General features: G+C 47.9%; 57 protein-coding genes (1 of these 57 running past the window's edge). 3 read left to right on the top strand and 54 right to left on the bottom strand.

What is annotated here, in order from left to right; all coding sequences use genetic code 11:
- The 16 genes from C0033_RS14650 to C0033_RS14575 all read right to left on the bottom strand — a co-directional run.
- Window positions 1–905: the 5' portion of a virulence RhuM family protein gene (locus C0033_RS14650; protein WP_103228630.1), read on the bottom strand. Its footprint begins 136 nt before the window's first position; 905 of the gene's 1,041 nt are visible here — the first part of the coding sequence; the start codon lies at window positions 903–905; the stop codon falls past the left edge of the window.
- Between the two features lie 134 nt (window positions 906–1,039).
- The gene (locus C0033_RS27075) at window positions 1,040–1,225 is read right to left on the bottom strand and encodes a hypothetical protein (RefSeq protein WP_103228629.1); all 186 of its coding nucleotides are present in this window, start codon (window positions 1,223–1,225) and stop codon (window positions 1,040–1,042) included.
- A 641-nt stretch (window positions 1,226–1,866) separates the two neighbouring features.
- Window positions 1,867–3,144, bottom strand: a complete 1,278-nt coding sequence (gene spoIVB / locus C0033_RS14640) for a SpoIVB peptidase (protein WP_103228628.1) — start codon at window positions 3,142–3,144, stop codon at window positions 1,867–1,869.
- Window positions 3,145–3,219: 75 nt separating this feature from the next.
- A complete protein-coding gene (recN, locus tag C0033_RS14635) occupies window positions 3,220–4,881 on the bottom strand; it encodes a DNA repair protein RecN (protein ID WP_103228627.1) in 1,662 nt (553 codons plus the stop codon).
- Window positions 4,882–4,893: 12 nt separating this feature from the next.
- Entirely contained in the window at window positions 4,894–5,343 is a 450-nt protein-coding gene (gene argR / locus C0033_RS14630; RefSeq protein WP_103228626.1) for an arginine repressor, read from the bottom strand.
- An 11-nt stretch (window positions 5,344–5,354) separates the two neighbouring features.
- A complete protein-coding gene (locus C0033_RS14625; RefSeq protein WP_103228625.1) occupies window positions 5,355–6,212 on the bottom strand; it encodes an NAD(+)/NADH kinase in 858 nt (285 codons plus the stop codon).
- 23 nt (window positions 6,213–6,235) lie between these two features.
- Complete coding sequence (locus C0033_RS14620) at window positions 6,236–7,036, bottom strand: TlyA family RNA methyltransferase (RefSeq protein WP_103228624.1); 801 nt, start codon at window positions 7,034–7,036, stop codon at window positions 6,236–6,238.
- 72 nt (window positions 7,037–7,108) lie between these two features.
- Window positions 7,109–8,986, bottom strand: a complete 1,878-nt coding sequence (gene dxs / locus C0033_RS14615; protein WP_103228623.1) for a 1-deoxy-D-xylulose-5-phosphate synthase — start codon at window positions 8,984–8,986, stop codon at window positions 7,109–7,111.
- 10 nt (window positions 8,987–8,996) lie between these two features.
- On the bottom strand, window positions 8,997–9,884 hold the full coding sequence (locus tag C0033_RS14610; protein ID WP_103228622.1) for a polyprenyl synthetase family protein: 888 nt from the start codon (window positions 9,882–9,884) through the stop codon (window positions 8,997–8,999).
- Window position 9,885: 1 nt separating this feature from the next.
- A complete protein-coding gene (xseB, locus tag C0033_RS14605) occupies window positions 9,886–10,107 on the bottom strand; it encodes an exodeoxyribonuclease VII small subunit (RefSeq protein WP_103228621.1) in 222 nt (73 codons plus the stop codon).
- Window positions 10,108–10,129: 22 nt separating this feature from the next.
- Window positions 10,130–11,341: an exodeoxyribonuclease VII large subunit gene (gene xseA, locus C0033_RS14600; protein ID WP_103228620.1), complete on the bottom strand. Its 1,212-nt coding sequence runs from the start codon at window positions 11,339–11,341 to the stop codon at window positions 10,130–10,132.
- Between the two features lie 5 nt (window positions 11,342–11,346).
- Window positions 11,347–11,790, bottom strand: a complete 444-nt coding sequence (gene nusB / locus C0033_RS14595) for a transcription antitermination factor NusB (protein WP_103228619.1) — start codon at window positions 11,788–11,790, stop codon at window positions 11,347–11,349.
- A gap of 167 nt (window positions 11,791–11,957) precedes the next feature.
- Entirely contained in the window at window positions 11,958–12,344 is a 387-nt protein-coding gene (locus C0033_RS14590) for an Asp23/Gls24 family envelope stress response protein (protein WP_103228618.1), read from the bottom strand.
- 72 nt (window positions 12,345–12,416) lie between these two features.
- On the bottom strand, window positions 12,417–13,553 hold the full coding sequence (locus tag C0033_RS14585) for an amidohydrolase family protein (protein WP_103228617.1): 1,137 nt from the start codon (window positions 13,551–13,553) through the stop codon (window positions 12,417–12,419).
- Between the two features lie 56 nt (window positions 13,554–13,609).
- Window positions 13,610–14,638 (bottom strand): hydroxyacid dehydrogenase, encoded by a 1,029-nt coding sequence (locus C0033_RS14580; RefSeq protein WP_103228724.1) that lies wholly within the window; start codon window positions 14,636–14,638, stop codon window positions 13,610–13,612.
- 71 nt (window positions 14,639–14,709) lie between these two features.
- The gene (locus tag C0033_RS14575; protein WP_103228616.1) at window positions 14,710–15,411 is read right to left on the bottom strand and encodes an RraA family protein; all 702 of its coding nucleotides are present in this window, start codon (window positions 15,409–15,411) and stop codon (window positions 14,710–14,712) included.
- A gap of 147 nt (window positions 15,412–15,558) precedes the next feature.
- Here C0033_RS14575 and C0033_RS14570 point away from each other — a divergent pair, with 147 nt between their 5' ends.
- Window positions 15,559–16,521 (top strand): LysR family transcriptional regulator, encoded by a 963-nt coding sequence (locus C0033_RS14570; protein ID WP_103228615.1) that lies wholly within the window; start codon window positions 15,559–15,561, stop codon window positions 16,519–16,521.
- 163 nt (window positions 16,522–16,684) lie between these two features.
- On the opposite strand, the gene C0033_RS14565 is transcribed toward C0033_RS14570, so the two are convergent.
- From C0033_RS14565 to C0033_RS14515, 11 genes are read right to left on the bottom strand one after another with little or no spacing between them, the layout of a single operon-like run.
- Complete coding sequence (locus C0033_RS14565) at window positions 16,685–17,446, bottom strand: SpoIIIAH-like family protein (RefSeq protein ID WP_242984507.1); 762 nt, start codon at window positions 17,444–17,446, stop codon at window positions 16,685–16,687.
- A gap of 14 nt (window positions 17,447–17,460) precedes the next feature.
- Window positions 17,461–18,015, bottom strand: coding sequence for a stage III sporulation protein AG (locus C0033_RS14560; RefSeq protein WP_347501125.1), 555 nt, complete (start codon window positions 18,013–18,015; stop codon window positions 17,461–17,463).
- Window positions 17,987–18,580: a stage III sporulation protein AF gene (locus C0033_RS14555; protein WP_103228613.1), complete on the bottom strand. Its 594-nt coding sequence runs from the start codon at window positions 18,578–18,580 to the stop codon at window positions 17,987–17,989. The genes C0033_RS14560 and C0033_RS14555 overlap by 29 nt, the downstream gene beginning before the upstream one ends.
- Window positions 18,556–19,728, bottom strand: coding sequence for a stage III sporulation protein AE (locus tag C0033_RS14550; RefSeq protein ID WP_103228612.1), 1,173 nt, complete (start codon window positions 19,726–19,728; stop codon window positions 18,556–18,558). Before C0033_RS14550 ends, C0033_RS14555 begins: the two co-directional genes overlap by 25 nt.
- Window positions 19,725–20,111, bottom strand: coding sequence for a stage III sporulation protein AD (gene spoIIIAD / locus C0033_RS14545; RefSeq protein WP_103228611.1), 387 nt, complete (start codon window positions 20,109–20,111; stop codon window positions 19,725–19,727). Before spoIIIAD ends, C0033_RS14550 begins: the two co-directional genes overlap by 4 nt.
- A gap of 26 nt (window positions 20,112–20,137) precedes the next feature.
- Window positions 20,138–20,332: a stage III sporulation protein AC gene (gene spoIIIAC, locus C0033_RS14540; RefSeq protein ID WP_103228610.1), complete on the bottom strand. Its 195-nt coding sequence runs from the start codon at window positions 20,330–20,332 to the stop codon at window positions 20,138–20,140.
- Between the two features lie 12 nt (window positions 20,333–20,344).
- On the bottom strand, window positions 20,345–20,866 hold the full coding sequence (locus C0033_RS14535; RefSeq protein ID WP_103228609.1) for a stage III sporulation protein AB: 522 nt from the start codon (window positions 20,864–20,866) through the stop codon (window positions 20,345–20,347).
- A complete protein-coding gene (spoIIIAA, locus tag C0033_RS14530) occupies window positions 20,857–21,828 on the bottom strand; it encodes a stage III sporulation protein AA (protein WP_103228608.1) in 972 nt (323 codons plus the stop codon). Before spoIIIAA ends, C0033_RS14535 begins: the two co-directional genes overlap by 10 nt.
- A gap of 57 nt (window positions 21,829–21,885) precedes the next feature.
- Complete coding sequence (locus tag C0033_RS14525; protein WP_103228722.1) at window positions 21,886–23,808, bottom strand: sensor histidine kinase; 1,923 nt, start codon at window positions 23,806–23,808, stop codon at window positions 21,886–21,888.
- Window positions 23,809–23,822: 14 nt separating this feature from the next.
- Window positions 23,823–26,345: a hypothetical protein gene (locus C0033_RS14520; RefSeq protein WP_103228607.1), complete on the bottom strand. Its 2,523-nt coding sequence runs from the start codon at window positions 26,343–26,345 to the stop codon at window positions 23,823–23,825.
- On the bottom strand, window positions 26,342–27,112 hold the full coding sequence (locus tag C0033_RS14515) for a LytTR family DNA-binding domain-containing protein (RefSeq protein WP_103228606.1): 771 nt from the start codon (window positions 27,110–27,112) through the stop codon (window positions 26,342–26,344). Before C0033_RS14515 ends, C0033_RS14520 begins: the two co-directional genes overlap by 4 nt.
- 224 nt (window positions 27,113–27,336) lie before the next feature.
- On the opposite strand from C0033_RS14515, the gene C0033_RS14510 reads away from it, so the two are divergent.
- Both C0033_RS14510 and C0033_RS14505 read left to right on the top strand, forming a co-directional pair.
- The gene (locus tag C0033_RS14510; RefSeq protein ID WP_103228605.1) at window positions 27,337–27,765 is read left to right on the top strand and encodes a response regulator; all 429 of its coding nucleotides are present in this window, start codon (window positions 27,337–27,339) and stop codon (window positions 27,763–27,765) included.
- The gene (locus tag C0033_RS14505; RefSeq protein WP_103228604.1) at window positions 27,762–29,435 is read left to right on the top strand and encodes a diguanylate cyclase; all 1,674 of its coding nucleotides are present in this window, start codon (window positions 27,762–27,764) and stop codon (window positions 29,433–29,435) included. Before C0033_RS14510 ends, C0033_RS14505 begins: the two co-directional genes overlap by 4 nt.
- Window positions 29,436–29,495: 60 nt before the next feature.
- Here the strand turns inward: C0033_RS14505 and C0033_RS14500 are convergent, their stop codons facing one another.
- From C0033_RS14500 to C0033_RS14370, 27 genes are all read right to left on the bottom strand, one after another.
- Window positions 29,496–30,665, bottom strand: coding sequence for a M20 family metallopeptidase (locus C0033_RS14500; RefSeq protein ID WP_103228603.1), 1,170 nt, complete (start codon window positions 30,663–30,665; stop codon window positions 29,496–29,498).
- A gap of 23 nt (window positions 30,666–30,688) precedes the next feature.
- Complete coding sequence (locus C0033_RS14495; RefSeq protein ID WP_103228602.1) at window positions 30,689–31,357, bottom strand: DUF1028 domain-containing protein; 669 nt, start codon at window positions 31,355–31,357, stop codon at window positions 30,689–30,691.
- A 15-nt stretch (window positions 31,358–31,372) separates the two neighbouring features.
- Window positions 31,373–32,329: an oligopeptide/dipeptide ABC transporter ATP-binding protein gene (locus C0033_RS14490; protein ID WP_103228601.1), complete on the bottom strand. Its 957-nt coding sequence runs from the start codon at window positions 32,327–32,329 to the stop codon at window positions 31,373–31,375.
- The gene (locus C0033_RS14485) at window positions 32,322–33,302 is read right to left on the bottom strand and encodes an ABC transporter ATP-binding protein (protein WP_103228600.1); all 981 of its coding nucleotides are present in this window, start codon (window positions 33,300–33,302) and stop codon (window positions 32,322–32,324) included. The genes C0033_RS14490 and C0033_RS14485 overlap by 8 nt, the downstream gene beginning before the upstream one ends.
- Before the next feature lie 16 nt (window positions 33,303–33,318).
- On the bottom strand, window positions 33,319–34,158 hold the full coding sequence (locus C0033_RS14480; RefSeq protein WP_103228599.1) for an ABC transporter permease: 840 nt from the start codon (window positions 34,156–34,158) through the stop codon (window positions 33,319–33,321).
- Between the two features lie 11 nt (window positions 34,159–34,169).
- A complete protein-coding gene (locus C0033_RS14475; protein ID WP_103228598.1) occupies window positions 34,170–35,111 on the bottom strand; it encodes an ABC transporter permease in 942 nt (313 codons plus the stop codon).
- Window positions 35,112–35,279: 168 nt separating this feature from the next.
- The gene (locus C0033_RS14470; RefSeq protein ID WP_103228597.1) at window positions 35,280–36,869 is read right to left on the bottom strand and encodes an ABC transporter substrate-binding protein; all 1,590 of its coding nucleotides are present in this window, start codon (window positions 36,867–36,869) and stop codon (window positions 35,280–35,282) included.
- Between the two features lie 216 nt (window positions 36,870–37,085).
- Window positions 37,086–37,526 carry an Lrp/AsnC family transcriptional regulator gene (locus C0033_RS14465; RefSeq protein ID WP_103228596.1) on the bottom strand — a complete coding sequence of 147 codons (441 nt, stop codon included), beginning with the start codon at window positions 37,524–37,526 and terminating at the stop codon, window positions 37,086–37,088.
- A 147-nt stretch (window positions 37,527–37,673) separates the two neighbouring features.
- Complete coding sequence (locus C0033_RS14460; protein ID WP_103228595.1) at window positions 37,674–39,152, bottom strand: sulfatase; 1,479 nt, start codon at window positions 39,150–39,152, stop codon at window positions 37,674–37,676.
- Window positions 39,153–39,182: 30 nt separating this feature from the next.
- Entirely contained in the window at window positions 39,183–39,887 is a 705-nt protein-coding gene (locus tag C0033_RS14455; RefSeq protein WP_103228594.1) for a FadR/GntR family transcriptional regulator, read from the bottom strand.
- A gap of 81 nt (window positions 39,888–39,968) precedes the next feature.
- Window positions 39,969–40,988 carry a hypothetical protein gene (locus tag C0033_RS14450; RefSeq protein ID WP_103228593.1) on the bottom strand — a complete coding sequence of 340 codons (1,020 nt, stop codon included), beginning with the start codon at window positions 40,986–40,988 and terminating at the stop codon, window positions 39,969–39,971.
- Window positions 40,985–42,046, bottom strand: coding sequence for a uroporphyrinogen decarboxylase family protein (locus tag C0033_RS14445; protein ID WP_103228592.1), 1,062 nt, complete (start codon window positions 42,044–42,046; stop codon window positions 40,985–40,987). The genes C0033_RS14450 and C0033_RS14445 overlap by 4 nt, the downstream gene beginning before the upstream one ends.
- On the bottom strand, window positions 42,047–43,021 hold the full coding sequence (locus C0033_RS14440; RefSeq protein WP_103228591.1) for a transketolase C-terminal domain-containing protein: 975 nt from the start codon (window positions 43,019–43,021) through the stop codon (window positions 42,047–42,049). It abuts the gene before it with no gap.
- Window positions 43,009–43,851, bottom strand: coding sequence for a transketolase (locus C0033_RS14435; RefSeq protein WP_103228590.1), 843 nt, complete (start codon window positions 43,849–43,851; stop codon window positions 43,009–43,011). Before C0033_RS14435 ends, C0033_RS14440 begins: the two co-directional genes overlap by 13 nt.
- Window positions 43,852–43,896: 45 nt before the next feature.
- Window positions 43,897–44,706 carry a sugar phosphate isomerase/epimerase family protein gene (locus C0033_RS14430; RefSeq protein ID WP_103228589.1) on the bottom strand — a complete coding sequence of 270 codons (810 nt, stop codon included), beginning with the start codon at window positions 44,704–44,706 and terminating at the stop codon, window positions 43,897–43,899.
- A gap of 59 nt (window positions 44,707–44,765) precedes the next feature.
- A complete protein-coding gene (gene araD / locus C0033_RS14425) occupies window positions 44,766–45,473 on the bottom strand; it encodes an L-ribulose-5-phosphate 4-epimerase AraD (RefSeq protein WP_103228588.1) in 708 nt (235 codons plus the stop codon).
- A gap of 12 nt (window positions 45,474–45,485) precedes the next feature.
- The gene (gene ulaG / locus C0033_RS14420; RefSeq protein ID WP_103228587.1) at window positions 45,486–46,571 is read right to left on the bottom strand and encodes an L-ascorbate 6-phosphate lactonase; all 1,086 of its coding nucleotides are present in this window, start codon (window positions 46,569–46,571) and stop codon (window positions 45,486–45,488) included.
- A gap of 15 nt (window positions 46,572–46,586) precedes the next feature.
- Window positions 46,587–48,086 (bottom strand): tripartite tricarboxylate transporter permease, encoded by a 1,500-nt coding sequence (locus tag C0033_RS14415; RefSeq protein WP_103228586.1) that lies wholly within the window; start codon window positions 48,084–48,086, stop codon window positions 46,587–46,589.
- A 12-nt stretch (window positions 48,087–48,098) separates the two neighbouring features.
- The gene (locus C0033_RS14410; RefSeq protein WP_103228585.1) at window positions 48,099–48,575 is read right to left on the bottom strand and encodes a tripartite tricarboxylate transporter TctB family protein; all 477 of its coding nucleotides are present in this window, start codon (window positions 48,573–48,575) and stop codon (window positions 48,099–48,101) included.
- Between the two features lie 24 nt (window positions 48,576–48,599).
- Window positions 48,600–49,676, bottom strand: coding sequence for a tripartite tricarboxylate transporter substrate binding protein (locus C0033_RS14405; protein ID WP_103228584.1), 1,077 nt, complete (start codon window positions 49,674–49,676; stop codon window positions 48,600–48,602).
- A gap of 267 nt (window positions 49,677–49,943) precedes the next feature.
- Complete coding sequence (locus C0033_RS14400) at window positions 49,944–50,654, bottom strand: FadR/GntR family transcriptional regulator (RefSeq protein WP_103228583.1); 711 nt, start codon at window positions 50,652–50,654, stop codon at window positions 49,944–49,946.
- Window positions 50,655–50,656: 2 nt separating this feature from the next.
- On the bottom strand, window positions 50,657–51,433 hold the full coding sequence (locus tag C0033_RS14395) for an aldolase/citrate lyase family protein (RefSeq protein ID WP_180994745.1): 777 nt from the start codon (window positions 51,431–51,433) through the stop codon (window positions 50,657–50,659).
- A 287-nt stretch (window positions 51,434–51,720) separates the two neighbouring features.
- The gene (locus tag C0033_RS14390; RefSeq protein ID WP_180994744.1) at window positions 51,721–52,410 is read right to left on the bottom strand and encodes a hypothetical protein; all 690 of its coding nucleotides are present in this window, start codon (window positions 52,408–52,410) and stop codon (window positions 51,721–51,723) included.
- A 153-nt stretch (window positions 52,411–52,563) separates the two neighbouring features.
- Window positions 52,564–53,958 (bottom strand): PhoH family protein, encoded by a 1,395-nt coding sequence (locus tag C0033_RS14385; RefSeq protein WP_103228580.1) that lies wholly within the window; start codon window positions 53,956–53,958, stop codon window positions 52,564–52,566.
- A 96-nt stretch (window positions 53,959–54,054) separates the two neighbouring features.
- Entirely contained in the window at window positions 54,055–55,362 is a 1,308-nt protein-coding gene (locus C0033_RS14380; RefSeq protein ID WP_103228579.1) for a TRAP transporter large permease, read from the bottom strand.
- A complete protein-coding gene (locus C0033_RS14375; RefSeq protein ID WP_103228578.1) occupies window positions 55,362–55,847 on the bottom strand; it encodes a TRAP transporter small permease in 486 nt (161 codons plus the stop codon). The genes C0033_RS14380 and C0033_RS14375 overlap by 1 nt, the downstream gene beginning before the upstream one ends.
- Window positions 55,848–55,851: 4 nt before the next feature.
- Window positions 55,852–56,880 carry a TRAP transporter substrate-binding protein gene (locus C0033_RS14370; protein ID WP_103228721.1) on the bottom strand — a complete coding sequence of 343 codons (1,029 nt, stop codon included), beginning with the start codon at window positions 56,878–56,880 and terminating at the stop codon, window positions 55,852–55,854.
- Between the last annotated feature and the right edge of the window lie 791 nt (window positions 56,881–57,671).

The following is a 57,671-nucleotide window of genomic DNA, read 5'->3' as shown; positions in this document are numbered from 1 at the left end:
ATGGTTCCAGCATTTGTCAAAATTTCCTTTTGTGAAAGTCGAAGGATACCTTCGAACTGCTTTGCCCAGTCTTCCATCGTCATAGGAATTTCATCTTCTGCCTTTGCTTCGGCAAGATCAAGATATGCGCTGACAATTCTGGACATAGCATTTAACTCTTTTACCGTTAAATAATTCTTTGCAACAGTCACGTCAAATTTTTGTATTTTCCCGTCTGGTGCATCCTTCCATGTGGTAAGACCCATATGCTCTTTCTCACTATCTGCACGATGATAGATAACTTCTGCGGCTGTTTCTCCGTGAATTGCCCAATGAAGTTGATTTTGAACACGAGCAAAGAATTGCCTTGTCAAATTCGCCTTTGAATCATAGTCAATACTGGTAGCATAAATATCCGTGATTTTTTGATAAAAACGTCTTTCGGAGAGTCTTATTTCACGAATACGCTGTAACTGTTCTTCAAAATAGTCTTTTGTTAAAACAGTACCGCCGTTTTTCAGACGCTCATCATCCATCGCAAAGCCTTTTATAGTGTATTCCTCAATAATGTCATTGGCCCACTTACGGAATTGAACAGCTCTTGGCGAATCCACCTTATTACCCACGGAAATGATTGCCTTCAGATTGTAGTGCTTCGTATCGTAGATTTTCCCATCACTGGCAGTTACTCGAAAAATTCGAGTAACTGAATTTTCGTCTAATTCACCTGTTTTAAATGCCTTTTGCAGATGGTAGGTAATGGTATGGGATTCAACATTATAAAGCAACCCCAACATTTTTTGGCTTAGCCACACATTTTCGTCCGCATAGATTGCATTTACATCACTCTGTCCGGTGGCAGTTAAAAAAGTAAGGTATTCTGCCGCAGATGAACGCACGATTGAGATTTCATTTTTCTTCTTCATACATTTTAGCCAAAACTCTGTCCACTGCCTATAGGCGTTGGACAGAGAGCGGTTCTCCTTCTTCTAATCTTGATTTTCGTATGTCTTCGTATAATCGATGACATGTATCCAGTTCATTTTCATTAATAAAGTGCTTATACATTAGTATTATACAATTCATCCTGCACATTGTACATAATCATCTCTATCCCAGCTTTGTCATTTTTGTATTTAATGTATCTTCCATCCTCCAGCAACACAAAATCTTCCACCCACTCAAACTTGAGCATCAAATCCAGCTCTGCAGGTCTGCCCGGCCTCTTTTCATATTCTGAAACCACTTATTCCAGGAAACGCAATAATCCCATCATCCCTTGATATTCATACCCCTGCCAACCTGTTATTGCATTTCGCTTTCCACTATATAGTTCTTCCTCATACTGTTCCATAATTCCTCCGCCTACACAATATATACCTATATTACCATTATGTGTCTTTTATTTCTACAAAAATATATGCGTTTCGAGCTGAAAGTATCGAGCCTTTTCAATAATAAAAAATAAAACATTCACCTGGATAGGAAGCAGTGTTATTATCACGTCTTTGATAGTTAATCAGACATAAAAGTCACTGTATCTCTTAAAATATGGGATCTACAGCGGTTTCTTTGTGTGTTACGAAGTATGCTGATTTTCAGTCCCAAGTAATATTATTGGTACAAATATACCGATTTTCTCCTGAACAGCGCGGCAACTTTGCTTAACTTTTTCAGGACTCTTTTTAAGTGATTCAGATAACATAAATTGGCTTACACGCACAGCCCTCTTGCGAAAACCTCTCCGCCACTCCGTCCGGGCTGCAGCCGCTGGCACGCTTCGCGCACCATCGGTTGCGCGGCTTTCGCCGCATAGGACATAGCAAAAAGGAAGGCTTATGTGAGCAAGCTCCCAACGCCTTCCTTTTCCCTATGTCCTGCCCGGACTCAATGCTCCAGCATATTCTCCACAAATATTCCATACCCCCTGGTCGAGTCCTGAATAAACACATGGGTCACCGCCCCAATCAGTTTCCCATTCTGTATTATCGGGCTCCCCGACATTCCCTGAACAATCCCCCCCGTCAGATTCAGCAGTTCATCATCCACAACCTTAATCACCATTCCCTTGGTCTTATGGTTATTGGAATAATCCACCTTCTGTATCTCAATCTCATAATCCTTCACTTCTCCCGAAACAGCACTTCTGATAAAAGCCTGCCCTTTCACCACATCCTGACGGTATCCGATCTCCATCGGCTCACCCTGGATCTGTTTCTGCATTCGTTCATTGGCAACTCCGAAAATCCCTTCATCCGTATTGCTCTCAATGGTTCCGAGGGTGGAGCCGGGGCCGTAATAGATCACACCGGACATGACTCCCGGTTTTCCGACGGTACCCTTTTCTATTCCCATAATTTCCGTATCATACAGCATTCCATCTGTAATTTCAACCACAGAGGAAGTGTCCATATCGCTGATCCCATGGCCCAGCGCGCCAAAATTGCCGTTTAAATCCAGATATGTCATGGTGCCGATTCCCTGGGTATCGCTTCGGACCCAGACGCCCAGCTTGTAATCCCCGTCAGACGTGGCGATGGGATTCATTTTCACTTCAATGGGCTGTCCGTCTCTTCTGACCTGGAGAACCGCATCAGAATTGCCGATTTTATTGACCGCTTCCACCAGTTCTTCCTTATCTTTTAAGACTTGGCCGTTGATGGATTCAATATAATCCCCGGATTTTAAGATTCCCGCAGCAGGTTCTGTTTCCATTCCTCCGGCGTCAGTGACCTTTCCCGTACCGATGACCATAATACCATCCGATTTTAAGTAAATTCCAATGGGCACGCCGCAGGGTATGGCATATTTGGTGTCCACCACGTCCACCTGAATCTCTTTTAACTGCAGCCAGCCGAATAACTTGACGCCCAGCTGGTAACTCCCCTGATTGCTGGAATAGAGGGAAAATGGTTCCTTTCCCTGAATGGTAATCTGATTCGATGGTATATCGGAACCATTGTTCAGCACAACCTCTTCACTTTCACTAAAAAGAGTAGAACTGAGAGGCATCGTAAAATGAAACTTTTCTTCTTCTGAAACCACAATATTCAATTGATCGGGTATTACCCGCATTACATAGTAATAGAAAAAAGCCGATAAAAGCAGAAGAATCAGACCGCTGGCAACGATCAGATTCCTGCACACATTCCTCTTTCCCGTCATCCCCACATACCTCCTTTTAAGTTCTTAGTTAGTATGTGTCTGACTCCGGGAAATCAGTCTGTTATTTTTTAGATGTTATAATTTTGTGGTTCCTGCCAGGATTTTCATTTCCTTCGCATTCTGATAGACCGTATCTGTGATCTGGGCTCCGCCAAGCAGGCGGGCCAGCTCGTTCACCATCTCTGTTTCTTCTAATGGACGGATGGTCGTCACCGTCTTTTTATCCACCACATGTTTTGCTATTTCAAAATGTGTATCAGCCATGGCTGCAATCTGAGGTAAATGGGTGATGCAGATCACCTGGTGGGTTTTTGAAATGTACGACAGTTTTTCTGAAACTTTTTGAGCGGTTCTTCCGCTGATTCCTGTATCAATTTCATCAAATATCAGCGTCGGAATCTCATCACTGTCTGCCAATACGGTTTTCACCGCAAGCATAATTCGGGAAAGCTCTCCCCCGGATGCCACCGCACCTAACGGTTTCGGCGTCTCACCCGGGTTCGTGGAAATCATGAATTCCGCTTCGTCGAAGCCGCCGGGCGTGTAATGATCCAGGCGTTTGAATGTCATCGTGAATTCCACATCTATAAAATTAAGGTCGGCCAGACTCTCTTTAATTTTTTTTGTCAATGCAACAGATGCTTTCTTTCTGATTTCTGATAATTTTTGGCTAAAACCGTCTAATTTATGCTCGGTTTCAGAAAGTTCTTTTTCCAATTGGCGGCAGATCAGGTCGTGATTTTCCAACTCATCCAATTTTTTCTTTTTTTCTTCCATGCTGGCCAGAATTTTCTCCACCGTATCCCCGTATTTGGCCTGGAGATTGTGAATCAGGTCCAGACGCTTTTCAATCCGGTAATACTCCTCTTCATCAAAGCTCATATCGTCCATATAGCCCGCAATATCCCGTGTGACATCGCTTATGATGGAATCCACGTCATACAGCTGGCTGCGGATATTCTGAAGCTTTTCATCGTAGTCGGCGATCAGATTCACCTCTTTTAACGCTCGGCCGATGCCGTCGCCGCCTACCGCGTCATAAGCGGCGGAAAGGCCGGCCGCAATCTTCTGGGCATTCATAAATCTCCGGTATTCCCGTGATAATTCTTCTTCCTCGCCTTCTTTTAAACCGGCATTTTCAATTTCGTCGATCTCAAACCGGCAGAAATCTGCCTCCCTGAGACGGCTCTCCTGATCCATGGACAACGACTCCAGGCGTTCTTTGACCGCCATGTACTCATGATACAAATCAGCAATATTCTGTTTTAAGGCTTGTGTCTGGGATTTGGCATATGCATCCAGAATCTCGAGATGCTTAGATTTGTATAATAAAGACTGGTGCTCATGCTGTCCGTGAATGTCGATCAGCAGGCTGGTAATTGACCGCAGTTTAGCCGCTGTCACCGTTTCATCATTAATTTTGCTTACGCTTCTGGAAGGCATGATCTTTTTCGAGATGATCACCATGCCGTCTCCGTCGGGAAATACATCCATTTCCTTCAATAATTCTGCTTTTGCCGGATCGGTAACGGAAAATACCAGCTCGATATAAGCGTAGTCCGCCCCCGTCCGTATGATATCGCGGGGTACTTTTCCCCCCAGCGCAATATTAACCGAACCGATGATAATTGATTTTCCCGCTCCGGTTTCTCCGGTCAGGATGTTGAGCCCATCACCAAATTCGATATCCGCCCGCTCGATCAGGGCCAGATTTTTAACATGTAAATCCAAGAGCATATCATCACTCCTTTATTCTGCTATGAGTTTTTTTATTTTATCCATAACAAGGATGGTGTCATCCACACTGCGTACCGCGCACATGATGGTATCATCACCCGCAATACAGCCCACGATCTCATGAAAATGAATGGCATCCAAAGCAGCTGCCACAGCCATGGCCATGCCGGAAACCGTTTTAATCACCAATATGTTCTGCGCCATATCCATGGACATAAAACCGTCCCTCAGGATGCGGATGTATTTATCGCTTGGCGTCCCCTGGTTCTGGAGCACCACATAGCGCTGTTTTCCATTGCCGGACTGAACCTTTGTCAGCTTTAGTTCCCGGATATCCCTGGAAACCGTGGCCTGGGTCACATTAAACCCTTTTTGGTTTAAATATTCAGCCAGTTCTTCCTGGGTCTCAATCTCATATTTTCCGATCAGCTCCACAATCATGCTGTGTCTTTCTACTTTCATGCCATCCTCTCCTATACTATGGCCATCTTATTTCTAAGAGTGTCCATAAATGAAACGTCCTTTAATTTTATCAATGTTGTATCAATCCCGGCCCTCTGTATCTCAATATAATCTCCGGTAAGCAGATCGGTGGCCGTGTCACCGTCGAAAACCGCCACCTGGCCTCTGGAATCCGATCCCTCAATACGAATCTTGATGCAGTCTTCCGCGGAAAGCACAATGCTCCTGGCATTCAGGCTGTGGGGACAGATCGGGGTCACGATGATCATCTGGGAATCCGGCACCACAATCGGGCCTCCCGCCGACAGGTTGTAAGCGGTGGAACCGGTGGGCGTTGCGATGATCATGCCGTCGGCCGTATATTCATTCAAAAATTCTTCATTGACATAAAGCCGGAACCTTAAAACCTTTAACACATCTTTCCTGGTAATGACAATCTCATTCAGCGCGATATCCTGAAACACCTTATTCCCGCAGTGATACGCCGCCCCGGAAAGCATCATCCTCTTTTCCAGCTGGTAGTTGTCCTCCACCAGACTGTCCAGCAGGCAGCCGATCTCTTCTTCCTGGCTGATCTGGGTCAGATAGCCAAGCCTGCCCATATTGACGCCTACTAACGGAAGCCTGCTTCCTGCTAAATCTCTGGCCGCCTGGATCAGGGTGCCGTCCCCTCCGAATGTGATCACGCACTGGGTTTTCGGCGGAAGTTCCGCCAGGTTGGTGTATTTATAGCCTGCTCCGCTCATTCCTTTTCCATTTTTCTGGATTTCACAGGCAGCTCCTCGTTCCCGCAGATAAAGGCAGACCGCCTCTGCCGTCTCGCAGGCGTTTTCTTTTTCAGGATTTACAATCAGGTAAAAATACTCCATCTCTCCCCCTCATTCTGCCGCTTCTATAAGACCGCATGGGCCTCTTCCACCACAGCTTTCGCATCCACAGGTATCATCTCGTAAGTTCCCGATTCATGATTCTGCAGATATAGTAAATACTCAATATTTCCCTCCGGCCCTTTGATCGGAGAGAATTCAAGCCCCAATACCTCAAAGCCGATGGTAATCGCATAATTAATCACAGTCTCTATCACTTCCAGATGGGTGCTCTTTTCACGGACAACGCCCTTTTTGCCGACCTTCTCCCGGCCTGCCTCAAATTGGGGCTTTATCAGGCAGACGATCTGTCCGTCCTCCTTCAGAAGCTGTTTAACCGGTCCCAAAACCTTTGTCAGCGAGATAAAGGATACGTCGATGGAAGAAAATTCGATCTGATCGCCGATATCCTCCGGGGTTACATACCGGATATTGGTTTTTTCCATGCATACGACCCGCTCGTCATTCCTCAGCTTCCATGCCAGCTGGCCGTGGCCTACGTCCACCGCATATACTTTCACAGCTCCGTTTTGCAGCATGCAGTCCGTAAATCCTCCGGTAGAAGAACCCACGTCCATACAGACCTTGCCTTCCAGCGTCACCCCAAAATGAGTCATGGCCTTTTCCAGTTTCAGGCCGCCGCGGCTGACATATTTTAATGTTGCCCCGCGGACTTCGATATTCACAGTATCTTCAAATGTGGTTCCCGCCTTGTCCTCTTTCTGGCCGTCCACATATACGATTCCCGACATAATGATGGCTTTCGCCTTTTCCCTTGATTCTGCCAGATTTCTGCCGACCAGCAATACATCCAGTCTTTCCTTCATAATTTCCTCGCATCCTGCCGCACATGCGGCCCCTTCTCTCTCTGAATCAAAAAAGCAGCCGGACTTTTCCCTTTAGTTTTCCGTCAGAGTATCCAGGTATTGTTCTTTCAGTGTCTGTAAGACGGAATCGCTGTCGATCTTTAATCCTTCACGAAGCAGTGAGACATTGCCGTGTTCCACATAGGTGTCCGGCAAAGCGATATTGAGCACTTTTACCTCCGGATACCTGGCGTGAATATAGGATGTGATCATCAGTCCGTATCCGCCCTGAAGCACATTTTCTTCCAGTGTAACTACAATTTTATGATTTTTCGCCAGCCGGTCCACCAGATCGGTATCAAATGGTTTAATGAACCGTCCGTTGGCCAGAGTACAGTGATAACCCAGCGCCTTCAGCTTCTGCCTCACATGCTCCGCCGTGCTCACCATGCTTCCCACCGCTAAAAGCGCGATCCCGTCTTCCTCATAAATCATCTCGCCCTTACCGTATTCCACCGGACTGTCAAATTCTTTCAGTCCCCGGTACGCTTCCCCTCTCGGATAGCGCACGGCGATGGGCCCGTTATAAGTAACCGCAAATTCCAGGTCCTGCCTCAATTCCCACAAATTCTTAGGAGCCAGCACGCTCATATTGGGAATGGAAGTCAAATAGGACAGATCAAAAATGCCCTGATGCGTCTCCCCATCGCTTCCAACCAGCCCGGCCCGGTCCACCGCAAATATCACCGGCAGGTTCTGAATGCAGACATCGTGGAGGATCTGGTCATAAGCCCTCTGTAAAAATGAGGAATACACCGCCACCACAGGCCTCAACCCGGCCGACGCCATTCCGGCCGCTGACGTGACCGCATGCTGTTCCGCAATTCCCACGTCAAAAAAGCGGTTTGGAAATAATTTGCCGAAACGCTTTAGTCCCGTTCCATCCGGCATAGCCGCGGTAATTCCCACGATTCTATGGTTTTTCTGAGCCAGATTACAGATTTCTTTTGAAAATACATCGGTATAGGACGGATACTTCTTCTCACTCTTGGCTTTGCCCGTAGCGATATCAAAAGGCTCCACACCGTGAAATGCGGAAGGATTCTTTTCCGCCGGTTTATATCCTTTTCCCTTTTTCGTCAGCACGTGAACCAGCACCGCATGATTCAGCTTCTTCGCTTCCCGAAACGTCTTTGTCAGCTGTTTGATATCATGGCCGTCCACAGGCCCCAAATAGGTAATTCCCATATTTTCAAACAGCATACCGGGAATCAAAAGCTGCTTGATTCCGTTTTTTGTCCGGCTGATCTTATCCACGATGCTGTATCCCACAACCGGAATCTTCTCCAAGGAAGAGGCCACAAATTTCTTTAAATCATTATACCCTTCTCCTGTGCGCAGGCCGCCTAAGTAGCGGGATATTCCGCCCACATTTTCAGAGATTGACATGTTGTTGTCATTTAACACAATGATAAAATTCCGTTCCATGCGGGCGGCATTGTTTAACGCCTCATATGCCATTCCGCCGGTCAGGGCCCCGTCTCCGATCACGGATATCACGGAATAATCCTCCCCCAAAAGATCTCTGCCCTGGGCAATTCCAAGCCCTGCTGAGATCGAGGTGGAGCTGTGTCCGGTATCAAAGCAGTCATAAGGGCTCTCTTTCCTCTTAGGGAATCCGCTCAGGCCACCGTATTTGCGCAGCTCGTCAAAGCTGTCTTTTCTTCCGCTGAGGATCTTATGGGTATAGGACTGGTGCCCCACATCCCAGATCACTTTATCTTTCGGCAGATCAAATGCCAGGTAGAGAGCCATGGTCAGCTCCACAACCCCCAGATTGGAAGCCAAATGTCCGCCTGTACAACTGATCTTCTCTATGAGGAACGTGCGGATCTCCTCCGCCAGCTGTTCCAGCTGTCCGCCGGTGAGCACCTTGATGTCATCCGGCTGTTTTATCATATCTAATATCATGCTACATCCCTTATTTTTCTCTCGTCACCAGCATGAGGATCAGATCTTCTAAAAACTGGTTTTTTCCGGGCAGAGAGTGAAGATATTCCACCGCCTGACCGGAGATCGTCTCCACATCGGCTTTCGCTTTTTCTATTCCTTCCAATGTTACATAGGTGGTCTTGTTATTCTTCTCATCGCTGAGAACCGGCTTGCCAAGAACCTCCTGGTCTGCCGTCACATCCAGAATGTCGTCCTGAATCTGGAATGCCAGCCCCACCGCTGCCGCCATCTTCTCCACATTCATAAGCTGTTCTTCATCGGCTCCGCCAAGGCAGGCTCCGATCATCATCGCCGCTTCCAAAAGCGCCCCTGTTTTCAAACGGTAAATGAAATCCAGTTTGTCTTTCGGCACCGGTTTATTGGTCAGCTCCACGTCCACGGTCTGTCCGCCGATCATACCGTAAATTCCCGTTTTCTGAGCCAGAATTCCGATACATCTGCCCACCTTTTCCGGCTGTGACGTCATGGAAAATGCTTTTGCCGCTGTTTCAACCGCATAGATGAGCAGGGCGTCACCGGCCAGCACCGCCATATCATAGCCGTATTTCACCCAAGTGGTAGGCACTCCGCGGCGCAGAGTGTCGTTATCCATACAGGGAAGATCATCGTGAATCAAGGATGATGTGTGAATCATCTCGATCGCAGCTATAAACGGTTCGATCTCTTCTCCCGCCCCGCCGAATAAACGGTAGGTTTCCCGCATCAAAAGCGGGCGCAGGCGTTTTCCCCCTGCGTTAATGCTGTAGTTCATCGCTTCAAAGATCGTCTTTTGATGGCCTTCCTCCTTGGGAAGGTACCGGGCGATCGTTTCTTCTATCTCCTGAGTATAAAGCTTCAACTGTTCGTTTGGACTCATATTACCTCTCTTGTTCTCCTTCAGCCAGGATCATGATCTGTTTTTCTACCTTATCTATTTGATCATTGCATGATTTTACCAGTTTCATACCGGTTTCATAGTATTTAAATGATTCTTCCAACGTAGTTTCTCCGGCTTCCATCTTCCCGATAAGCTCTTCGAGCGCTTCAAATGTCTGCTCAATATTTATCTCTTCCCCGGTTGCCTTGTTCTTTTCAGCCATGGAAATTCCTTTCTATAATCAATTATCTGAAATCTACGGTATCCCTGGTGTCCTCCACTTCGGCTGTAATCACGCCGTCGGACAGCCAGATCTCTACCGAATCGCCTTTTTTTACCTGTTTGATCGTTTCGACTCCCGCCCCGTCAGCTCCGGTGACAAAGCCAAATCCTTTGCTTATCTTATCAAGCGGAGACAAGCCCTGCAGCCTGCTGCTCAAAAGCGCCAGACGGTGCTTCTGACTGGTCAGTTTCCTGTCTAAAAGAGCTCTCATCCGGTCTTCCAAATCCACCAGTCTCTGCCTCTTTTCATTCAGCTGGCGGCCGGGATGATAGAGTTTTAAGCGGAGCCGGTACTGTTCCAGCATATACTTTCTCTGCTCTAACTTCCTCATAAGGCTTCTCTCCAGCATCTGCTGGTAAGACCGCACCTTCATATCGAACTGCTGATAATCAAATACCGCCAGTTCCGCAGCTGCAGAAGGCGTAGGCGCCCTCAAATCCGCCACATAATCCGCAATGGTCACGTCCGTTTCATGCCCCACTGCCGATATCACCGGCGTCTCGCATTCAAAGATGGCCCGGGCCACCGCCTCTTCATTAAAAGCCCACAGATCTTCGATGGAGCCGCCGCCGCGGCCGGCGATAATCACATCCACTCCCATGGCGTCCAGCGTCTTAATTCCCTGAACGATGCTCTGTTTTGCGCCGTCGCCCTGAACCAGCGCCGGATACAGGATCAGCTGGACATAGGGATTCCTTCTGTGGGAAATATTGATAATATCCTGGATGGCCGCCCCGGTAGGCGCGGTCACAATTCCAACCCTTTTCGCATAGGTCGGAATGGGCTGCTTATACTCCGGCGCAAACATTCCCATCTCTTCCAGTTCGTCTCTCAGTTTACAGAACCTCTCATACAATCCGCCGGTTCCGTCTAATGTCACTTCCTGGGCGTAAAGCTGATATTTTCCGTCTCTTTCGTAAACGTCCACGGTTCCGCGGACCATAACCTGCTGCCCTTCCTCTAATCGAAAAGTGAGACCTCTTCTCTGGCTGGCAAACATCACAGCCGACAGGGTCCCTGACTTATCTTTCAGTGTAAAATAGATGTGCCCGGAGGTGTGATATTTGCAGTTGGATATCTCACCTTTTACGGATATGCGGTTTAACATAAAATCCTGGGCAAACATATTTTTTATATATGCATTTACTTGTGAAACAGAATAAACATTCGCCATAATCTCTATACCAATTTTGCCAGAATTCCATTGACAAACGCGGATGAATCGTCTCCTCCGAATTTCTTGGCCAGTTCTACCGCTTCGTTAATGGCTACCTTTTCCGGCACTTCTTCATCATATAATATTTCGTACAGAGCCAGTCGCAGAATGGTCAGTTCCACCTTGCCCATACGTTTTGTTTTCCAGCCCTCGGCCACCTTGTTGATCTTAGCGTCCAGGTCGGGAATCTTCGCTTCGATATCCTCCACCTTTTTACGCAGATAATCGCTGTCGTGAAGATCCAGTTCTACCTTATGAAGGATTTCACAGACTCCTTCCGGAGACACCTCGTCTTCCTCCGGTGATTCATAGTATAATTCTATCTGTTCCGACTTCTCTTCAGCCGGGTAAAAGTCAGCTGCGAACAACATCTTAAATCCATGCTCACGCAATTCTCTTCTGGTCATGTGCCATCCTCCTGATTTGCTAATCTAATGCTTAATTATAGCGTAAATCCATTCTTTTCACAATAGCTAATCCGACAAAATCAAACAGCCGGCTGCGGCCACAGTTAAAAACCGCGGCTACAACCGGCCAAACATTCCTTCTTCGGGAAACAGGAATCGATTCCCAGTTATTTATCGCCCTCGATGTTCACTCCGGCGATTTTAATATTCACTTCCAGCACAACAAGGCCCGTCATGTTCTCAATGGCTGTCTTAACCTTATCCTGTACCTTTTCACATACAACCGGAATATTGTATCCGTACTTCATATTCAGGGACAGATCTACGGTTACATGCTCTTCGGTCACGTCGATCTTAACTCCCTTTGACAGGTTTTTCATGCCCAGCTTTCCTACCAGTTCATTGGTGATATTTCCCGCCATGGAATCTACACCTTCAACCTCGGTTGCGGCAAGGCCCGCTATGATGGCTACCACTTCATCCGCTATCTGAACTTCTCCGATTTTATCTTTTTCATATACTTTATGAGTATTTCTCTCTTCTATATCTGCCACGGCAATACCTCCTGTGATTCATATTATACCCATTATAGCAAAGTTATCAGTTTTTGCATAGGGGATTGTGAATCACTCATAAAGATAATTCGGTGCACAATATACAATCTGTCCGCCCTTGATCGTCATCTCAGGCTTCAAAAGCCGGTCTGCCGTAAACTCGCTCCCTTTCCAGTCACGGTAAATCTGCTTAAACTCCATCCAGTCAAAAATTGCGATATCCGCTCTTGCACCCTCGGACAGACAGCCAATCTCTCCTTCCATCTTCATCAGTTTTGCAGGCCGTTCCGTGGTCATTTTAACTACATGAGCCATAGGAATTCCCATGCAGATATAACGGGACATCAGATTGGGCAATGAAAAAACCGGACGGCGGTACATACTGCCGAGCACCAGATCCGTACTGCACATATCCGCTATAAAGCCCTGCTTTTTTGCATTCAGCATCACCTCAAAATCGCAATGTTTCCTGCCCTCGGCAGTATCGAAGATAATCCCACGCTCCCTTGCCTTACGGACACACTCATACACCTTTCCATTTTCATCAATAATCGTATTTTTTACTCCCTGATAAACATGCTCAAATATATCTCCGGGACGAAGCACATCCAATACTTCGCCGGCCGGAACCGGAATATTGGTACAATGAACCTCCACCGGACAGCCCACCATTCCTGCGATACGGACAGTTTCCTTTAACGGCTCTATTCCAAAGCCTTTGGCCAGTTCTTCACTTTGACGGATCTTCAGGCCCAAAATGTTGTCCTGGTTCTCATGATACATCCGGTCAATCTTTTCCGGATTAAAATATTTCGGATTGATGCACTCATGATAACTGGTGGTCACAAGTCCGGCCGAACAGACCTGAAGAAAACTCTTGATTGTCTCCTTGCTTCCGGCAATCACGGCAGACCGGAAAAGAGGATAGTTGGCCACGCCGGCTGAAAAATCAATAGCAGCCGTTACCCCTGTCGGAAGGTATGCGCAGTCCGGATAAATCCCAATTTCTGTCCCATCCTGAAACATATGGGCATGTGCATCAATCAGACCGGGAAAAACAAAGCGTCCTTTTGCGTCAATCACATGCTTTACCGGTTCGCCTTCTTCATACCGCGTAATCCTTCCATTATATACAGCTATATTACGTACCGAATCAATCTGATTTAAAGGATCAATTACATGGCCGTTCTTAATCAATAAATCCAGCATAACCTGTCCCCTTTCATTTATCCCAAGTCATATAAGCCTTATTTTCCGTAATTTACTTAAAAGTCAAACATCCCGGACGGTTCTTTTTTCGGCTTCTTTACATCATTGTAAGTAGGCGCTTCCGCATAGTCAACATCATTGATGGGCCATGTGGCTTTTTTCCCTTCAAATATCTCCTGCACGCCCATTGCCGCAAAATAGGATGCCCGGTGAGCAGCCTCTGTCGTGTTTCCTCCAATATGAGGATAAATAATAATATTATCAAGGGTCAGCAGCGGATTAGACGGATCAACCGGCTCCTTTCGGATGGCGTCCAGTCCTGCTCCTGCAATCGTGCCGTTTTTACATGCCTCATACAGATCCTGCTCTACAACGCATGCTCCTCTGGCCGTATTGATAAGAAACGCAGTGGGCTTCATCATGGCCAGGGTATCTTTGTTTACCATATCGCGTGTAATGGGTGTGTTCGGCACATTCATGGAAACATAATCGCTTTCCTTGAAAATACGGTTTAAGTCCCGGACCACCTCTACTCCGTCAGGAAATTCTTCCGCCCTTTTATACGGATCGTAGGCCAGCACATTCATTTCGAGCCCCATGGCGCGCACGGCTAAACGGCTTCCAATATTGCCGCATCCAATAATTCCCAGTGTCTTTCCATTTAATGTGGTCTTTTTTATCTTCAGCTTTGCCTTATAATAATCCTGCACCCAAGTATTATGCAGAACGGTTACATTCCTGCTGCATTCCAGAATCAGAAGAAGCGCTGTCTCCGCAACAGAAGTGCTGTTGGCCACCGGCGCATATAAGGCCTGAACGCCGTTATCGCGGCATGCTTTTACATCCAACGTATCAAACCCTGCGCCGTGACGCACTACCACTTTCAGATTGGGATTTACCTCAATGACCTCTCTTGTAATCTTTGTGATACGGACAATCATGGCATCCGGCTGATGTTCCTTCATGTCGGCCAGCACATCTTCCGTTTCAAATCCCCGTCCTTTTATCAGGGTATGTCCTGCGTCCACCAGCAGTTTAGTTCCTTCCTCCATAATTTCCTGGGGCAATAAAATCTTCCATCCCATCTCATTTTTCTCCTTTTCATTCCAATACTCAGGCCTGCCAAACATCTGCCGTTTTTCTTTATCTGCATTGCTTACGGGCGATACACATCATCAATAATCTCAAAACCTTTATCCGTCAAAGCCTTATCTACCCATGCCCGGTCTGCTGTCCCGTTCTTGGACGCCTGTAATTTCGCCGTATCCTTTGCCTGAAATTCCTTTGCATCCTTGAGAATGGCCGCCGCATCCTTTCTCGGGATGACAATAACACCATCCGGATCTGCCAGAATAATATCTCCAGGATATACGCTGACGCCGCCGCAGGCAATCGGTACGTTGACCTCTCCCGGCCCCTCTTTATACGGCCCCCCCGGCGTGGTTCCCGTACAGTAAACCGGGAAATCCCACTTGCCGATCTCATCAATATCCCGGATCGGTCCGTCCAGTATAATGCCGGCCGCCTTTTTCGTATAACGGAGAAATGCCATCATCACCTCTCCTATCAGCGCCCTTGTGTTGTCCTCTTCATTGGACACCACCAGCACATCTCCCTCGCTGCACATGCTTAATGCCGCGTGAAGTGCCAGGTTGTCGCCCGCACGGCATTTCACCGTGTAAGCCGGACCAGCCAACATCTGTTCTTTTGGACTGCTTACCAGACGGATACGCGGATTCATGGCGCAGCTTCTCCCCATTACATCTGCTGTATTAGATGCCGGGATTGTTTTAAATTGGTTCACGATCTCCTGATCCGGCATCTCTCTCTTTAAATAAATTCTCTTTCCTACTGACATTTTTCTGCCATCCTCTCTCTGCTTCTGTTATTTGCTAAAAACATTTGCGTTTCTTATGTCTTTATTGTAATATATGGCTATAAACAAATTAAACAGTTTATTTTTCTGATTTTAACAAAATTATTTTGTTACGAAAGGAGAGCATTCGTGGATTTTACCAGCCTTTACTATTTTTCTGAACTGACGAAGGATATGCATTTTACCAGAACGGCCGAACGACTTTTCATGTCCCAGCAGACGCTGAGCAATCACATCATGCGCTTGGAAGAACATTACGGAGTGCGTCTTCTGCATCGCAAACCCACGCTTACACTTACCTATGCCGGAGAACAAGTTCTTGCCTTTGCCAATCATATACTGCGCGAAGAAGCTAATTTAAAGGATATCCTGGCAGATGTTGAACAACAGAAACGGGGGATAATCCGTTTTGGTGCCAGTTCCATGCGTATGAATTCCTGCCTTCCCGGCATCCTTCCTGACTTTTCCTCACGATACCCCCTCGTTGAGATACATATCACAGATGCCAATTCAGCACAACTGGAACAAAAGATTTTAAAAGGTGAACTGGATCTTGCAATAACGATATCCCCGGAGGGTAATCCAAAATTAGCCGATATTCCGCTGATGACAGATCAAGTCTACCTCTGCGTCTCGGATACCCTGCTGCAGCAATACTATCCCGCCCGGTTCAAAGAGCTAAAACAAAAATCCCGTTTCCATGCAGACGTAAAAGATTTTTCAAATCTGCCTTTTTGTATGCTTGATAACCGCATGGGCAAATCCATTGAGAAATGCTTTCATGCCGCAGGCTTTACACCGAAGATATACACAACCAGCAGTTACATCCAGATTGGTACGGCTCTTGGTTTAAAAGGACTGGCAGCCTGTTTTGCCACACGAACCAGTCTGCTCAATATGCGGGGGACCGCGCCTGACGATATTAATATTTTTCCTCTGTACATGGAAAACGAACCGGTATTTCAGCAGATTTCCATGATCTATCACGTTGACCGGTATCAGTCGGCCTATATCCTTTACTTTTTAAAACTGGCGGAAGAATATTATCATAAAATGGGGGGAATTCCGATAAATGAACTGGTGAAAGGTTAAAAATGACGGAGAAACCATAATAGAAGGGTTATGGAAGTAAACTTTAATCATAAATATCAACATAAACGAAACAAAGGAGACCGCAAAAGAGGCTGCGCATCATACGATTCATGCGTCAGCCTCTTACACTCACAACTCCTCTGTTTCAATCCCTACACTCGTTTTATTCTTCCAGATTCAACAGCGTAATCACGATATTATCAGCCGTAACCTCTGTTTTTCTCTTTACAATATCCTCAATCTGGGCGCGCTGCTGGTCGGTGATGCTGACCGCATTGATCACCACGTCCACTTTTCCGGAAGTAACGCTGACTACAGGATCGGAAAAGCCTTTTGCCATCAGGAGGGTTTCTGCGGCATTTTCTTTTTCCGAAATCTCTGTGAGTTTCAGCATATCCTGAATTGCCTGCTGTTTGGCGGCTTCCTCGATGTTTGTATTGTTGATGATTCCAAGAAGGGTTTCTTTGTTCTTGGCGCGGATCTGTTCACGGCTCAGCTGAACATTGGCTATGTAGTCGGTTACGCTCATTCCGCTGGTAAGGACTGCTTCTCCCGGATTTTCCAGCCCGGTTTCCGTGCCTTCGGAGGCGTTTGCCAGGTTTTCGCTGCCGGTCTGTACGTCGGCGTTTGCATCTGACTGGGCTATGGTTTCGGCTTCTTCCAGGTCCACATCCCAGCTGGGAATCTCCTGCAGATTATCATCGGATTTTGGAAGCATTGCCTGGTTCTCCGCCAGAATATCTTCATCTGAAATTTCCATCATGCCGGCTTCATAAACAGGATCTGCTGATGCCACCTCTTTTTTTCCGGCATAATTTAAGTATCCGGCAGCCGCAATCATAACCGCCAGTGTCGTAATGATAATCTGGTTTCTGCGGAAAAGTTTCTTCATGTTCACATTTTTCGGACTTTTAATATGTTTCATTCCTTACACTCCTTTTAATCCACCCTCTTTAATACTTTTATTTTATGTGGCGGTACGTCAAATAATGCTTCCATCGCAGCAGAAATTTCTGATTTTACAGTTGGACTTCCTCCGCCCTGGGCGCTGATGATAATTCCTGCGATTTCCGGTTTCAATTCTTTCTCCAGCACCGGGGCGTTTGCGCTTCCTCCGCCTGTCAGCACTGTATTTTGAGACTCTTCATGTTCATCGGTCTTTCTGGTTCCTCCGCTGCTGTCCGCCTCCTCCACCAGGGAGGAAGTGATGCTTTTGTCCACTCTGTATACCTTTTCTTCCGACGATTTCAACACAATCATCACATCCACCTCTCCCACCCCGTCCACGTTGCGCAGCACCTTTTTCACCCGTTTTTCCAATTCTTCCTCGTATTTTCCGTTGGAGCTCTGCCCGGCGGCGGCCTCAGTCGTAACCTGGGGCACAACCGGCTTTTTCTTATTTCCGGCGGGAAAGGACAGGATCAGGATGATCATTCCGACAGCCAGCAAAAACAGCCACCGCTCCTTACCGCTCTTTAAGTTGAATTTCCACATAGGTTCCCTCCAATCCATAATATTCTTCAATCCGCCTGCGAAGTGCATTTAACGATGTATTTTCTCTTACCACTTCGTCCCGGTTTCCGATCTCAACCGGCTCCACAGGTTCCACCACAGTCTCCTGCGGTTCGGGTTCTGCGGCTACCATCATGCTGATCTGCGTTACCTGGCCGAAATTTTCCTTTTCCTGGCCGCTTTCAATGATCACATTGGTGGAAATGGGATAGAACCCTTCCATCTGGGCCATCTGCTCCAGATCCCCGGCCACCGCCTCCTGGTACTGTTCAATCACTTTGCCAAGGCGTATATTCTCCATTCCGATCAGATCGTTTTTCAGTTCATCCGCTTCATTATGAAAGGTGATGGATTCAAAATAACGGCTGATTTTATCCTCCAGGCGAAGGCCTCCCGTCAGCGGTTTCACCACCAGGAGGATCAGAACCATGCCGGCAAAAAGCCGTATGTATTTTTCGTAATTTTTATTGGGAAGCAGATTTACTGCCACTGTAATGAATATGAGATAACAGGTAATATTTTTTACCCAGCTGTAAAGCTCTTCCATGAACACACCACCGCAATCGTTATAATGAACAGAAGGGCTGAGGAAAGCACAATGTTTAAAAGCATTTTATGGCCCTGAGCCGTCTTGGAAATACAGGATACAATGCGTTTGTCACAGACCGGCTGCAGGATGGCCGCCACCCCCTGATACATGAGCATCATTACCACCAGCTTTAAAACGGGAATCAGCATCATGATTAACAGCACCACCACGCCTGCCGCCCCGATGCTGTTCTTTATAAGAACGCCGGAGCCCATGACAATCTGGGTGATGGCTCCCGCCCCCTGCCCTAAACCAGGGATGATTCCAATCAATTTCTGGACTGTAGCGCTTTTCATGGAATCCACATACGGAAGAATCATGCCCTGAATCATGTGGAATCCCAGAAACAGGCCTAAGAGGGTTTTAAGGCTCCAGTCGATCACATTTTTCAACAGATCCGTCAGTTTTGACAGGATGTCCTCTTTTGTCACATGCCCGGCCAGAACCAGCAGCATGTAGACCCGCACAAACGGGATCATCACATCCATCATCAGCCACTGGGCCATGGTAATCGCCCACAGGGTAAATTCATAAACAGCAACCGAAGACACGCTTCCCCCTGCAAATGCGGCCGCCAGGAAAAAGGAGGGCATCAGCACCTGCATAAACTGAAGCACCTGGTTCACCGCCTGTCCTGCAATCTGAATGCTGGCAAAAAAGCTGGTGGCTAAGCAGGTGAATAAAAGCAGATAGGTAACAAAGAAACCGGATTCCGATATCTGGCTGCTGGTGAATATGCCGGAGAAATTGGAAAATACGGCACCGATAATTCCGAGGGCGATTACCTGTCCCATCAAAACGGTGCTGTTTTCCAGTTCCTTGAAAAGATAATCCTTTACGGCTGTCCCCATTTTCTGCATGACGGTTTTTAAATTGCCGGAAAGCAGATCTTTTGCCAGTTCGGAAAAAGAGAGATTCCAGCCGGTCTGACCGCTTTGGGCATCGATGAATTTCTGTATCTCTTCAATATTAAAGTCCTCCAGACCCGCTCCGATTCCCGTCACCACGCTTTGAGCGTCCGTTTCGGTTCCATAGCTGGTGAATGACAGGACGGCCAGAAAAAAAATCAGGAAAAATGGAACCGAAAACATTTTTTGGCGGCTCATGCTAAAAATACCTGCAGGGTTTCCAAAAGCGCCAGGAGAATGGGCATGCTGACCGCCAAAATGGAAAGCTTTCCAAAGATTTCCACCTGGGTTCCGATGGCGCCGTACCCCGCGTCTTTACAGATTCCCGAGGAAAATTCCGCTATGTAGGTAATTCCGATCATTTTCATCAGAGCCGACAGATAAACGCTGTTGATCTTTATAAATTCCTGTATCCGCTCCATGGTTTCCAGTATGGTGGACAGTTTTTTCAGGCCGTAAAAAAAGATGAAAATACCGGCTGTAATCACTAAATAGGTGCCGTATTCTCCTTTTATCCCTTTGAGCTGGACCGCCAGCAGCACTGCCGCGATCCCCACAACAGCAATCGTTACAATTGACACAAGTTTCACCACCCTTTAAAAGCCGGTTACAGCGCAAACAGATTCTTAATTGTTTCAAATAATTCATAAATATAAGGCACCATCCAGAACAAGACCAGAATCAGCCCGGCCAGGCTCGTCAAAAATGCCTGTTCCTCTCTTCCGCTGTGTTTGAGCACCTGGCAGATGACTGAAACCAGAATTCCCACAGCCGCTATCTTGAATATTAAATTAACACCCATCCCGATCTCCTCTTAACACATCACTATAGTAAGAAAAAGTCCTCCCATAATACCTAAACTGGTATAGAGACGACTTTTTTCTCTTTGGTGTTCTCTCAGATACGCGATCGTAATATCTAACTGTTCCAAATATAACAGTATGGTGCGTTCCTGCATTTCGCTGTCCAGATATCCTAAGTGTTCTCCGAAGGAGATCAGGCTCTGCCTGTCCTCTTTTGAAAGCAGGATATGGGAATCCATGCCGTCGATCTCCTCTTTCCACATGGTGAAAAAGGGCTCTCCGCGCTGGTTCTGGATTCTCTGGGAAACGGCGTTAAAAAGGATTCCTAACTCTCCTCCTGTCTTATTGCCCACCCGTTCAAATGCTTCCTCTAACGGAGCGTTGGCATAGAGGATCTCTCCCTTTAACAGAAATATCATTTTACGGAGCTGCTCCAACAGTTCCAGCCGCTTTTTCCATTGGCCCGCCATTGAAATTCCCAGGCCGCTGGAAGCCGCGATTACGCAGGCCCCGCCGATTAATTTTACGAGCATACGTATTTACTTCCTTTCAGATAAAGCTGGGTGCCCCTGTTGTCATAAATCTGGTCAATGTTGCCGATCCGGCCCTTGCTGTTTAGTATGATATACCGTTCAAAGATCCGTTCCTGCACCAGTTTTCTGAGCACCGGTTTCTGCTTAATGTCCTCTATCGAACTTCCATGTACGGTGGCGATCAGCTTACATCCGCAGTTCATCACGTATTCCATGGCTTCTAAATCTTCCCTGCTGCCGATTTCATCCACCGCTATGACGCGGGGCGACATGGTTCTGATCAGCATCATCATCCCCTTTGCCTTGGGACAGCAGTCCAGAATGTCTGTCCTGATTCCAAGATCATTCTGCGGAACGCCCTGATAGCAGGCACCTATTTCGGAGCGCTCATCAATTACCCCCACCGTAATTCCTTCGTGTACTTCATTTCCATTGGAAATCTGGCGGATCAGGTCACGCAGAAGGGTGGTCTTGCCGCATCTGGGCGGGGAAATGATCAGGGTATGAAGGATTTCGCCCTGCTCATAGAGATAGGGAATCACCTCCGTGGCGCATCCCTTGATCTGATGGGACATTCTCACATTAATAAAGGATATGAACTTCATGGTGCGGATTCCGCAGTCGTCCACTATCGTCTTTCCTGCGATCCCAATCCGGTGTCCGCCCTGGATGGTGATGAATCCCTGTTTCATCTCCTCTTCAAATGCATAGAGGGAATAGTTGCTCATATATTCCATGGTTTCCCGCAGTTCATTTTTGGTCACAATATAAGCTTCATTAATATAAGTGCTAAGCCGCCCCTCCTGGCTGATATAGTATTCCCGGTTGTTGTAAACCATTAAAAGAGGGGCATGTACCCTCAAACGGATTTCCTGAACCTGCTCAAAATCTACCGGTACTTTCATGAGAATTTCTCTGATGTTTTTAGAAAAGATCTTAATCAGCTCGTCTTTCTTTTCCATTTTTCCCCCTCCTCTTACCTCAATATATGAGAAGGACAGGAATTTATACCTAAGTTATTATAAATGTAAAAGAATTGACGCCCGGAATACACCGTCATCCGTTTCAAAGGAAACGCGGCCTTCGTATTTTTTCGCAATGGCCTGGACTGAGGCGGTTCCTATGCCCGCCTGCGGCCTTTTGCTGGAAAGGAAACCGCCTGGTGTGGATTTTAGAACACCGTTAAAGCTATTTTCAATCGTGACCGCCAACACTCCTACGGACACTCCTGCGCTCACTTTTATATATGTTTCTCCGCTCTCCTGCCGTTTACAGGCTTCCAGCGCGTTTTCCAAACAATTTCCAAAAATAACGCAAAGATCCACGTCGCTGACCGTCATGTCCTCTCCGATTTGTACCGACGATATAAAATCCACCCCGGCCAATTTTGCTTCCGCTTCGTAATGGCGGATGACAGCGTCTGCCGCGGCATTTTCACAGAACGTTCCCGCAAATTTGACAGGCAGTCCGCTTTCCAGATCGGAAAAATAGCGTTTTAGGGCCTCTATATCGTCTGCATCCGCAAATTCATGCAGCACGGAGATGTGATGCCTCAGGTCATGGCGGAAGGTCCGCTCTCCTGCTATGGCATCCATCATGGTTTTATGCTGTTCTTTCTGCATAGCCAGATTCTGACGGGTCAGACGGACCGTTTCTTCCAGCACCAGATTTGCGGCAAAGCTGCGGTAGATTTCCTGCAGGATCACGGCTCCAATCAGAAGGACCAGGCACAGGCTGGACAGTTCCAGAAACCAACCGGAATAAACCGGTTCGTAAAGCGGCAGCAGCCGGTCCATGACCAGCGTGCAGTCAAAAATCGCCATGCCGCACAGCAGGATTTTGGCATAAAAAGCGGTATGGCTGCCTTTTTTTAGTATTCTCGCTGTATTTACAGTCAGTAAAAATGCGCTCAGCCATTTATAAAGGGTGATCAGTTTGGAATAGGAAAGCATCATTTCCAGACTTGCCCGTGGCAGCAGCAGATGATAGACGAGACAGACCAGGCACACAAGCCCTCCAAAGGCGGTCCCGAAGGTGCTAATGGAATCTTTAAGGGAAAAAATCGATCTCTGCAGAATAAATACCATGAGGATCATCCCGCAAAAGGACAGATTTTCCACCAGATAGAGGCCTCCAAAAGAAGGGAAAAATGTTTTCACCACCGGGTAGGAGGTGAATCCAAGAAAAAGCAGACAGAACAACGCGTACAAGACTGGCAGAGGATTTTTTCTGTTGGCTGTTCCTATCAGAACAGATACTATGCAGATCAGCAAGGTCATAGTCAGCAGTGCGGTTCTCAGATTCAGCCTGCGTTCTGCCATATCCAGAACAGCTCCGGGGATGCCGAAGGCCGGAGGATAGGTGAGCCCGCCATAGGTATTGGAATAGTTTGAGACTGCGAGCAGAATCTCTGCCTGGCCGGACGCCTCAAACGGAACAATGGTTTCGGCTGTTCCGGCTATGTAGTTTTCCGGGGAAGTCTGGCCCAGCTGAAGCCGCTCTGTACCGTTTACGTACAGGCGGCAGGAAGATAATATCTCGGGCAGATAGAGGGAATACGCGCGCATCTCCTCCGGCAGTTTTATGGTGAGCCGGTAGCTTGCGCTGCCGTATGGCTGCCCGTTTACAATCTCAAAACCTCCAAACTGTCCTGCAAACACATAACGGTCCGGTTTTTGAATATTGGATTGAAAATCCGCAGGAGCAAGCAGCTGGCCGCCGTAAAATTCCCAGCCGTCAACCAGCCATACAAGCCCTTGTTTTTCCAAAGTTCCACCGTCCAATTCCAGCTGTCCGTAAGACCCGCCCGGGCCGGACGCGGTGTATTTATTGTCATATTGGTACAGAAAAATACAAACTGCGGACGTAATAACGCAAAGCAGCAGAAGGAGCAGCGAAAAACCGGGGCTTTGCCTGCATTGTCTTTCTGTTTTCCTTTTCATTTTCTGTTTTCTTATCATCGGTCACCTGATTTCCTGCGGAATGCGGCAAGGGCGGTTATCACGCCTGCGGCGCAAAGTACAAAGACAGATAACGCCAATCCCTGATTATTAGATGGCTGTGGCTCTGAAGGCAAAACTGTAGTTTCCTGCAATTTCTCCGCATCCGGTTCTGAGCCGGGGTTGTCAGATGCTGGGCTGTGAGAGCCTTTATCTGATGACCCGGGCGCTAAATCTGAGTTTATTGCTCCGGCGGAAGGCGCTTTTTGAAGCTGCTGCTGAAGATCGGGCTGATATGGAGATGGCTGGCCTGTTTTATCCTGATTCATAGACGGATTTTCTGTTACTGCATCAAAATCCGGTTTTAAATTGGGGCGAACCGGTTGAAAAAGTTTTTCTGTTGGCGGGAAGTCATAGGCAGATGAGCTGTATTCCGATGGAACGCCATTTGACGAGCCTTTATCGGATAAACCGTTGTAGGACGTGCCTTTATCTGATAAGCCGTTATGGGACGAATCGCCGCTGGACGGTTCTTTCTCTGGTGAACCTCCTCCGGGCGACCATTCCTCTGATGAACTGCCATCGGACGAACCCTCTTCTGGTGAGCCTCCGCCTGATGGTCCTTCTCCTGATGAGCCCCCGCCAGACGGCCCTTCCTCCGATGAACCTCCGCCTGACGGCCCTTCTTCCGATGAACCTCCGCCGGACGAGCCTTCACCTGACGAACCTCCGCCGGACGGCCCTTCACCTGATGAACCTCCGCCGGACGGCCCTTCACCTGATGAACCTCCGCCGGACGGCCCTTCAGTATGATCTTCACCCGGATTATCCCCCGGCTTCCCGCCGTCATGCTGGCCGCCGTCTCCGCCTTCCTGCTCCTCCCGGTCGCCTCCATCCCGGTCACCGCCCGTTCCGACGCTGACCCTTCCATCTTCCCCCGGTGTGAAAGATACCACATTTCCCCATCCGGCTCTATTCTCCAATGCGAGCAGCATTGGTCCTTTAATCTGATTGGCATCTATATCGAAAAGATTACCCCTGTAGGTATACTTATTCCACTCAACAGCTTCCCAATCAGTAATGTCCGACCATGTAGCTCCATCATCCTCAGAGCACCAAAGGACCAATCCAGGTACCACAACAGCATCCTCCCAGGAAAAAAAACTTAGTGTGTTTTCATTCTGATTCACATCCCGCAGAATAGGCAGCGCCGGATCACGAACCCAGACACGGAATGTCAAATCTGTTTCGTTCTCCAAACCAAGTCCCTGCAGATATTCAGGCAGTGAAACGGGAATGTCCACCTTACCCAAAACTTTTGTGTCGATGTTATCAGCATAGTTCTCGTCATGATCCAGATATAAATCCAAATACCCTCCGCCGGTCAGCCGGTAGCGCTGTGTTTCATCCAGACAGACTAAGTAGTCTATATCATCCGGCCCATCATTTTGTTTAATTTGTGGTTCGATCCCAAGCCGCTGATCGAGGGACTGCCGGATCACCACTCCCTCCCTGGGTTCAGGCGACAGAGCACAGGTGTCTAATATGATTTGGCTTCCCGCAATAACGGATGCGCCTTCCCCCTGAGCGGTTAATTTGCAGCCGAACAGATTTGCCCCATTCAGGGCGGATACGGCATGGGCGTTCTCCCCTTCCACATCGATATCCAGAAAATATGTTTTCAACGCGTTATCCGTCTTTATAAGAACACCCACCGCCCCATCACCATAAGAATGGATGCTCCCTCTCTTATCATATCCGGCAGTTGAAGTCCGCGTTTTACTGTCCGCATCAATCTGAACAGCCACGCCGCCCAAACCGTTTCTCCCTACAGCAGTCACATCCAGTCCACTGACGCATAAGTTCCAGTCAGGAGCGGGCATCCATCCATAGTATATATCCATGCTTTTAATTTCCAGCACCGGCACGTCCACCCCTTCACCGATTAATTCAAGCCCCAGCACATCGATAAATCCTCCGTCATAGATCAGTCCAAACCTGCCGGTATTGATCCGGACAGTTCCCGACTGATTTTCATATGCAAAAATAGATTCTTCAATCGTAATTGTGGCGCCCAATTCCACCTCACCGCCGCTGCCGTCAAGGCGGTGAAGCCAATCGGACAGTTCTTCGGCGGTAGAAACAGTCTCTGCCTCCTGCTGAAACGCTCTCTGCTGCGCCGCATTTAAGACAGCAGATTCCGGCACCGGTTCTTCTGCATTGGAAGCTGTGGCTGTTTCTAACTCCATATCCAGTTCTTCCTCATCCGAATCTTCCATCAGTTCCGGCAGTATCTCCACCTCTGTACCGTTGGAACCGGTGGCTGTATTCTCTTTTGAATTTATGGCTTTAACGTCCAAAACAAGAGTATCCTCTGCCTCTGCTTTACGGGCGGAAAATTCCATTAAATGTGAAAAAGAAAAGGCTTTCTGTCTCAGAGAGAATGTCTTCCCGCTTTCCGGCCCGGCGGCGGAAGCGGACATTCTGAACATCAGAAGCCCTGTAATAAATAGTGTAATTAAAAATGCATGCCTTTTCATGATTTTCCTCCCGGCGCAGGCTGCACTGCATGAGCATCCTGCATTCGTCTTAACGCGAATTCTTCATATGACCGAACGGTCTGCCTGCGGGTATATTTTGAAATCGGAATAGGGATTCCTGTATCCATCAGGAAAAAATCGTTTCGCAGCGCCATGATCCAATTCATATTGACCAGGTAGCTTCTGTGGCAGCGCAGAAAATCAGCCTGCTGGTCTGCACGTTTAATCTCCTCTTCCAGGCTCTTTAAGGGGATTCTGGCAGGAATATTCTCATTTTCCAGATGGATGACGCTAGTGTTGTCAAACACTTCTACAAATACAATTTCCGCAATCCGGATTTTCCGTAAAGATCCCTCCGCAGGCAGCAAAATGAATTTCGACTGCTTTTCATGAATCTTTTGGCAGCGTTTCAATGCCTCAGCCAGTTTGTCGTAAACAAGCGGTTTTGTCAGATAATGGGCGGCATTTACCTCAAATGCTTCCACCGCATGATCCATACTCCGGGTAAAAAAGACGACCGGGCATTCTTTATCCTTTTTCCGCAGTTCGCGCACCATCTGCATTCCATCTTCATTTTCCAAATAAATATCCATGAAAACCAAGTCGTAACTTCCCGGAATACAGTGTTTCGAAAATGCATCCCCGCTTTCATAGACGTCAATCACATAAGGCGGCAGGCCATTTTCACAACAGTAACGGGTAATTTGTCCACACAAAAGTTCGGCATCCGTTTGGCAATCCTCACACACTGCAATTCTGATGTTCATCTCAGTCCGCCCCTCTTTCCCAATTTATCGTTTTGCTTCTATTTTAAACTTTGGCTGTAAAGGTTGTCAACTTGCATTGGCCTCACAGATAATCTTCATGGTGTCTATTTACCACATAAAGCGCACCACTCACCACAAGATAAATCATAAGACCGTTTTTTATGATATAAAAAAAGAGATCTTAACAAATAACAAAATGGCTTTTGCCAAAACAGGGAGTTCGGATGATGAAAATGATAGCGGTGGATAATCGGCCGGACCGGCTGACAGAACTGGCAGACTGTCTGAGACGGGCATTTCCCGAAGCAGAGATCGAAGCTTTCATTGATCCCGGATTAGCGGTTCAGTACAGCTTTAAAAACCAGGTGGACATTGCATTTACCGAGCATTCCATGCGCCGCCTGGATGGAATTCAAGTGGCGGAAGGAATTCATTTTTTCCGGCCGGAAACCATGATATATCTTTTAACCGACGCGGGGGTGCCGGTCCGAAAGGTAACGCACAAGGAGGTAGCCGGCAGTTTTACACGCCCACTGGATGCCGCGGATATCCGCAAAAAAGTTCTGTATGACCACGAATTATGGGAACGCAAACTACGGGCAAAGCATACCTTTTTCCCGTCTAATACCAGATCAAGGAGAAGTGAGCTATGAAATCAATACAGACAAAGTTTATTACATTAATTTTAGGCTGTGTGCTGATCTGTTCCACGGTTATCGGCGGAGCAGGAATAATCAATGCGGAACGGGTTGTGGATGAGGACGCTGCACAGCTGATGAATTACCGATGCAGTGAATTGGCCAGTGAAATGGACGCCCTGCTCTCCAGGATTGAACTTTCGGTCAAAACCCTGACCGTATTTACCAATGATCATCTGGAAAGCGTGGACCAACTGAAAAACGACGAAGCATACATGAAGGCATTTACAGACCAGCTGGAATCTGTGGCGGTAAATGCGGCAAACAATACGGAAGGAGCTGTGGCCGTATACGTCCGCTTCAATCCTGATTTTGCGCCTCCCACTTCGGGTCTTTTCTGGAGCAAGACCAATTTAAACGGCAGTTTCCAGCGTCTCGTACCCACAGACTTTTCAAAATACAGCCCAACGGATGCGGAACACGTAGGGTGGTATTATATTCCGGTTAAAAACGGAAAGGCAACCTGGCTGGCCCCTTATTCCAATGAAAACATCAATGTACAGATGATTTCCTATGTCATCCCCATCTATAAAGAGAATGAAACAGTAGGCGTCGTGGGGATGGATATAGATTTTGACATTATAAAAAATATGATAAACGACGTACATATTTATGACACCGGCTATGCATTTTTAGCCGATGACAAGGCAAATGTCATGTGCCACAAAACCTATCCCTTTGGAATCCCCATGAGCAGTGTGGACCAAAGCCTCACTCCTTTGATCACCGAATTGGAAAATGGCACCAGCGGAAGCAGCCTGTTCTCCTATGTCAACAATGATGTGAAGAAAAAGATGGCATTTCGCACCCTCCGCAACGGAATGCGGCTTGTATTAACCGCTCCCCTCGCAGAGATTGACAAAAGCAAGAACCAGCTGCTTCTTCAAATTATCATTGCTCTGCTGATCATCGCACCTTTATCCGTTCTTGTTACCGTGCTGATCACCAGAAGGATCATAAAACCGCTGAAAGAACTGAATACAGCCGCAAAGAAAATCGCGGAAGGGGATTTAAGCATTTCCCTGACCCAGCAGACAAAGGATGAAGTCGGCATGCTGGCCGACAGCTTCCAGCAGACGGTCTGCCATCTGCAAAAATATATCAATTACATCAACAGCCTGGCCTACCGCGACGCCCTGACCGGAGTGAAAAACAAAGCCGCCTATCAGGACGCGGAACGGCGCATTGAAGAACAGATGAGGCAGGGACATCCTGAATTTGCCGTGGTCGTCCTGGATATTAATGACTTAAAACGAGTCAACGATCACTTTGGGCACGATTTCGGCGATATGCTGATCGTTGACGCCTGCAGGCTGATCTGCAAAAGCTTCCCCCACAGCCCGGTTTACCGTGTGGGCGGAGATGAATTTGCAGTGATTCTGGAAGGAGCCGAATATACAAATTATGTTCAGCTTCTGGAAAACCTCAAGACTGCAATCATCGAATATAACGAAAACAGCCCGAAAGACAACCAGCTTTCCATTGCAAGGGGAATCGCCATCTACAATTGCCAGACGGATCTGGTATTTTCCAATGTTTTTAAACGGGCGGACGATGCGATGTACCAGAATAAAGCGGATATGAAACAGAGGCGCACCGCGGCGGAAGACGCCAAAAAGGAATGAATTAAAATACCGCATTGCAGGCCAAAATCCTGCAATGCGGTATTTTCTTATCAGAACTTATTAATTTTTATTTCCAAAAAACTTTTCGGCAAATGCCGCATACATAGCCATGCAGACCGGAAGACAGTCCTCGTCAATATCAAATTTCCCATGATGAAGAGGAGCCGTAATCCCCAATCCTTCATTTCCGGAGCCGATATTCATGTAGGTAACAGGAGCTATCTCCAAAAACTCTCCGAAATCTTCTGCTCCCAGGCTTTCTTCCTGAACCAGCACCGCTTCCTCCGGCAGAAATTCCCGTGCAGCCTCCCGGGCCAGCGCAGTCAGCTTTTCATCGTTGTACACTGCTTTGGCCGTACACTGAAACTGGGTTTTGGCCGTACATTGATACGCTGCCGCCGTACATTCAGCCATGCGGGTGATGATCTCTCTGTTTTTTTCCCTCCGCTCTTCCTGCAGAGTGCGGACGCTTCCTTCCAGATAAGCATTTTCCGGAAGAATATTATAAGCGCTCCCCGCATCGAAACGACCTATGGTGATCACCGTCGGGTCTAAAGGGCTGCTCTCACGGGATACCAGGGTCTGAAGGGCCAAGGACAGAGCGGCTCCGGCCAGCAGAGCATCCGCCCCTTTCTGTGGTGTGGAACCATGGCAGCCTTTTCCTTTGACGCGGATCACAAACCGGTCGTTGGCAGCGGACATAAAGCCTTCTCTGATGGTAACAACACCCGTGGGATGGGAACTGGAAACATGAAGGCCGAAAAATGCCTCAACATCGTCCACAGCCCCGCTCTTCACCACCGAAGCAGCTCCTTCCCCGCATTCTTCTCCCGGCTGGAATACGCATTTTACGGTTCCCTGAAGCCGGTCTCTCTTCTCGAACAGATATTTTGCCGCTGCCAGCAGGGATGCGCAGTGGCCGTCGTGGCCGCAGGCGTGCATCACTCCGGGATTGCAGGAGGCATAGCTGTTTTGGTTCAGCTCATCCATCTCCAGAGCGTCGATATCAGCCCTGAGCCCCAGAACCGGCCTCTCCCGGCTGCCCGCGATAACTGCCACAGTTCCCGTCTCTCCTGCCGCGATCCATGGAATATTCCATTCTTCCAGCCTGGATCTTATATAAGCGGCTGTTTCAAACTCCTTCATGCCGGCTTCCGGATGCCGGTGGATGTGCCGCCGCAGCTCCACAAGCAGGCTCTTTTGACCTTTTGCGTCTTCATAAATGCCCATATTCGTTCCTTTCCGCCACTTGACTAATCTTTGATTCCCTTTTTAACCCGTTCCACCCAGTCGTCATAGGTATCAAAAATATGCTGTTTATGCTTTTCATACAATTTATTCAGTTCCTGCACCGCCTGAGGGTGGTCGTCAATGCGGAAATCGATATACGGGAATCCTACGATCTTATCCACCCGGATTACAGCCGCCATTTTCCCTCTGGCGTCTCCGCCCACCCGGTCGGCGGCCATCATGGCTTTCATGATCCGGTCCGGAAGCGGTTCCTCTTCGCTGTCCAAAAATGCCTGTTCGGCGGCGTAAAGGACATCCTTCGAGGTCAGCAGATTTCCTGCTATCACATATCCGTCCCCGCGCAAATGCATTTTCACCGGATCATTGCCCTCCCCGGTATAAGCGGCGGAATTTCCTCTGCAATCCACTACGGAAATCTGCCTCAGTTCCTTTCCGTTATCTTCCAGCAAAGCTTTATGCAGTGCTTCTTCCGCGCTGGCTCCCTGCATAATGCTGCGCATTACAATTTCATTCAGAAACGGGTTTACCCATCCCTGGGATGCGATCACACCGTAATTCTGGCGGATATAGGGTGAAAATGCTCCAAGCCCCGGATAATAAGACGCAGCCGCCCCGCCGATGCATCCCGTTCTTCTGCATCTGGCTATAATGGAATATGTATTGAATTTCATTCATTTCCTCCGAAATCATTTATTAATATAATCACACGCCACAAAATGACCCGGTTCCTTTTCTTTCAAAACAGGGATATCTGCGGCGCATTCCTCCGATGCATAAGGACACCGGGTACGGAATACACATCCGCTTGGCGGGTTAATGGGGCTTGGAATCTCCCCTTCAATCCCCTTTGCCTCTTTCCGGATTTCCGGATCCGGCATGGGGATAGAAGAGATCAAAGCCTGTGTATACGGATGCCATGGTTTCTCATACAGCGCGTCCGCATCCGCAATCTCCACCACATGACCCAGATACATCACGATAATTCTCCGGCTGATATACTGGACGGTGGCTAAATTGTGGGCGATAAATATCATGGACAAGCCGAATTCTTTTTGAAGGTCCATCAAAAGATTCAAAATCTGGGCCTGGATGGAAACATCCAAAGCAGCCACAGGCTCGTCCGCAATAATCAGTTTTGGATTTAAAATCAACGCCCTGGCGATGCCGATTCTCTGGCGCTGTCCCCCTGAAAACTCATGGGGATACCGTTTCAGGGCATCTAAGGGAAGCCCCGTGACCGAAAGCATCCGCTCAATCAAAGCCTGCCATTGGTCCGCCGGCACCTTGTGGGCCGCCAATGGCTCTTCTAAAATCTTCTTTATCGTTTTTCGCGGATCAAAGGAGGCATAGGGGTCCTGGAAAATCATCTGGAACTCCCTGCGCCTATCCCTCAATTCCTTCTGGCTCAGAGCCGTCAAGTCCTCATCTTCAAAGATCACCTGGCCTTTGGTAGGCTCCAAAAGCCGCAGCACCAGCCTGCCAAGAGTGGATTTGCCGCAGCCAGATTCACCTACGATACCGAGCGTCTCTCCTTTATTAAGAGTAAAAGAAACGTCCTGCACCGCTTTTAAAGACGCCTTTTTGCCCTTTACCGGAAATTCTTTGGATAAATGCTCTACCCGGAGCAGTGTTTCTCTATTCATGGCATTCCCTCCATTTCCAGCAGGCAGTCCTATGCCCTTCTCCGGTTTCAGCCAATGCCTGAGGCTTTTCACAGCCTTCGCAGGCGTATTTGCAGCGATCCTTAAATTTACATCCCAAAGGAGGGGAAATCAGTTTGGGAGGCTGGCCGGGAATCGGTTCAAGCCGTTTTCTGCTCCCCAGAACAGGAAGACATTCCATCAGCCCTTTTGTATAGGGATGGCATGGATTGGCATAGAGTTCCTTAACTGCCGCTGTCTCCACAATCTCCCCTGCATACATTACCGCAACCCGGTCGCAGAGTTCTGCCACTACGCCCAGATCGTGAGTGATCAGCAGTATGGCAACATTTTTCTCCCTGCGGAGTTTGGCCAGCAGTTTGAGTATCTGGGCCTGGATCGTCACATCCAACGCCGTGGTCGGCTCATCGGCAATGATCATTTGGGGGCTGCACATCATGGACGCCGCGATAATGCTTCTCTGGCGCATTCCGCCTGAAAACTGGTAGGGATAATCCTTTGCCCGGTCTTCTGCCGAGGGGATTCCCACCATTTTAAGCATTTCCACCGCTTTTTCCACGGCGTTTTTCTTCTTCACAGGCTCATGGATTTCCAAAACTTCCCCAACCTGTGCGCCGATCTGCATCAGGGGGTCTAAAGACGTCATGGGGTCCTGAAAAATCATGGATATCTGGTTTCCCCTGATCTTCTGCATCTGACGTTCCGTCTTTTTCAGCAGATCGTCCCCATGAAAGCTGACGCTTCCGCTGACCTTTTCATGTTTTTTCCTTCCCACAAGCCCCATAATCGTATTGGCAGTAACCGACTTACCGCAGCCGGATTCGCCTACAAGAGCGAGAATTTCCCCTTTATTCAGTGTAAAGTTAACATTTTCCACCGCATGAACCACACCTTCTCTGGTGTGGAATTTTACGCTAAGTTCTGATACATCCAGCAGAATCTCTTGTTCCTTCATGTGTCTCTCCTTATTCTCAATTCTCTACGTTGCGGAGTTTAGGGTCCAGAATGTCCCTGAGACCGTCGCCCAGAACATTGAATCCAAGAACGGCCAGACAGATAAAGACGCCCGGAAATACCGCCGACCACCAGGCCAGCTCCAGCCAGTCCTTTCCGTTGCTCAGCATGACGCCCCAGGAAGGGATGTCAGGCTCCACGCCGATTCCCAAAAAGCTTAAAGATGCCTCCGCAAGAATGGCAAAAGCCAGAGACAGGGTTACCTGCACAATGACCGGAGACAGAATATTGGGAATGATGTGGTGGAAAATGATGGCGCGGTTGGACACCCCAATGGATCTGGATGCTTCGATATAGAGAGAGCCTCTGATGGAGAGCACCGCCCCTCTTGCAATCCTGGCAAATATGGGCGTGTATACGATTCCTATAGCGATTACGATATTGTTCAGGCTGGCTCCCAGAATTGACATGATAAGCAATGCCAACAGCACCTCCGGAAACGAAAACATGATATCCGTCAGACGGGATAATACGGTGTCCAGAGCTCCGCCAAAATATCCTGCCGACACTCCCAGGATCAGTCCCAGCACAGTGGCAATGGACACGGATACAATGGATACCCACAGGGAAATCCTGCTTCCGTATATCACCCGGGAAAGAATGTCCCTGCCCATATTATCGGTTCCAAAGGGATGGGCGCTGCACGGCCCCGTTAAAACCGCCGTGCCGTCCATAAAATAAGGATCGTAAGGCGCGATTACAGGAGCGAACAAAGCCATGATGACAAACAGCAGCAATACTGCCGTTCCGATGACAGCCAGCCGGTTATGTATATAACGGTCAAAAAAATCCTTCATATATGATTCTCCTAATATTTAATCTGTGGATTCACAACACAATACAGCAGATCCACGATTAAGTTAATTAACACAAACATCAGCGCTACAAACAGAACGGTCCCCTGCAGCAGCAGGTAATCCCTGCTGGTAATGGCTTTTAACGCCAGCGATCCGATTCCCGGAAGGGAAAAGATCTTCTCGATTACAACGGAACCGCCTAAAAGCGATCCCGTCTGCAGCCCTAATATCGTCAATACATTGACCAGCGTATTTCTCACCGCATGTTTAAAGATCACCCTTTTGCCGGACGCTCCTTTTGCTCTGACCATTTTGATATATTCCTGGTCGATCACCTCGATCATGGCTGACCGGGAGGAGCGCATCACCACGGCGCTGACCGCGCTTCCCAAAGCCAATACCGGCATCACCATGGATTTCAGGTTGAGAAGCAGCCCTTCCGAAAGCGGAATAAATCCGCCGGAGGAAAACCATCCCAGTTTCAGGGACAGCAAAAGAATCATCATAGTGCCCAGCCAGAATCCCGGGATCGAAATTCCCAGAAGACCGGTAATTGTAACCAGGGAATCCGGCAGCTTATTGCGCTTGCATCCGGCCCAGTATCCCATGGGAATCCCGATAAATACGGCCATTAACAGGCTTAAAAATGTCAGTTCCAGAGTGACAGGCAGAGCTGCGCCCAAAAGAGCCGATACAGCTGAACCTGATGTATAGGAATATCCCATATTTCCCTGAAGAAGCTGTACCAGCCAGATAAAATACTGTTCCACCAGGGAACGGTCCAGGCCGTACTGGGCTCTTAGCACCCGGGCCGCTTCTTCTGTATATTGTGTGCCTAATGCGATTGTAGCAAAATCTCCCGGAATCAGCCGCACGGAAAAGAATACCACCAGGGATATCCCGAAGAGAACGGGAATGATACTTAACAAACGTTTTGCAATATAACGAGCCATGGAACTTCCTCTCCTCGCTTTTGTTAATTATTCGTAATTGTTCAGTACCCTCACAATTACGAGCAAAAATCCATACAGAACCGCCTGCGGCGATGGGATTTTTGCCTGCTTTTCCAAGTTTTATTACGGTCAGCGCAGTAAATACACAGACCTGCTGAACAGTTACAATTATTCAAAATAAATGTCCCTGATCGGCCTTGTGGTACCTGTCGGATGAACCGTATAGCCTTTTACGTTATTCCTCATGGCAACCGCATAGTTATTCATATAAAGGAATGCCATCGGGCAGTCGTCTTCCAGAATAGTCTGAATCTTTTTATAAACTTCCGTGCGGGCAGTCTCATCCAGGGTCCGTCTTCCTTCTTCCAGAAGCTCATCGACCTCAGGGTTGGAATACAGCTGCTGGTTGTAAGCCCCGCCTGTTTTAAAAAGATTATATACATATTCGTCTTCATCTACAAACCCGGACCATCCGCAGACCGTCATATCGAAATTGCCCTTATTCAGATCGTCGAAGAACAAACCGGATTCCATGGCGGATACTTCCGCTTTAATGCCGATATCAGCAAGCTGCTGTTTGATCATCTGCGCCGCATCCACCTGATACTGCCAGTCAGATCCGGCTTTTATGGTTACGGTGATATCACCGTCTTTGTATCCTGCTTCCGCCAAAAGGCTCTTTGCCTTCTCCACATCTCTTGCTGCAAATTTATTATTGCCCACATAGGCTGCATGGGTCGGCGGGATATTGGCATCGGCCAGAACCGTGGCGTTGCCCATCTTCACCGCTTTATTGATCATCTCTCTGTCAATGGCATAGGAAACTGCTTCACGCACCTTTGGATCGCTTAAAAACTGGCTTTCACAGTTCATGCCCAGATACTCCCAAAAGGTTCCCGGTACGGATTCGATGACCACATCCTGAGAACTCTTCATCACAGCCACTTCCTGTTCCGTCACATCCATGATCATGTCCACTTCCCCGTTGCGCAGGGCGGTTGATCTGGCAGTGGCATCTTCAATGGTTTTAAATACAACCTTAGGCACAGTCGTATCCTTGACATTCCAGAATTCATCAAACTTTACCAGATCCAGCTGGCTTCCCGGCGTCCAATTCTCCAGTTTAAATGCAGAAGAACCGCCGTCGGCCTTAGCCAGACTGCCTCCGTTGGCTTCCACCACATCCTTATCCACAATCGCGTTCATCGGATGGGCCAGATAGGTCAAAAATGGGGCAAACGGCTCTTTTAACGTGATATCCACAGTATAATCGTCCGCCGCTTCCATGGATTCAATCTGTTCAAAATGGGAGGCTCTGACGCCCTGATCAATAATTCTCTGAATGGAATACACCACATCCTCCGCTTTCATCTCACGGCCGCTATGGAATTTCACGCCCTGGCGCAGCTTAAATATGTAATGGGTATCCCCTTCCACCGTATAATCTTCCACAAGGGCTTTCTCCACATCCCCATAAGTCTTGGAATATTCAAAAAGTCCGTCGTACATATTCTCAATACAGATGATCGCCGCCGCGTCCGTCACCACATGGGGATCAAGTCCGCTGGGGTCCGACTGCTTCGCCACAATCAGCGTATCTTTTCCCGATGCAGTCCCCGAAGCCGCCAAAGATGCCTCCGTACCTGAAGCCGCTGCTGATGAAGCCGCCGAAGGCTGGGCCGTCTGTCCCCCGCCGCAGGCCGTCAAAGCCAGGACCGCAACCGCTGCCGCTACAGCATATAATTTTTTTCTTCTCATTCAAACTACCTCCTGTTTTCACATAAATTTCCCATTGACAGAATAAAAAGGCAAAAATGCACACAGGTTCCCGCCAGTCAGCATCTTTGCCTCTTTATACTTTATTAAATTTAGTGTTTTTAGAATATCGCTTTATAAAATAAAGTGATTTAAGATAAAAACTAAATTTTGGTAACTACATAAATAGACTACCAAAATTTGTTTTTTTTGTCAAGATTATTCTGTTTTTGGAACCACGTTCTGCCTTTCAACCAGCGTGGAATATACAATTTGGGTACTGGTCTTCCCAAATCTCTGCATCTCCCCAATAAACGTATCCAATTCCATGGTTCCTTTAAAAACCGCCTTCATCAGCATCCCGTACTGTCCCGTCAGATTATAGCACTCCAGGATACATTCGGATTCCATCACCTTTTTTTGAAATTCTTCCTCAAAACCGGGCATCAATTCAAGGCTGACAAAGGCCATCACAACATATCCCATCACTTTTCTGCCGATCTGCGCATGATATCCGGTTAAAATACCTGCCTGTTCCAATCGGTAAATCCTGGTGGAAACCGCCGGTGAAGTCAGTCCCACTTCTTCTGCAATCTTTTTAAGCGGCATTCTGGCATTCTTTTCAAGGAGTATCACTATCTTTTTATCAATTTGGTCCACTGTTCAGCCTCCTAGTACTCAATTACCATTTCATTATATCGGTAAACAGATTTTAAAACAACAAAAGAATGTCCCATGTTGACAAAAAAATTAAAAGACGGGAAATCCAGCCGCTAAAGCCAATATTTCCCGTCTCATTATCAAAATTTACATCCCCAGCCGCTCAAACTGCTCTTGGGGACAGTCATTCTTATTCATTTCCTCTCTCATAGCCCGGATCATCCGTTTTGCAATCTTCTCATCCTCAACCGGGCTCAATTGCCCCGGATCTTTTTCCACGTCAAACAGCAGCGATCCAAACGGACTCATACGGAACTTATTCTCCGCCTTGATCCTTAACACCCTGCAGTTTTTTGTAAACGAAAATGGTTCGCGCAGCGTCATATTTTCCAATTCCTCAACAGAAAACCGTTCATTCATATGCTGGAGAGCCAATGTATAATTGTACAATTCATCCTCTTTATCAGGATCAGGAGCCCTCATATAGACATAGCGGCCGTCTGTAATATTTACATGGCCGCCGAACATTCCGAAAAGGGCGTATTCCCGCACCGCTTCATCCGTTTTGATGGTTTGTTCCAGACTTTTTCCCTGCATGTCCGCAGGAATCGGAATATGATAATAGTCCAGGATGGTGGGCGCCCAGTCGATCATCTGAACCAGGGCATTCCTCACCACGCCTTTCATCCGACTTCTGGGGTCCCAGATAAACAGAGGCGTGTTGGCATTTTCATTGTAATACGGCATCTGGTTCTTGCCCCAGTAGCCGTGTTCTCCCAAAAGGAATCCATGGTCGGTTCCCACGATCAGCATGGTGTCCTTCCACATATCGTAACGGTCCATCAGATCCAGAACTCTCCCCAGATTCCGGTCACACATGGTCACTAACGCCTGATATGCGCGGCGGCAGTGGGCAATCTGGGATTCGTCTTCCGTGGTTTTTCCGCTTGGCCAGTCAAAATGGCTGCCCTGATAATCTTCCGGATAGAAATCCAGATACTCATCAGGCACATAAAAGGGCTCATGGGGATCAAATGTTTCCAGATGCAGAAGCCAGTTATCCTGATCTCTGTTTTTTTCAATAAATTCACATCCCAGGTCAAAACACCGGGTCTGCGGAAAATCTTTTTCTTCTTTTATGTACTGACGGTTAACCCAGTCATATCTCCAGTGTTTCGATACGCCGGTGCCGTTCTGCATGGTGGGAATTTTTACCACCGGCGGGATTGCAGGAGCTTCTACCTCACCTTTCCAATGGTCGCCTTCCTGGCCGCGCACGATCTCCCAGGAGGAATAACGAGTATGGTAAGTGGAGCCTCCGTCTTCCCAGTAGTGGAGATGGTCGCTGATCAAATGGGTATAGACCCCATTTTTCTTCAGCAGCTCCGGCATGGAATCGTCAAAGACTTCCAAAGGCCCCCACTCCCTGTGAAGAAAATTGCAGCGACCGGTGTGAAGCTCCCTTCTGGCCGGAATGCAGGGCATGCTGCCCACATAGCTGTTTTGAAACATAGCGCTGTGTTCCGCCAGTCTGGTGAAATTGGGCGCAACCGTGCCGCAGCATGAATTGTAAGGAGGAAGATACCTTTTATTCAGGCTGTCGTAAAAAACGATGATTGTTTTCAAACTGCGTTCCTTTCTTATATCCCTTCCGTTCTAATCCGTCACGCTGTCCCTTATGGATTCGCAAACCTCATCCAAATGCTCCGTCATCAGTTCCATGGCCCTCTGTCCGTCGCCTTCCGTAATCGCCTTTAAGATCTTTTCATGAAATTCATTGGAATGCATTGGCATATCCACCTTTTTGGAAGCCTCTCTCTGCTGAATCCTGAGGGTGGTGCAGATTGCGTCTATAAAATTGCTAAATACTGTATTGTGAGTTGCTTTTGCGATTGCCCGGTGGAACTGTCTGTCATATTCATACAGCAGATCGTGATTCGGCTCCGCTTTTGGATCGGCCGTCAGGGCCATTCTCTTTTCATGAATCTCTCTCAGTTCCTTTAAATCCACCGGAGTTGCATTCTCGCTGGCTAACCGAGCCGCTTCCGACTCCATCAGCTTTCTCACTTCCATGAATTCCAGCACCAGAGTTTCGTCCAGCACCATGTAGATATCCATAGCCTTGCTGAGGATGTCGGGAATCTTGGAATTCACATAGGTGCCTCCGCCCTGCCTTGTAACTAAAACGCCCATTCGGTTCAGTGAACTGACAGCTTCGCGGATGGAAACCCTGCTGACTCCCAGCTGCTCCGCCAGCGCCCGTTCCGTATCCAATTTATCACCGGGCTTTAAACGCCCGCCTTTAATTTCATCCACCAAATAATCAAATACCTGATCGCTAATACTCTTTCTTACTATCATTCACATCACCTGTCACTACGGATTCTCAACTGATAGAACCCTTATTTTTTGCCACTTATTACCAGTATGGAGGTCACACTATTATTTGTCAATACTGATTTTATACAAGGCCAGCTCATTGATCTGGCGGTTTGCAGACAGCACAAAGCTCTCATTTTTACCGGATAAAACGGATATCTGGCTGGGCCCCACGCCGGAATCGATCAGCTCTTCTTTAAACTCCCCGTCATAATAAATCATCAGAAGTTTCATCTCCTGCCTGCGGTATCCAAGAATAAATACCGGCCTTTGATTCACCGTTCCGCCCCAGATCACATGGCCGAAATCGATATCATATTCTTTGATGGGAGAAAGGGCACCGTCCGTTTCTTTGTAAATTACGGCTTTGCTGCCATGAAACGGCTCAATGGACGCGTATTCCATCTGCCCGTCCCCGTCTATGTCACAGGCCGCGATATCGCTGATCTCCCCTTCCCATAGTTTCGTAACCGTCCAGTCATCGTCCCACGGATGCTTCGGAACCTGGAATGCAAAGATTCCTTCCACCCCGGTGATCAGATACCGGAGGCCAAAGAGGCCGTCCTCTCTGCAAAATCCATGGTTTTTCGTAATCCCCTCATACAGCTTTTTTAAGGGAAATGCTTCCCTCGGATCGTCCTTTACCATCCCGGTATAAACGGCTCCCGGGCTGCTCCAGTCCTGGGTAAATTCCTTCTTTCCGCATAAAGTAGAACCGATAAAGTACACCTGTCCATCCTGTAAAAACAGATCGAACCGGTGAAGATAAGGCGTCTTCATCACCTCAGTTACGCAAAAACTACCGTTTTCGTATTTAATATGATTTAACGTGCAGTCAGCCGCCGCAAATACGGGCAAAAATTTCTGCGTTCCGTAAAATTCCCCGCTGCGCCCCGGTATGGGCACGATGTTCATGGTACCTCCCGGCTCGTCCCAAAGGGTGAGGGTCTTACCGTCCGCCGCGCAGACGCAGGGCCCTTCCCCTTCCGACGCGCCGATCCAGGCTTCCTTTCCTTCCAACCGGCCGATGCAGGTTGCATAAACCTTATCCACTTCAGCCAATACGGTCTTTTCTATTATCATTTGATTTCCTTCTCCTTTTTTGCTTCTTTCTGGTTTAAATCGGCATAACGTTCGAAACACTCACAGGCGTATTCAAAGGATTCCTCCGTGGCGCCGATGGCTTTTAAAAACCGGTATTCCGCCGCGATCAGACCGCCTTTTTCCGTCCCCCAATACCGGATCAGATCTTTTACATCCTGTTCGATTTTTTCCTTGTCTCCGGTGGGAAGCGTCTCCTGGATGTCCACCGCCACGTCAAAGCAGATTCTGCCCGCAAACCGTTTGCCAAATTCTTTTAGATTCAGCAGATGGGGCTGGTGGATGTTCACAATGTCCACCCCGATTTCAATCAGGTCGTCCATGATGTCCGTTATATATCCGCAGGAATGAAAATTCATGTAAATTCCATGTTTATGCATCTCATCCGCCAATATTTTATAGCGGGGTTTAAAGATCTTCCTCCACATCTCAGGATTGATCATCAGGGCATTCTGCGTCCCCCAGTCATCCGAGGTGTCAATGGAATGGATTCTGCCCCCGGAAAGCTTGGCCGCCTGTCTCACAATTCCCAGCTGGTAGTCTAACAGCCGGTCGCACAGCTCTGTCAGTTCCTCTTCGTTGGTATAAAGGTCCACCAGCGTATTTTCAAATCCCCTTAAAAAATGAAGCCGTTCAAAAATGCAGTACTGGCTGTTTAACTGCACCCATTTGGATTCTTTTTCCGCCTTTTTAAGCGCCTCCTCCAGCCCGTCAAACCGTCCGGCTTCATAGGGATCAGGCATCACATAGTTTTCGTAGGATTCCTCCCAGTCTTTAATGGGAAATCCCACCGGCTGTCCCAGCCCCAGGCCGGATTTATTGGACGTATTTTCCCAGCGTATGCCCCACTCGTCCGTCTCGCCGGGAATGGGAACCGCTTTTTTCGTCATATCCGGTATCTCCCCTTCCGGCCGGAACGCCCTGGGTCTTTGAAGAAACAGGCGCACAATATCGCCCTTTTTTAGGGTGGGGTATTTCAGTGCAATTCTCTCCGGATTGTCAAATGTTATATTCTTTAAAACAATCTCATAGCTGGTCATCTAAACCCTCTCCCTTTTCTTGCCTACCGCCTCCATCACCTGTTTTACGATTTCCTCCGGGGTCAGCCGGTAACGTTCTCTCAGATACTCTTCTGTCCCCACTTCTCCGAATTCATCCTGAATGCCGACTTTTCTCAGGATTACAGGCTCATTTACGGACAGGACTGAAGCCACCGCATCGCCAAGACCGCCGTTTACATTGGCATTTTCCGCTGTGACCACAGCTTTTGTCTTCCCGGCATAGGAAATGATCAGCGGTTCATCCAGCGGTTTTATAGTTACCGGATCGATCACCGCGGCGCTGATTCCAATATCTTTCAGCCGTCTGGAGGCTTCCAACGCCTCCGCCGTCATAATTCCGCTTGCGATGATCACCGCGTCCTCTCCGTCCGCCAGCACGCAGCCTTTTCCGATTTCAAACCGGCTGTTCTCTCCGTAGACCGTCTTCATCTGCTTTCTGGGCGTTCTAATATAGGTCAGACCGTATCTGTCCTTTGTCATCCTAAGCGCCTGTTCCAGCTGCACCGCATCGCAGATATCGAAAATCACTGCGCCCGGAATGGCGCGGTATAAGGCGACGTCCTCAAACGGCATATGGGTTCCTCCGTTATAAGCGGCAGTCACGCCCGGATCGCTTCCAATGATCCTCACGTTATTGCCCGCATAGGCCACAGAGAGAAAGACCTGGTCATAGACCCGTCTGGAGACAAACGGGGCAAAGGAATGGATATAAGGTATTTTTCCTTCCGCGCTCATTCCTGCGGCCACTCCCACCATATTGGCTTCCTGTACGCCCATATCCACGGCCCGCCCGGGATACGTTTTGTCAAATCCTCCCATGCCGATGGAATTCATCAGGTCTGCGTCCAGATAGACCACCCGCTCGTCCTGGTTTAAAAGATCCTCCATCACCTTGGGAAATACCTGTTTTAAAGCGGCAGAACCCAATTTTCCGTCATAACTCACTTCAAACATTCTCTCACCTCCTGAGCGCCCAGTTCCCGGATGGCGCTGTCCGCCTGTTCCCTGGTTATAGTAATATGGTGGTTCAGCCTCATTTCTTCGATCCACTTCACGCCTTTGCCCTTTACGGTCTGCATGACCATCACGGACGGACGGCTGCCAGCCTGTTTCTTGGCCCGCTCAATTCCGTCATAAATCTGTTCCACATCATTTCCGTCAATTTCCTGGGCATACCAGCCGAACGCTTCGAATTTCGCCCTGATATCTCCCATGTTCAATATATCTTCCGTATTTCCATCCAGCTGCTTATGGTTGTAATCCACAAATGCGATCAAATGGTTTACTTTATGATGGGCTGCAGACAGAGCCATCTCCCACACCTGTCCTTCGTTGCACTCCCCGTCCCCCATCAGCAGATAGACATAGCTCTCCTTATCCCTCAGCGCCATGGCCATCCCAAGGGCCAAAGAAGCTCCCTGGCCGAGAGAGCCGGTGGTCATATCGATTCCCGGAGTCTTTTTCCTGTCACAGTGGCTGGGAAGATTGGTTCCCCCCTGATTCAGGGTGTTTAGCCACTCCTTAGGGAAAAATCCGTTTAACGCCAGGGCGGAGTAAACGCCGGGGCCTGCGTGGCCTTTGGAGGAAACAAAACGGTCCCTTTCCTCCCATTTTGGATTTTCCGGATCATATCTCATGACCGCCCCATATAAAACGGCAATTAAATCCGTAGCCGACAGAGTTCCCCCGATGTGGCCAAATCCCAGATTGCCGAACATGTCCATCTCCGTCATGCGCAGTTTGGATGCAAATTTCTGAAGCTGGATTTTTAATTCTTGTTCCATACTGACCTCACTTCCACCGCCAAATGCGGCATTTATTAAATAAGTCTATAACAGGCCGATTCGCCTGAAAAATTCAATTCCCTTTTTCGCACATGTTTCCCCGTCCGGTTTCGCCAAAGCCTCCAGACAGAGAAATCCACGGTACTTCATCTCCTCCAGCACTTCAAAGATCCTTTCCATGTCCAGATGCCCCATTCCCGGAGCCAGCCGGTTGGAATCCAGAAAATGAATGTGCCGGATCTTATCTTTGCACAGATACAGGCTTTCTTCGATTGAACGGTCCTCTATGTTCATATGAAAGGTGTCCAGCATAAGGTATACCGGAAGCCCGGTGCTTTCTATAAAATAAAATGCCTCCTCACTGCTGTTTAACGTATTGATCTCATACCGGTTAATGGGTTCGATCACCAAATCAACTCCATGGCTTTCTGCAAACGGAAGGAGTTTTTCGATGGAACCGGCAAACCTTTTATAAAATTCCTCATACGTGTCCTCCCCAAAAAGACTGCCTCTTACAAGCCCCAGGGAAACCATTCCGTTCACTTCCGATGCATATGCGATGATCTCCTTCATCTTCACAATGATCTCTTCTCTTATGTTCGTTTCCCTGCTGCCGAGAAAAAGCCCTTTACCGGCCAGGGCAGCCGGCATCACGACGCCCACTTCCAAACCATATTCTTTAAGCAGTTTCACCGCATCCCGGCTGATCTTGGCCTGCGGTTCTTCCACAAATAAATCCACGCCCTGATACCCCATCTCCCGGATCAGGGGAATATTGGATTCAATATTCCCCTGAAACAGCACAGGAGCGGTTTTATCGGCTTTAAATAAGGATAATGACACTGACGGCTTCATGTTTGCTCCTATCCGCGCACATCCGCGCTTTTATTCGGGGACGGTAAATTCTTACCTTCTCAGCCCTTTGCCGGCTTTTCCTGATAAAAATAGGAATTGGCCCCATATTTTCTCGTATAATGTTTTTTCAGCATATAATCCGGCAGATAGTTGGGAACTCCTCCGTTAATGTCCAGGGACAGCTTTGCCATCTTTGCCAGTTCTTCCAGGATCACGCTGTGCTCCACAGCCGCCGCCGCGTCCTTTCCCCAGGTAAATGGCCCGTGCCCCGGCGTCAGCACGGCTCCCATCTCCAGCATATCCCTGTCTTTAAAAAGATCACAGATCACCTTTCCCACATTTTCTTCATAATCCTGTTCCACTTCTTCCTCGGTCATCTGCCTGGTGCACGGTATCTCCCCGAAGAAATGGTCCGCATGGGTGGTTCCCAACACAGGAATCCCTTTCCCCGCCTGGCACCAGGCCGTCGCCCATGTGGAATGGGTATGGGCAATCCCTCCCACCTGCAAAAATTTCCTGTAAATCTCCAGATGGATATCCAGATCCACGGAAGGCAGAAGGCCGTCCAGATGCGTTCCATCCAGAGTCACCACCGACATGTCGTCTTCCGTCAGCTCCTCATATTCAATTCCTTTGGGCTTTATGACCACCAGCCCGTTTTCACGGTCCACCGCGCTGACATTGCCCCAGGTATAGATCACCAGCCCCCGTTTCACTAACTCCAGATTGGCGTCATACACGTCCCGTTTTAGCTGTTTTAAATCCATACGTTTCCTCCATTATAAAAATGATTTAAACGGAACATTGGGCTCATCCAGTTCAAATGCGTCTTCAAATCCCCTGCGGAACATAAAGCGTTTTTTATCCTTGTCATCCGGATAGATATATCCGCCGCCCACTTCCCATAAAAATACATGGAACTTGTAATTTAACCGGTCCTTTCTGTAGTTGTAAACCAGCTCAATTTCTTTGGGGTCTGCCAGCATATTGGACCAGATATCATAATGGAAAGGAATCAGAACCTTGGCGTTTAAATTCTCCGCAATCCTGCAGCAGTCCACGCTGGTCACTTTATCCGAACAGCCGATAGGATTTTCACCGTAGGATACCAAAACCACGTCGATCTCATGATCTTTTCCGTGTTTTACATAGTAATTGGACATGTGGGAATCGCCGCTGTGGTAGATGTTCCCGCCAGGAGTTTTTATGATGAAATTCACCGCCCGGTCGTCCATATCGTCCGGCAGAATTCCCCGGATATCCCCGGCCGGAGGAGCCGTAATCAGCGCGGTCCGGTCAAAGGAATCCACCGCCACGATTTCCATATCCTTGATGCGGATGGAATCCCCGGGCCTCACTTCCCGGATTCTGTCTTCCGGAACTCCCCATTTTCTCCAGATATCACAGCTGAATTTAGGTCCGATGAAAGGAGCGTCCGTATTATTTACAATGGCCGCAGCCACATATGGATCGATGTGGTCCCTGTGGAAATGGGTGGATAAAACGGCATCCATCTTCTTAATCGCAAATGGATCGATTACCATCGGAACGGCCCGGGCATTGGGCTGCCACTGCCTGCTTCCCACCATCCTTGCCATCTGGAAATCCTTTCCCTGCCCCCATTCCGGCGGCTCGGGGAATTTGGTCGTCTGTTTTCCCGTATCCAGCCACAGGTCGATGATGATATTGCAGTCCGCAGGAGTCTTAATCCAGATTCCGGTGCATCCAAGCCACCACATCGCGAATTTCCCCGGCCCCACCTTTGTATCCTCTATCTGTTCATTTAAAAATGTTCCCCATTCCGGAAATACATTGTCGATCCAAAACTGCCTGTCTATGTCCTTGATATTTACATTATTAATCATATCTAATCCCCTCTGTTATCTGTTTTTTAAATGCAGTGCCTTCCGCACCTCCGGCTTTTTAAGAAGATAGGAAAATACCGGAAGCAGTACGGCCAGTATGAAAAATACGGTTCCGATGGAAGGAACTTTCATACAGTTTAAAAATCCTCTTTGGTAAATAATCGCCCTTCTCATATTGTCCTCGATGATTCCGCCTAACACGTTTGCCAGCACGAACGGCGCCAGCGGATAATGGTTCTTGTCCAGAATATATCCGACGATCATGAATCCCATCAGGGAGATAAGATCAAACAGGTTATTGTTCAGGCTGATCACTCCTACCACGCAGAACATGGAAACCAGCGGGAATAAATACCGTTTTGGTATCTCTATGATTTTGGACATAAACCGGATCGTCGTAATCTGATAAATAAACATGAAAATATTGGCGATCAGCACAATTACGATGATGGATTTAAACAGCGACGGCTGGTTCATGCTGAGCAGCGGCCCAGGCGTGATTCCCTGTAACGTCAGCGCTCCCATGATGATGGCAGTCACCGTATCCCCCGGCACGCCAAGGGCCAGCATGGGGATTAACGCCCCTCCTGTGGTGGCGTTGTTGGCGCTTTCACAGCAGAAGATTCCCTCCGCAATGCCTGTGCCGAACAGTTCCGGGTGTTTGGAACCCTTTTTCGCTTGGGCATAAGAGATCAGGCTGGCAGCTCCGCCGCCCATTCCGGGCAGGATTCCGATGGCCGTTCCGATCACGCTGCCGCGGATCATGGTCCCCAGATTCTCTTTAATCGTCTTCAGTCCCGGCACATAGAACAGCCTCTTTTTCACCTTTACCGGTTTTGCCTTTACCTTCAGTTCCCCAATGGAATTGAGTATCTCAGGAAGGGCGAAGATTCCGATAATAACCACTACCAGGTTAAATCCGCTTTCCAGGTTATAATTGCCAAAGGTATACCTGGCCGCAACCCCGTCCACCGGGCTCATGCCCACCACCTTGAATAAAAGTCCTATCAGAGCCACGGTAAACGCTTTCAAGCTGTCCGCGCTCAAAACACATACGATAACAAGGGACAGCGTAGCCGTTCCAAAATACTCCCACGGCCCAAATCCGATTGCCATATTGGCAAGTATCGGGGCAAATGCGATCAGACACGCGGTGCTGAACAGTCCTCCGAACACGGAAGCAAATGCGCCGTAGGACAATGCCTCTGTAGCCATTCCTTTCTGCGCCATGGGATAACCGTCAAATGTGGTTGCCACCGACGCAGCGGTTCCCGGTATTTTAAGAAGAATCGCCGATACCAGGCCGCCTGATACGCAGCCCATATAAAGCCCCATAATAATACACATGGACGACATAACATCCATTACAAATGTAAACGGCAGCACCAGAGCCACCGCAATCGGGGCATTCAGTCCGGGTATGGTGCCGAATATGCTTCCTACCACAACACCAACCAGAATCAAAAGCAGGTATTGAGGCTGTAATACATTGATAAATATATTTAGTAGATCCATCCCTTCACTCCTTTAGCGTTTCAAAAGGCCGGCCGGCAGCATAACATGAAGCACGCTGCCAAAAAACCAGTACATCCCTATGGTTCCCGCCAGAATCCCGATCACAATAACCGCCTCCGTCTTTACAGAGGGCCTGCTCTCCATCTGTGCATGGTAAAAACAGTTAATCAGAACCAGCATATAAGCTACGGTGGATATGATATATCCAAGCGTTGACATCAGCAGAATATAAACGCCTGTCATCACGATATAAGCCAGCCGCAGGCCCTGAAACATCTCGAGAAATACGAAATGCTTTCTGGTTTCCGGTTTCTTCAAATATTGGTACAGCCTCATTAAAATGCAGCCCAGCAGCAGAACCACCACGATTCTGGGAAACAGCCCTGCGCCTCCCGACTGGTCCAATATGCTGGAAGGAAATTGGAATGTCATAAAAAACATAATCACCGCTATGGCCGACACAACAGCCAAAAATAACAATTCTCCCATGCAATCCCCCTTAATCACAATTTCCTATTGTGCTGTAATCCCCTTAGCCGCCTCTTCAAATGCAGCGTATGTATCCTTCATAAGGTTCGTATAATCTTCCACTGTGCTGTAGGCGGTATCATAGGATAACGCGGTCATCTCTGCGATACACTCCGGGTCCTCGCTGGCCTGTTTAATCAGATTATTCACATAATCAATCGCCTCTTTCGAAGTTCCTTTCGGCGCCCACATGCCGAATGTCTGTTTCAGATAATCAAAGTTTGTAAATCCAAGCTCTTTAAATGTATCCAGCTGCTCGTATCCTGCGATATCCGTATCGTTTATGACTGCCAGACACCTGAATTGGTCTCCGTCAATATACTGTTTCACAGATGCAAATCCGTCGATATACCCGTCGACTCTTCCGCCCAGCAGTTCCGGCGCTTTCGATCCGCCGCTTAAATCCACTTTATGAAATTTCACATCTTTCTGCTTTTCGATCTCGAGAATTGCGAACAGAGGAAGGGTTCCCGTCACAGATCCCATCTTTATGGTTTCCGGTTTTTCTTTGGCTGCATTGATGAGATCGTCCATTGTCTGATAAGGAGAATCCGCTTTCACCACCAAGGCCAGCGAAGAATCGCACCACGTTCCGATCATATCGAAATCTTCATATGTAAAATCCGCAACTCCCATGGAATACTGCATCGGATAACCTACCGGCTGCATCAAAAGAGTGCTTCCGTCCGGTTCCGCATTCATAACCTCTTTTGCCCCAACTCTTCCGCCTGCGCCCGTTATATTCACAACTTCTACGCTCTGAGAAGAATATTTACTCATATATTTTGCAAAAATTCTGGCCGGAATATCGCTGTTTCCGCCCGCTTCAAATGGAACTACAAATTGAAAGCTTTTCGTCGGTTCATAAGAACCGGACTCACTCTTTTCCTCCCCCTTGGTTTCAGCCGCAGCGGCCGAAGTTCCCTCTGCCTTCGTCTCTGCCGATGCTTTCGTTTCAACCGGAGCCTTTGTCTCAGCCGGTTTGCTGCTTGATCCGGAACATCCTGACATCGCCAGCGCTGCACTTAACCCCATAATCAACATCATGCTTTTTCTCATCATAATCTTCTCCTTTTTTGTAACCGTTGTTTTTTGGTATAATGGATAATTGGTCTTACCAATATACCAACATATTATACTATAATAAATTGAATGTCAATATGTTTTTATATATTTTACACATATTTAGCAGCGTTCAGTGATTCTTCTGCGGCAATTTGTCTTATCATCGCATACCTTTTGAAGCCGGAATGATACAATACAAAAAATACCGGCATGTATGTCCGAATAAGTGACACATACACACCGGTATTTAACTCCTAGACTTATTTACTCACTTTCCATATGGCTCGCCGATTCATAATTTCTTGCTGATAAAACAAGATGTCCCAAAAGCAGGTTTTCCGTCTTGTCTGCATCATGTTGTTCCAAAGCTTCGATAATATGCCCATGATATTTAATACCGTCTTCATTTGTATTGGGCGGTTCCAATGTTTTTCGGACAATTGGACGCAGCAATTTTGCCAAAGACTCCACAAAAACCTGCAGGATCCTATTGCCGCTTGCCTGCGCTATCAAAATGTGAAATTCCAGATCCAAATCCGTGCGCAGTTCCAGATTGTCCTGGTTTTCTTTCATTTGGCAATTTATGTTTCGCAGCTTCTCCAACTGACCGCGGTTAATATTTTCAGCCGCTAACCGTCCCGCCAATGTCTCCAGGCGGGCTCTCACAGTGAGCACATCAGAAATATCCACATCATGAAGTTTTACAATCCGGTTAACGATATCCCCTATTATCACCGGATCAGGCTCGCAAATAAAATTTCCCTCTCCATTTTTCTGCTCTACAAGCCCGCGGGCCTGTAATAGCATTAATGCTTCCCGAATGACCGGACGGCTTACACCAAAACTTTGGGCCAGCAAATTCTCTGATGGAAGTTTCTGTGCCAATTGTGTCGAATCATTCAGAATAGCCATCTCCAGTTTGTTAGCAACCGTTTCATAAAGCGCTTCTTTTTTTACATTGAAATCAATATCCAAGACTATTCCTCCTGCACCATTTTAATAGTATTATAAACTGCTTTTGCACCGTTTAAGATATACCGGTAATCAGTTCCGGAAGATAGGATATTGGCGCCCAATTCCTTCCAGAAACGCAGCGCCCCTTCTTCACAGCCGCCTAATGAAACCCCGAAATTTTTACCATGGTGTTTCAGGATACCGGCAGCTTTTTGAATCAGAGCCACACATTCCGGATCATACATCCGCCCAAGTTTACCGATTGAGCCGGACAAATCATTGGGACCGAAAATATAACCGTCGATAAAGGGATTCTGTACCAGTTCTTCCAGATTTTCAACTGCATCTTTATGCTCAATCTGGATAAAACGGCATAGATCCAGGCTTTTTTTGTCAATATATTCCACTGCGTCATCCAATCCGTAACGTATCGCACGCATGGGGCCGAATCCCCGATCTCCATCCGGCGGATAAAGCGTTGTGCGAATCAGCTTGTCTGCCTGCCCGGCACTTGTAATCATTGGAAATATAACCGCATCCGGCCCCATCTCCAGCACTTTTTTTGTAACCGTCAAATCGTCCTGGGGCAAACGTATTAAGGAAGCGGTGTTCGCAGCGCGTGCCGCAATTATATGACGGTGTACGGTCTCACAGCTTAAATAAGAATGCTCCATATCAATCCAGATAAAATCAAAACCCAATCCTCCAATTAATTCGCAGATACTGGAATCCGACATGCAGACATGGGTTCCCCGCAGCTGTTCATGCGCTTCCATCTTTTCCCGCAGTAAGTTTTTCATAAGCTCCCACCCTTTCATCTCATAGTATGGTTGTATAGCTGTAATACATCTATACTTGTAATATACTATTGGACATGACGAAAGTCAATCCTTTCTATTTCAGATTTGTGCTCTGCCCCAGCAAAGAACAGGAAAGAATTCCGCCCGGAGAGCTTTTATATCATAGGAGTACTTTCCTGCGATATAAAAAAGGAGACATCATCCGCCGTTTAAAACCGGCAGAACAATATCTCCTTATATGGCCGAAACCATTCTATTCAGTTTTCATATGATCTTTGTCCGCTTCCTTACTGCATCAAAGATCCGTCCCCTGCAAAGTTATAGGCAGTTCCCTCCACCGTATAGGTGCCTGTCACCATAGCTCCGCTGGCATCGCAGTAATACTTTTTATTCTTCCACTCAATCCATCCGGTCTTCATATAGCCGTCTGATCCGAAGAAATACCATGCATCCTTAACCTGCACCCATGCATTAGACGGATAAGAACCGTCCGCATACTTAAACCACCAGCCGTTCTGATCGGAAATCCACTCTCCGTCATTCTGTGTTTCTCCTGGGCCGCTGGCGCCTTTTCCTACGGAAGAAGCTCTGTTCTTTTCCCGCTCTTCTTCCAAATTGTTAATATAGGTCTGACTGATATCGATCTCTTCTGAATAAGAAGACCATGCGCCGTCTGCAAATTCCCTCTTTCCAAGCGCCCGAACCCTAAACCGGTAGGAATCCGCTTTTGTAAAAGAATTGCCGAAATTATACTTGGTATTTTTCGTCTCCACCGTCTTGACTTTTGAGCTGTTTCTGTATAACACAACCTCGTACTTATACGCGTCGTCCACTTCTTCCCAATGAGCCACTTGATCTTCCCACCATAAATCCGACACTGTAGGAAGTTTTTCCTTGGTTTCCGCATGCGCAGTGATCAGGCTTCCGGCCATAAGCGCGCAGGACATAATTAATACCGCTATCTTCTTCATCTTCATAAGAACCATCTCCTCTTTTCCTGATTATTCCTCTTCCTCTATTCTACTCCAAGGTCCAGGAAGGTTCAAGGATCAAATTATTACGAATTCCTGTCTAATGCCGGAACCAAAACCAGGAAACTCTCATCAGAGCGGCCTGTGAATTGCAGCCGGCTACAGACGTTTTATGGCGTCCATGGCAAGATCCGAGCGTTCGCATTCCTCAGCAGACAATGTAATCTGACAGCACAGAGGGCTTCCCTTCATATGTTCGGACGCATAGCTCAGTCCATTGGTCCGGTCATCCAGAAACGGCCGGTCGATCTGGTTAGGATCTCCTAATATCACCACTTTTGTTCCCTTTCCCGCTCTTGTGATGATTCCTTTGATCTGGTTTGGAGTCATATTCTGCGCCTCGTCGATGATTAAATACGTCTTTACAAAAGACCGGCCCCTGATAAAGTTCATGGCTTCTGCCGTGATCAGCCCCCTGTCAAACAGTTCGTTAATTTTATCCCTCAGCTCAGCCTCGCTCTTATACCATTCCTCTTCATTGGAATCGATCAGCTGTTCCAGGTTGTCGATGACCGGGCGCATGAGAGGGGATATCTTTTCCTGCTCGCCGCCGGGCAGAAAACCGATATCCGAATCAAACTGGGCATTGGGACGGCTGATTACGATGCGGCGGTATTCGCTGCCGTCGTCATTTAAAAGCTTCTCCAGCCCTACTGCCAGCGAATAGAAGGTTTTGGCCGTTCCGGCTAATCCCTTTACAATCACTAACGGCATCTCTTTTGCCGGCATCATCAGAGCTTCCTGCATAAAATACTGGCCCGTATTTCTGGGAGATACCCCGTAAGGTTTCTTTTTCTGGTATGTTAATGGCACGACTTTTCCGTTCTCCACCCTTCCAAGCTGTGTCTTTTTCAGGCTCTGATCCGATTTCAGTATCACAAATTCATTTTCGTAGAGTTCCACATCCATCTTCCGGCCATCTTTATCCACTTGGTAAATGTTCCCGGCCGGAATTCCTTTTTTCTTAAATTCCTTAAACAGCGCCTCTTCCACATAGCAGGAAATCCGCCCGGGATATTGTTCTTCTCCCGGCCGGACCTGTTCACTGGCAAAGTCTTCCGCCTCAATGCCGATCATCTGCGCTTTCATCCTAAGCAGAATATCCTTTGTAACCAAAACTACCGGCTTTTGAACTTCCCCATTATCCTGATTCAGCCGCCGTTCCAGCCCCCTGCAGACTTTCAGAATCCTGTTATCCGCCTTTTCCTCCGGCAGACATTCCGGAATCTCTTCATGGACAAAATTGCTTTCCACACGCAGCGTCCCGCCGTTCATGAGTTTAACGCCCTCTAAGAGACCGCCCGACAGCCGCAGCTTTTCCAGACGGCGAATAGCTTCCCTGGCGTTGGCGCCTTTTTCCCCTTCCGCCTTCTTTAAGCCGTCCAATTCCTCCAACACCACTAACGGAAGCACCAGATGGTTATCCTCAAAACAGTCCAGAGCGTAAGGCGCCTGAATCAGAACATTGGTATCGATCACGTATGTTTTTGCCATATGCATTTCTCCTCACTTCTCAATTTTATAATGCAACCATATACGAAAGAAGAAAAATCCAATGAACAAAAAGGGTAAAACGCAGGTAAAATTTATCTATACATATCCCAAAAGCCCCGGAAGCCACATGGAAATGGCCGGAACATAGGTGACTAAAAGCAGCACCGCAAATATCGCGGCGAAATAACATAATAGAGGACGGATCACATTCTCGATCCTGCTCTTTCCCACCTTCACGCCCACAAACAAGGTGGTTCCTACCGGAGGCGTGATGGTGCCGATACAGAGATTAAATATCATCATAATTCCGAAATGCACCGAATTCATCCCCAGTTTCTGACAGATTGGAAGAAAAATCGGTGTAAAGATCAGACAGGCAGGCGTCATATCCATAAACGTTCCCACCACCAAGAGCAGAATATTAATTATGATCAGAATCACATATCTGTTTTTGCTGAGCCCCAGCATAGCCTCTGAGATCGCCCCCGGTATCCCGGTAAATGCCATTACCCATGACATAATGCTGGAAACTCCGATTAAAAAGATGATGATTCCCGTCATTTCCGCGCTTCCTAAAAAGATATCCTTCAAATCTTTCCAGGCAATCGATTTATAGAAGAACAAGGACAGAATCAGGCTGTAAACCACAGCCACCACAGACCCTTCCGTTGCGGTGAAGATTCCACTGATGATGCCGCCGATTACGATCACAATCATGAACAGACACGGAAGCGCCTGAAGGGCCACCTTCATGGCCTCTTTTCCCGTATGGGTATCGGAGCTTCGGTATCCCCGGCTCTTAGCCATAAAATAGATAACGATCATACAGGCCAGTCCCCACAAAATACCGGGAATATATCCGGCCATAAACAGTGCGGCCACAGACGTTCCGCCGCTCACTAAGGAATACGTGATCATAACATTGCTGGGCGGTATCAAAAGTCCGGTGGGAGCCGTGGCGATATTGGCCGCTGCCGAAAAATCCGGATCATATCCCTCTTCCCTCTCAATCGGCCCGATGATGGAACCCATAGCCGATGCCGCCGCCGTGCCGGAACCGGAAATGGCTCCGAACAGCATGTTTGCCACCGCATTGGTGTGAGCCAGCGCACCCGGAATCCTCCCCGTAAAAAGCTTGGCAAAATAGATCAGCCGTATGGCGATTCCGCCCTTATTCATAATGTTGCCCGCCAGCACAAAAAACGGAATGGCCAAAAGGCTGAATATGGAGATTCCCGAAAAGATTCTCTGCGCTCCGGTCAGCACCGCCGGCCCAAATTCCAATACCGGAAGTATGGCGCAGATCGAGGACACCGCCAGCGCCACCGCAATGGGTATACCCAGCAGCAGCATTATCACAAGAAGAATGAGAATAATCCCGCCGCATAACCATGCTATTTCCATCACTCTACCTCCTTTTTCCCTATCATTTCCGCAATGTTCATCGCATTATAGACCATAATAATCCCGCCCGACAGAGGGATTACCAGATAGACATAACCCATGGGAATCTGGAGGGATGCGGTGATCTGGGACATGGTAAGCCTGGTGATCTGAATCCCGCCGTAGAGCATCACCACTCCGGCGAATAAAAAGATCAGGATTTCGATTCCGATTTCCAGCCGGACCCGTTTTTCCCCGGTAATCTTATCCGCTAAAAATGCCATTCTCATATGATCCCGTTTCCCGAACACATAGGCGGCCGCCAAAAGAGACATCCAGGTAAAAGAATAGGTCAAAAGTTCTTCCGATACGGTACTTGGACGGTTAAAAAAGTATCTGGTCATGATCTGATACGTTCCCACTACGGTCATGAGCGCGAATAAACATACGGTAACCGTCCCCAGTATGCGGTCCAAAAGTTCCCGAAATTTTTGTATTCCTTCCATTTCCCTATTCCTCCTTTCCCTGTTCATTGATCTTTTGAATGTGCTCATATACCTCCCGTATGGCCGGGTTCTCCTTCAGCATCTTTTCATGGAGCGGAAGAACTTTTTTCTTGAACAGCTCCACATCTACATCGATAAATTCCACTCCCATCTTATCTTTCGCCAGCGTTTTTGCCTGTTCCACCTGTTCCTCCCAGGCCGTTAATTCCACCCGGGTCGAGATTCTGGCGGCTTCGTCGAAAATCTTCCGTTCATCCTCCGGTAGGCCATTTAAAAAGCGGAGGTTTCCGATCAGCATATCCGGCACCATCTGATGCTTGTTATAGGAATAATACTTTGCCACTTCTCCGTGTTTGTTATTGGTTAAGGCCAGCTCATTGTTCTCCGCCCCGTCGATTACACCCTGCTGGATGGCCGTGTAAACTTCTCCAAAGCTCATAGGCGCTGCCGCCGCCCCGAATTCCTTCATCATCTGCACGCTGGCCGGGCTCTGCTGGACGCGGATCTTCATTCCTCTCAAATCATCCGGCGTATAGATCGGCTTTTTTGCGTAAAAGTTACGCACGCCCGCATTATACCAGGTAACCACCTCAAATCCCGCCTCTTCCGTGGACCGGTAGATCTGCCGCATGTAGTCCTCATCCCCCATAACCGCCTGATAGGCTTCTTCCGAATCGAACAGATAGGGCATGCTGAACACCTCATAAATACCGGCAAATGTCTCCAAATTGGCGGTTCCGGCCACCACGAAATCAATGGCCCCTGTCTGAACCAGCTCGATGGCTTTCTGAGCCGATCCCAGCAGTTCATTGGGGAATATCTGGACTTCATACCGGTCTCCTAAATGTTCCTCCACGTATTCTTTAAATGCCAAAAGCCCGATATGTTCCGGATGCGTTTCCGACTGGCCATGGGAAATACGGATAATCCGTTTACCTGAACCAAATCTTTGACATCCTCCAAGGCATAAGGTCAAACCTAACATTACTGCCAGCAGTCCGGCTGCAGCCGGTTTTACTTTCCTGCACTTCATCGTTCTTTCCTTTCCAATCGCTTTCATTCCTTTTACCGGCATATTATACCCATTTCCAGTCAAAAAAATTCAGGTGGGGAAATCTTTATTTAGTTTAGAAAGAAACGCCGGAAAGAAGGGGAAACCCAGGCGGGCGGCGGAGGTAATCGGCGAAATGGGATTCGGGATTCGCCCCTAAGATGTACTAAGATCCGCAAGGACAAAAAGAGACAGGACCGCGCCCATTCGCAGTGAACTCTTGATGACTTCACTGCTCAAGGGGCGCTTAGAACCTGATTCGGAATTCAGTTTCTACCTGTCTCTTTTTATCCTTGCGGATCTAAGAACATCTAAGGGGTTCCATACGATCCCATTTCGCCGATTACCTCCGCCGCCCGCCTGGGCTTCCCCTTCTTTCCGGCTGTTGCTTGGCTAGCTGAGGGAAAAAAGATTTGATGGATTGTGAGTAAGTTTTACATCAAGGGTGAAGTCTTTTTCAGAAATCCCTTCACCATTTAATGTAAAGGGTGAGGTCTTTTTGTGAAATGCCTTGACGTTTAAAGTAAAATCGGAAGGCATTTCTGATAATCCCTTCATGATCTATATACTGAAAATCCCTTAACGATCTATGTAAATGTGATTCTACATAAATACCTACGCACCAATATTGTTTTTAACCAGGCCAGCGAAAACCAGCCCGGAATCGGGAGGCAGAGCCGGGAGACGAAGGTCGGAGGGGCCGTCCGGGCCGGGGAAGGAAGATGCAGACAGATCGGATCGTATGGAACCCCTTTAGAACATCTTAGGCCCGT

The sequence above is a fragment of the Clostridium sp. chh4-2 genome (assembly GCF_002899675.1).
GTDB lineage: Bacteria > Bacillota > Clostridia > Lachnospirales > Lachnospiraceae > CHH4-2.
This window is presented reverse-complemented; position numbering and strand designations above follow the sequence as displayed.

What these genes read in the sequence shown, in the direction of transcription:
- C0033_RS14495 (WP_103228602.1), bottom strand. Translation starts at nt 31,357, where the DNA reads ATGAAATTCAATACATATTCCATTATAGCCAGATGCAGAAGAACGGGA.
- C0033_RS14575 (WP_103228616.1), bottom strand. Translation starts at nt 15,411, where the DNA reads ATGTCAGTAGGAAAGAGAATTTATTTAAAGAGAGAGATGCCGGATCAG.
- C0033_RS14390 (WP_180994744.1), bottom strand. Translation starts at nt 52,410, where the DNA reads ATGAAGATGAAGAAGATAGCGGTATTAATTATGTCCTGCGCGCTTATG.
- C0033_RS14610 (WP_103228622.1), bottom strand. Translation starts at nt 9,884, where the DNA reads ATGAGTCCAAACGAACAGTTGAAGCTTTATACTCAGGAGATAGAAGAA.
- C0033_RS14445 (WP_103228592.1), bottom strand. Translation starts at nt 42,046, where the DNA reads ATGACCAGCTATGAGATTGTTTTAAAGAATATAACATTTGACAATCCG.
- C0033_RS14580 (WP_103228724.1), bottom strand. Translation starts at nt 14,638, where the DNA reads ATGGGATGGAAGATTTTATTGCCCCAGGAAATTATGGAGGAAGGAACT.
- C0033_RS14375 (WP_103228578.1), bottom strand. Translation starts at nt 55,847, where the DNA reads ATGGAAGGAATACAAAAATTTCGGGAACTTTTGGACCGCATACTGGGG.
- C0033_RS14625 (WP_103228625.1), bottom strand. Translation starts at nt 6,212, where the DNA reads ATGGAGTATTTTTACCTGATTGTAAATCCTGAAAAAGAAAACGCCTGC.
- C0033_RS14490 (WP_103228601.1), bottom strand. Translation starts at nt 32,329, where the DNA reads ATGAATAGAGAAACACTGCTCCGGGTAGAGCATTTATCCAAAGAATTT.
- C0033_RS14475 (WP_103228598.1), bottom strand. Translation starts at nt 35,111, where the DNA reads ATGGCTCGTTATATTGCAAAACGTTTGTTAAGTATCATTCCCGTTCTC.
- C0033_RS14515 (WP_103228606.1), bottom strand. Translation starts at nt 27,112, where the DNA reads ATGAACATCAGAATTGCAGTGTGTGAGGATTGCCAAACGGATGCCGAA.
- C0033_RS14560 (WP_347501125.1), bottom strand. Translation starts at nt 18,015, where the DNA reads ATGTGGAAATTCAACTTAAAGAGCGGTAAGGAGCGGTGGCTGTTTTTG.
- spoIIIAC (WP_103228610.1), bottom strand. Translation starts at nt 20,332, where the DNA reads ATGGGTGTTAATTTAATATTCAAGATAGCGGCTGTGGGAATTCTGGTT.
- xseA (WP_103228620.1), bottom strand. Translation starts at nt 11,341, where the DNA reads ATGGCGAATGTTTATTCTGTTTCACAAGTAAATGCATATATAAAAAAT.
- C0033_RS14525 (WP_103228722.1), bottom strand. Translation starts at nt 23,808, where the DNA reads ATGAAAAGGAAAACAGAAAGACAATGCAGGCAAAGCCCCGGTTTTTCG.
- C0033_RS14450 (WP_103228593.1), bottom strand. Translation starts at nt 40,988, where the DNA reads ATGATAATAGAAAAGACCGTATTGGCTGAAGTGGATAAGGTTTATGCA.
- C0033_RS14405 (WP_103228584.1), bottom strand. Translation starts at nt 49,676, where the DNA reads ATGATGAGAAAAAGCATGATGTTGATTATGGGGTTAAGTGCAGCGCTG.
- C0033_RS14555 (WP_103228613.1), bottom strand. Translation starts at nt 18,580, where the DNA reads ATGGAAGAGCTTTACAGCTGGGTAAAAAATATTACCTGTTATCTCATA.
- C0033_RS14440 (WP_103228591.1), bottom strand. Translation starts at nt 43,021, where the DNA reads ATGTTTGAAGTGAGTTATGACGGAAAATTGGGTTCTGCCGCTTTAAAA.
- C0033_RS14620 (WP_103228624.1), bottom strand. Translation starts at nt 7,036, where the DNA reads ATGAAGGAAAGACTGGATGTATTGCTGGTCGGCAGAAATCTGGCAGAA.
- C0033_RS14380 (WP_103228579.1), bottom strand. Translation starts at nt 55,362, where the DNA reads ATGGAAATAGCATGGTTATGCGGCGGGATTATTCTCATTCTTCTTGTG.
- C0033_RS14395 (WP_180994745.1), bottom strand. Translation starts at nt 51,433, where the DNA reads ATGAAAAACTTACTGCGGGAAAAGATGGAAGCGCATGAACAGCTGCGG.
- C0033_RS14520 (WP_103228607.1), bottom strand. Translation starts at nt 26,345, where the DNA reads ATGAAAAGGCATGCATTTTTAATTACACTATTTATTACAGGGCTTCTG.
- C0033_RS14435 (WP_103228590.1), bottom strand. Translation starts at nt 43,851, where the DNA reads ATGGAACAAGAATTAAAAATCCAGCTTCAGAAATTTGCATCCAAACTG.
- C0033_RS14510 (WP_103228605.1), top strand. Translation starts at nt 27,337, where the DNA reads ATGATGAAAATGATAGCGGTGGATAATCGGCCGGACCGGCTGACAGAA.
- spoIVB (WP_103228628.1), bottom strand. Translation starts at nt 3,144, where the DNA reads ATGACGGGAAAGAGGAATGTGTGCAGGAATCTGATCGTTGCCAGCGGT.
- C0033_RS14585 (WP_103228617.1), bottom strand. Translation starts at nt 13,553, where the DNA reads ATGCTGGATTTATTGATTAAGAACGGCCATGTAATTGATCCTTTAAAT.
- C0033_RS14480 (WP_103228599.1), bottom strand. Translation starts at nt 34,158, where the DNA reads ATGAAGGATTTTTTTGACCGTTATATACATAACCGGCTGGCTGTCATC.
- argR (WP_103228626.1), bottom strand. Translation starts at nt 5,343, where the DNA reads ATGAAAGTAGAAAGACACAGCATGATTGTGGAGCTGATCGGAAAATAT.
- C0033_RS14550 (WP_103228612.1), bottom strand. Translation starts at nt 19,728, where the DNA reads ATGAGCCGCCAAAAAATGTTTTCGGTTCCATTTTTCCTGATTTTTTTT.
- C0033_RS14385 (WP_103228580.1), bottom strand. Translation starts at nt 53,958, where the DNA reads ATGGCAAAAACATACGTGATCGATACCAATGTTCTGATTCAGGCGCCT.
- C0033_RS14505 (WP_103228604.1), top strand. Translation starts at nt 27,762, where the DNA reads ATGAAATCAATACAGACAAAGTTTATTACATTAATTTTAGGCTGTGTG.
- C0033_RS14500 (WP_103228603.1), bottom strand. Translation starts at nt 30,665, where the DNA reads ATGGGCATTTATGAAGACGCAAAAGGTCAAAAGAGCCTGCTTGTGGAG.
- C0033_RS14470 (WP_103228597.1), bottom strand. Translation starts at nt 36,869, where the DNA reads ATGAGAAGAAAAAAATTATATGCTGTAGCGGCAGCGGTTGCGGTCCTG.
- C0033_RS14455 (WP_103228594.1), bottom strand. Translation starts at nt 39,887, where the DNA reads ATGATAGTAAGAAAGAGTATTAGCGATCAGGTATTTGATTATTTGGTG.
- spoIIIAA (WP_103228608.1), bottom strand. Translation starts at nt 21,828, where the DNA reads ATGGAAAAGAAAGACGAGCTGATTAAGATCTTTTCTAAAAACATCAGA.
- C0033_RS14565 (WP_242984507.1), bottom strand. Translation starts at nt 17,446, where the DNA reads ATGAAACATATTAAAAGTCCGAAAAATGTGAACATGAAGAAACTTTTC.
- araD (WP_103228588.1), bottom strand. Translation starts at nt 45,473, where the DNA reads ATGGATTTAAAACAGCTAAAACGGGACGTGTATGACGCCAATCTGGAG.
- ulaG (WP_103228587.1), bottom strand. Translation starts at nt 46,571, where the DNA reads ATGATTAATAATGTAAATATCAAGGACATAGACAGGCAGTTTTGGATC.
- nusB (WP_103228619.1), bottom strand. Translation starts at nt 11,790, where the DNA reads ATGACCAGAAGAGAATTGCGTGAGCATGGATTTAAGATGTTGTTCGCA.
- C0033_RS14410 (WP_103228585.1), bottom strand. Translation starts at nt 48,575, where the DNA reads ATGGGAGAATTGTTATTTTTGGCTGTTGTGTCGGCCATAGCGGTGATT.
- C0033_RS14485 (WP_103228600.1), bottom strand. Translation starts at nt 33,302, where the DNA reads ATGAAGGAACAAGAGATTCTGCTGGATGTATCAGAACTTAGCGTAAAA.
- xseB (WP_103228621.1), bottom strand. Translation starts at nt 10,107, where the DNA reads ATGGCTGAAAAGAACAAGGCAACCGGGGAAGAGATAAATATTGAGCAG.
- C0033_RS14415 (WP_103228586.1), bottom strand. Translation starts at nt 48,086, where the DNA reads ATGGATCTACTAAATATATTTATCAATGTATTACAGCCTCAATACCTG.
- C0033_RS14430 (WP_103228589.1), bottom strand. Translation starts at nt 44,706, where the DNA reads ATGAAGCCGTCAGTGTCATTATCCTTATTTAAAGCCGATAAAACCGCT.
- dxs (WP_103228623.1), bottom strand. Translation starts at nt 8,986, where the DNA reads ATGATATTAGATATGATAAAACAGCCGGATGACATCAAGGTGCTCACC.
- recN (WP_103228627.1), bottom strand. Translation starts at nt 4,881, where the DNA reads ATGCTCTTGGATTTACATGTTAAAAATCTGGCCCTGATCGAGCGGGCG.
- C0033_RS14535 (WP_103228609.1), bottom strand. Translation starts at nt 20,866, where the DNA reads ATGCTCGTAAAATTAATCGGCGGGGCCTGCGTAATCGCGGCTTCCAGC.
- C0033_RS14370 (WP_103228721.1), bottom strand. Translation starts at nt 56,880, where the DNA reads ATGAAGTGCAGGAAAGTAAAACCGGCTGCAGCCGGACTGCTGGCAGTA.